At 63.3% G+C, this 53,472-nt stretch carries 45 protein-coding genes, 3 tRNA genes and 1 pseudogene; 28 read left to right on the plus strand and 21 right to left on the minus strand.

Translation table 11 applies throughout. The features are described from left to right. Nucleotides 1-329, plus strand: a 329-nt coding sequence (locus BM031_RS21860; protein WP_143084674.1) for an integrase core domain-containing protein, incomplete at its 5' end; no start/stop codon positions are given. A gap of 396 nt (nt 330-725) precedes the next feature. Here the strand turns inward: BM031_RS21860 and BM031_RS26140 are convergent. Further along, nucleotides 726-959 carry a transposase gene (locus BM031_RS26140; protein ID WP_441293479.1) on the minus strand — a complete coding sequence of 78 codons (234 nt, stop codon included), beginning with the start codon at nt 957-959 and terminating at the stop codon, nt 726-728. 20 nt (nt 960-979) lie between these two features. Further along, nucleotides 980-1,660, minus strand: coding sequence for an IS5 family transposase (locus tag BM031_RS26145; protein WP_307187482.1), 681 nt, complete (start codon nt 1,658-1,660; stop codon nt 980-982). An 821-nt stretch (nt 1,661-2,481) separates the two neighbouring features. Here BM031_RS26145 and BM031_RS25690 point away from each other — a divergent pair. Next, nucleotides 2,482-2,766: a hypothetical protein gene (locus BM031_RS25690; protein ID WP_177207861.1), complete on the plus strand. Its 285-nt coding sequence runs from the start codon at nt 2,482-2,484 to the stop codon at nt 2,764-2,766. A 23-nt stretch (nt 2,767-2,789) separates the two neighbouring features. Here the strand turns inward: BM031_RS25690 and BM031_RS25810 are convergent, their stop codons facing one another. The 7 genes from BM031_RS25810 to BM031_RS21905 all read right to left on the minus strand — a co-directional run bounded on the left by BM031_RS25810 (nt 2,790) and on the right by BM031_RS21905 (nt 8,350). Beyond that, nucleotides 2,790-2,987 (minus strand): hypothetical protein, encoded by a 198-nt coding sequence (locus BM031_RS25810; protein WP_091876669.1) that lies wholly within the window; start codon nt 2,985-2,987, stop codon nt 2,790-2,792. Between the two features lie 399 nt (nt 2,988-3,386). Further along, nucleotides 3,387-4,025: an IS66 family transposase gene (locus BM031_RS21880; protein WP_229409143.1), complete on the minus strand. Its 639-nt coding sequence runs from the start codon at nt 4,023-4,025 to the stop codon at nt 3,387-3,389. Between the two features lie 181 nt (nt 4,026-4,206). Beyond that, a tRNA-Met gene (locus BM031_RS21885) sits at nt 4,207-4,283 on the minus strand. 60 nt (nt 4,284-4,343) lie between these two features. Then, nucleotides 4,344-4,420, minus strand: a tRNA-Met gene (locus BM031_RS21890). A gap of 81 nt (nt 4,421-4,501) precedes the next feature. Continuing rightward, nucleotides 4,502-5,458: a tRNA (adenosine(37)-N6)-dimethylallyltransferase MiaA gene (gene miaA, locus BM031_RS21895; protein WP_091876670.1), complete on the minus strand. Its 957-nt coding sequence runs from the start codon at nt 5,456-5,458 to the stop codon at nt 4,502-4,504. After that, entirely contained in the window at nt 5,458-7,374 is a 1,917-nt protein-coding gene (mutL, locus tag BM031_RS21900) for a DNA mismatch repair endonuclease MutL (protein ID WP_091876671.1), read from the minus strand. Before mutL ends, miaA begins: the two co-directional genes overlap by 1 nt. Nucleotides 7,375-7,402: 28 nt before the next feature. Further along, on the minus strand, nt 7,403-8,350 hold the full coding sequence (locus BM031_RS21905) for a peptidylprolyl isomerase (RefSeq protein WP_091876672.1): 948 nt from the start codon (nt 8,348-8,350) through the stop codon (nt 7,403-7,405). 103 nt (nt 8,351-8,453) lie between these two features. On the opposite strand from BM031_RS21905, the gene BM031_RS21910 reads away from it, so the two are divergent. Both BM031_RS21910 and BM031_RS21915 read left to right on the plus strand, forming a co-directional pair. Next, nucleotides 8,454-9,098, plus strand: a complete 645-nt coding sequence (locus BM031_RS21910) for a VTT domain-containing protein (protein WP_091876673.1) — start codon at nt 8,454-8,456, stop codon at nt 9,096-9,098. 121 nt (nt 9,099-9,219) lie between these two features. Continuing rightward, entirely contained in the window at nt 9,220-10,308 is a 1,089-nt protein-coding gene (locus tag BM031_RS21915; protein WP_091876674.1) for a carbonic anhydrase, read from the plus strand. Between the two features lie 87 nt (nt 10,309-10,395). Here BM031_RS21915 and BM031_RS21920 read toward each other — a convergent pair whose 3' ends face one another. The 4 genes from BM031_RS21920 to tsaE all read right to left on the minus strand — a co-directional run bounded on the left by BM031_RS21920 (nt 10,396) and on the right by tsaE (nt 14,856). Continuing rightward, nucleotides 10,396-12,096, minus strand: coding sequence for a M1 family metallopeptidase (locus BM031_RS21920; protein ID WP_091876675.1), 1,701 nt, complete (start codon nt 12,094-12,096; stop codon nt 10,396-10,398). 71 nt (nt 12,097-12,167) lie between these two features. Beyond that, the gene (locus BM031_RS21925; protein ID WP_091876676.1) at nt 12,168-12,962 is read right to left on the minus strand and encodes a D-hexose-6-phosphate mutarotase; all 795 of its coding nucleotides are present in this window, start codon (nt 12,960-12,962) and stop codon (nt 12,168-12,170) included. Between the two features lie 23 nt (nt 12,963-12,985). Beyond that, nucleotides 12,986-14,407 (minus strand): N-acetylmuramoyl-L-alanine amidase, encoded by a 1,422-nt coding sequence (locus tag BM031_RS21930; RefSeq protein WP_091876677.1) that lies wholly within the window; start codon nt 14,405-14,407, stop codon nt 12,986-12,988. Continuing rightward, nucleotides 14,374-14,856, minus strand: coding sequence for a tRNA (adenosine(37)-N6)-threonylcarbamoyltransferase complex ATPase subunit type 1 TsaE (gene tsaE, locus BM031_RS21935; protein ID WP_091876678.1), 483 nt, complete (start codon nt 14,854-14,856; stop codon nt 14,374-14,376). The genes BM031_RS21930 and tsaE overlap by 34 nt, the downstream gene beginning before the upstream one ends. 52 nt (nt 14,857-14,908) lie before the next feature. Here tsaE and queG point away from each other — a divergent pair, with 52 nt between their 5' ends. Then, nucleotides 14,909-16,027: a tRNA epoxyqueuosine(34) reductase QueG gene (queG, locus tag BM031_RS21940; RefSeq protein ID WP_091876679.1), complete on the plus strand. Its 1,119-nt coding sequence runs from the start codon at nt 14,909-14,911 to the stop codon at nt 16,025-16,027. Here queG and BM031_RS21945 read toward each other — a convergent pair. The 3 genes from BM031_RS21945 to BM031_RS21955 form a co-directional block, all read right to left on the minus strand. Beyond that, nucleotides 15,998-16,375 (minus strand): DUF3052 family protein, encoded by a 378-nt coding sequence (locus tag BM031_RS21945; protein ID WP_177207862.1) that lies wholly within the window; start codon nt 16,373-16,375, stop codon nt 15,998-16,000. The two genes, queG and BM031_RS21945, sit on opposite strands and share 30 nt — an antisense overlap. A 162-nt stretch (nt 16,376-16,537) precedes the next feature. Beyond that, nucleotides 16,538-17,128 carry a response regulator transcription factor gene (locus BM031_RS21950; RefSeq protein WP_091876680.1) on the minus strand — a complete coding sequence of 197 codons (591 nt, stop codon included), beginning with the start codon at nt 17,126-17,128 and terminating at the stop codon, nt 16,538-16,540. Between the two features lie 70 nt (nt 17,129-17,198). Continuing rightward, nucleotides 17,199-19,190, minus strand: coding sequence for a sensor histidine kinase (locus BM031_RS21955; protein WP_091876681.1), 1,992 nt, complete (start codon nt 19,188-19,190; stop codon nt 17,199-17,201). Nucleotides 19,191-19,320: 130 nt separating this feature from the next. Between BM031_RS21955 and BM031_RS21960 the strand changes: the two genes are divergently transcribed. The 5 genes from BM031_RS21960 to BM031_RS21980 all read left to right on the plus strand — a co-directional run bounded on the left by BM031_RS21960 (nt 19,321) and on the right by BM031_RS21980 (nt 24,801). Then, entirely contained in the window at nt 19,321-20,340 is a 1,020-nt protein-coding gene (locus tag BM031_RS21960) for a TRAP transporter substrate-binding protein (protein WP_091876682.1), read from the plus strand. A 338-nt stretch (nt 20,341-20,678) separates the two neighbouring features. Next, complete coding sequence (locus BM031_RS21965) at nt 20,679-21,203, plus strand: methylated-DNA--[protein]-cysteine S-methyltransferase (protein WP_091876683.1); 525 nt, start codon at nt 20,679-20,681, stop codon at nt 21,201-21,203. Continuing rightward, nucleotides 21,176-22,081, plus strand: a complete 906-nt coding sequence (gene xerD, locus BM031_RS21970) for a site-specific tyrosine recombinase XerD (protein ID WP_091876684.1) — start codon at nt 21,176-21,178, stop codon at nt 22,079-22,081. Before BM031_RS21965 ends, xerD begins: the two co-directional genes overlap by 28 nt. 77 nt (nt 22,082-22,158) lie before the next feature. After that, the gene (locus BM031_RS21975; RefSeq protein ID WP_091876707.1) at nt 22,159-22,362 is read left to right on the plus strand and encodes a hypothetical protein; all 204 of its coding nucleotides are present in this window, start codon (nt 22,159-22,161) and stop codon (nt 22,360-22,362) included. A 285-nt stretch (nt 22,363-22,647) separates the two neighbouring features. Then, the gene (locus BM031_RS21980) at nt 22,648-24,801 is read left to right on the plus strand and encodes a putative bifunctional diguanylate cyclase/phosphodiesterase (protein ID WP_229409145.1); all 2,154 of its coding nucleotides are present in this window, start codon (nt 22,648-22,650) and stop codon (nt 24,799-24,801) included. A 32-nt stretch (nt 24,802-24,833) separates the two neighbouring features. On the opposite strand, the gene BM031_RS21985 is transcribed toward BM031_RS21980, so the two are convergent. Then, a complete protein-coding gene (locus BM031_RS21985; protein ID WP_091876685.1) occupies nt 24,834-25,808 on the minus strand; it encodes an endonuclease/exonuclease/phosphatase family protein in 975 nt (324 codons plus the stop codon). Nucleotides 25,809-25,846: 38 nt separating this feature from the next. Here BM031_RS21985 and BM031_RS21990 point away from each other — a divergent pair, with 38 nt between their 5' ends. The 3 genes from BM031_RS21990 (at nt 25,847) to BM031_RS22000 (ending at nt 27,850) form a co-directional block, all read left to right on the plus strand. After that, complete coding sequence (locus BM031_RS21990) at nt 25,847-26,338, plus strand: aminoacyl-tRNA deacylase (RefSeq protein ID WP_091876686.1); 492 nt, start codon at nt 25,847-25,849, stop codon at nt 26,336-26,338. Nucleotides 26,339-26,420: 82 nt separating this feature from the next. After that, complete coding sequence (plsY, locus tag BM031_RS21995; RefSeq protein ID WP_091876687.1) at nt 26,421-27,044, plus strand: glycerol-3-phosphate 1-O-acyltransferase PlsY; 624 nt, start codon at nt 26,421-26,423, stop codon at nt 27,042-27,044. Nucleotides 27,045-27,184: 140 nt separating this feature from the next. Then, a complete protein-coding gene (locus tag BM031_RS22000; RefSeq protein ID WP_091876688.1) occupies nt 27,185-27,850 on the plus strand; it encodes a DsbA family oxidoreductase in 666 nt (221 codons plus the stop codon). Between the two features lie 10 nt (nt 27,851-27,860). Here BM031_RS22000 and BM031_RS22005 read toward each other — a convergent pair whose 3' ends face one another. From BM031_RS22005 to BM031_RS22015, 3 genes are all read right to left on the minus strand, one after another. Next, entirely contained in the window at nt 27,861-28,703 is an 843-nt protein-coding gene (locus BM031_RS22005) for an endonuclease/exonuclease/phosphatase family protein (RefSeq protein WP_091876689.1), read from the minus strand. Between the two features lie 122 nt (nt 28,704-28,825). Further along, nucleotides 28,826-29,866, minus strand: a complete 1,041-nt coding sequence (gene tsaD / locus BM031_RS22010; RefSeq protein WP_091876690.1) for a tRNA (adenosine(37)-N6)-threonylcarbamoyltransferase complex transferase subunit TsaD — start codon at nt 29,864-29,866, stop codon at nt 28,826-28,828. Nucleotides 29,867-29,978: 112 nt separating this feature from the next. Next, nucleotides 29,979-31,040, minus strand: a complete 1,062-nt coding sequence (locus BM031_RS22015; RefSeq protein ID WP_091876691.1) for a 3-deoxy-7-phosphoheptulonate synthase — start codon at nt 31,038-31,040, stop codon at nt 29,979-29,981. Between the two features lie 121 nt (nt 31,041-31,161). On the opposite strand from BM031_RS22015, the gene ybiB reads away from it, so the two are divergent. The 14 genes from ybiB (at nt 31,162) to BM031_RS22085 (ending at nt 50,292) form a co-directional block, all read left to right on the plus strand. Next, on the plus strand, nt 31,162-32,121 hold the full coding sequence (ybiB, locus tag BM031_RS22020; protein ID WP_091876692.1) for a DNA-binding protein YbiB: 960 nt from the start codon (nt 31,162-31,164) through the stop codon (nt 32,119-32,121). Nucleotides 32,122-32,589: 468 nt separating this feature from the next. Continuing rightward, the gene (locus tag BM031_RS22025) at nt 32,590-33,120 is read left to right on the plus strand and encodes a DUF4402 domain-containing protein (protein ID WP_091876693.1); all 531 of its coding nucleotides are present in this window, start codon (nt 32,590-32,592) and stop codon (nt 33,118-33,120) included. 34 nt (nt 33,121-33,154) lie between these two features. Beyond that, complete coding sequence (locus BM031_RS22030) at nt 33,155-33,643, plus strand: DUF4402 domain-containing protein (protein ID WP_091876694.1); 489 nt, start codon at nt 33,155-33,157, stop codon at nt 33,641-33,643. Nucleotides 33,644-33,653: 10 nt separating this feature from the next. Continuing rightward, nucleotides 33,654-34,517, plus strand: a complete 864-nt coding sequence (locus tag BM031_RS22035; RefSeq protein ID WP_091876695.1) for a fimbrial biogenesis chaperone — start codon at nt 33,654-33,656, stop codon at nt 34,515-34,517. Nucleotides 34,518-34,584: 67 nt separating this feature from the next. Beyond that, nucleotides 34,585-37,161 carry a carboxypeptidase-like regulatory domain-containing protein gene (locus tag BM031_RS22040; RefSeq protein WP_091876696.1) on the plus strand — a complete coding sequence of 859 codons (2,577 nt, stop codon included), beginning with the start codon at nt 34,585-34,587 and terminating at the stop codon, nt 37,159-37,161. A gap of 271 nt (nt 37,162-37,432) precedes the next feature. After that, nucleotides 37,433-38,650 (plus strand): BaiN/RdsA family NAD(P)/FAD-dependent oxidoreductase, encoded by a 1,218-nt coding sequence (locus tag BM031_RS22045; protein WP_091876697.1) that lies wholly within the window; start codon nt 37,433-37,435, stop codon nt 38,648-38,650. 109 nt (nt 38,651-38,759) lie between these two features. Then, a complete protein-coding gene (rpsU, locus tag BM031_RS22050; protein WP_005665410.1) occupies nt 38,760-38,972 on the plus strand; it encodes a 30S ribosomal protein S21 in 213 nt (70 codons plus the stop codon). Nucleotides 38,973-39,097: 125 nt separating this feature from the next. Continuing rightward, nucleotides 39,098-39,547: a GatB/YqeY domain-containing protein gene (locus tag BM031_RS22055; protein WP_091876698.1), complete on the plus strand. Its 450-nt coding sequence runs from the start codon at nt 39,098-39,100 to the stop codon at nt 39,545-39,547. Nucleotides 39,548-39,772: 225 nt separating this feature from the next. Beyond that, nucleotides 39,773-41,569, plus strand: a complete 1,797-nt coding sequence (dnaG, locus tag BM031_RS22060; protein ID WP_091876699.1) for a DNA primase — start codon at nt 39,773-39,775, stop codon at nt 41,567-41,569. 256 nt (nt 41,570-41,825) lie between these two features. Then, the gene (gene rpoD / locus BM031_RS22065; protein WP_229409146.1) at nt 41,826-44,051 is read left to right on the plus strand and encodes an RNA polymerase sigma factor RpoD; all 2,226 of its coding nucleotides are present in this window, start codon (nt 41,826-41,828) and stop codon (nt 44,049-44,051) included. A gap of 121 nt (nt 44,052-44,172) precedes the next feature. Then, nucleotides 44,173-44,251: transfer RNA gene (locus tag BM031_RS22070), tRNA-Ile, on the plus strand. Nucleotides 44,252-44,459: 208 nt separating this feature from the next. Continuing rightward, nucleotides 44,460-47,240, plus strand: a complete 2,781-nt coding sequence (locus tag BM031_RS22075; RefSeq protein WP_091876701.1) for a type I restriction endonuclease subunit R — start codon at nt 44,460-44,462, stop codon at nt 47,238-47,240. After that, entirely contained in the window at nt 47,240-48,814 is a 1,575-nt protein-coding gene (locus tag BM031_RS22080; protein WP_091876702.1) for a restriction endonuclease subunit S, read from the plus strand. Before BM031_RS22075 ends, BM031_RS22080 begins: the two co-directional genes overlap by 1 nt. Then, the gene (locus BM031_RS22085) at nt 48,811-50,292 is read left to right on the plus strand and encodes a type I restriction-modification system subunit M (RefSeq protein WP_091876703.1); all 1,482 of its coding nucleotides are present in this window, start codon (nt 48,811-48,813) and stop codon (nt 50,290-50,292) included. Before BM031_RS22080 ends, BM031_RS22085 begins: the two co-directional genes overlap by 4 nt. Before the next feature lie 1,247 nt (nt 50,293-51,539). Here BM031_RS22085 and BM031_RS22090 read toward each other — a convergent pair. Further along, the gene (locus BM031_RS22090; protein ID WP_091876704.1) at nt 51,540-52,625 is read right to left on the minus strand and encodes a DUF8606 domain-containing protein; all 1,086 of its coding nucleotides are present in this window, start codon (nt 52,623-52,625) and stop codon (nt 51,540-51,542) included. A 139-nt stretch (nt 52,626-52,764) separates the two neighbouring features. Here BM031_RS22090 and BM031_RS26150 point away from each other — a divergent pair. Beyond that, nucleotides 52,765-53,472 (plus strand): annotated as a pseudogene (locus tag BM031_RS26150) (IS3 family transposase); the annotation flags it as partial.

The following is a 53,472-nucleotide window of genomic DNA, read 5'->3' on the forward strand; positions in this document are numbered from 1 at the left end:
GTCCGGCGCCAGGGCTGATTCACCACTCTGACCGTGGCAGCCAGTATTGCGCGCATGATTACCAAGGACTGGTTAAACAATTCGGCATGCAGGCATCCATGTCACGCAGGGGGAACTGCTACGACAACGCTCCGATGGAAAGCTTCTGGGGAAGCCTTAAAAACGAGCTGGTACACCACCAGCGTTACGCCACGCGGGCCGATGCTCAGAGGGCTATCCAGGAATACATTGAAAGCTTCTACAACCGCCAGCGGCGTCACTCACGCCTCGGCTATATTCCGCCGGCTTTATTTGCTGAACAATTCAGCAGGCAACAGCAGGCAGCTTGAAACAAGAGTGTCCGCTATTGACAGTACACCTCAGCCCGCTCCTCGCGCGCGTGCGCGAAATGGTCTCGCTTGTCGCTAGGGCCGCTCTCGCTTGAGGCGCGCTTGATGGGCCTCGACCGAGGTGCTGATTATTCAGAACGAGATCAACGCCGCAGCGCAGGCCCTGTGCCGGCCAGAAATGAACTGAGCAACGACGAAGAGGAAGCGCGCACCCGCGAGTTGATCGCGCTGAATACGTGGCCAGACCGCTAAGGAAGCGCTGATCAATTGAGGATTTTTTCAGCGCGATCCGAGTTTTGACAGCAATGCCGCTCGAGCACTTTGCGATTCGTTTTTTTGTCGCCGGGACAGCCGGTTTTTCAGAAAATCGACCGTGTTTTATGTGCATTTGGGAACTCAGGACGCACGTCGGGATTCAGTGATCGTAAATCGCCGGCCGGCCGGCACCAGATTCGCGAAGCCGAACAGCGTGAACAGCTGAGCAGTGTTCTCGGCCAGGCCGCGATAGCGCGTCTTCCGATGACGAAACAGGTTCTTGATGACGTGGAACGGATGCTCGACTTTCGCCCGCACACTAGCCTTGAGATGCTCCAGTTTTTCGAGCAGGCGCCCCAGTTTGTTCTTTGGCAGCGCCTTGCGCTTGGAGCGCTTCATCGCGACATGCCACGTGACCGATTTGCCTTGATTCTCCGAGCCTGGTAGCCCGCATCGCCCAGCGCAGCAGACTCGTCGCCGTGCAACAGCGCGCCAGCTTGCGTGACGTCCGAGACGTTGCCGGCGGTGCCGATGACGGTGTGCACGAGGCCCGACGCAGCGTCCACGCCCACGTGCGCTTTCATCCCGAAGTGCCAATCGTTGCCCTTCTTCGACTGGTGCATTTCCGGATCGCGCTCTCCATCCTTGTTCTTCGTCGAAGGCGGCGCCGCGATCAGCGTGGCGTCGACAATCGTCCCCTCGCGCATCATCGCATCATCAAACCCTTCTCGGCGAGATGGACGTTGATAGTGTCGAAGATCTTCTTGGTCAGCCCATTCGCTTCCAGCAGATGGCGAAACTTCAGCAATGTCGTCGCGTCGGGGTGCGGACTCCCGGTTCAGGTCGATGCCGACGAAGCCACGAATTGCCTGGCTGTCGTAGATCGCGTCCTCAATGCCTTCGTCCGACAGACCAAAGCATTGTTGGGCCACGTACATGCGCAGCATGCGCGCCAGTCCAATCGGCGGACTGCCAGCGCCCTTGACCTTCGGGTAGAACAGTTCGATCGCTTGATGCAGCTTGCCCCACGGGGTGGCCTTGTCGATTTCCGCAAGAAAGCGGTCGCGCCGCGTCAGCTTCTTTACTCGAGGTCGGAGAAGCTCTTCTGCATGATCGACAGGACGGGATGAGGTGAAACGAAATTATCTCAGACGAGCGGCGCCGGTGGAGCGGCTGGCGCCGAATGAATCAGTGCTTCCTGAGTATTTAGCTCCCCCCAGTCAAGCGACGACTATCGACATGTTGTGTTGCCCAAAGAGTCCTTGCTACATCTCGTCGTATTGCCATTGCTGTCACGCCAGGTTGTGTTGCCCAACGAATCAGTACTCCCTCTGATCGTATTTCCGTTGTTGTCACGCAAAGTTGTGTTGCCCAAGGAGTCGGTGCTGCCGCGAGTTGTGTTGCCATTGCTGTCACGCCAAGTTGTGTTGCCTAAGGAGTCGGTACTACCGCGAGTTGTGTTGCCATTGTTGTCACGCCAAGTTGTGTTGCCCAAGGAGTCGGTACTGCTGCGAGTTGTGTTGCCATTGTTGTCGCGACACGTCGAATTGCCTAACGAATCCGTTGAACATCGCGTCTGTGCCGCCGCGTCCAAACAGAAAATAAATATCGCTACGGCAAATACATGGCCAAGTGTCGAATTCAGTTTCATTCAAATCCCCTTTCAGTAAAATCGTCGTTTTTAGTTAGTTGCAAATAATATTTTTTACTCTTTGAATTTAGAATTATGGATGTGCCGGTTTTTTCTTCGCAGGCCCCTATTGGGATTAGCTGCGAAAGCGACATCGAAAGCAATTTATCTTGATCGCGGCATTCTTTCACTGTTCGATAGTACAGGTCGTAAGTGAGGGTAAATATAGTAAATTGTCACAGTCGGGTTGGTTGGCGGGCACTCTGCATGAATATCCAATCCCTCAGACTGGCGATGGTCGCACTTTCGCGCTACCTGAACAAGCTTCCGATTTCCTTCGCCTGCAACACCAGCGCCGCGACCTCTTTTTTCATCGCCAGCATTCGCCTGTTGAACGACTCCGGCTTATCGGCATTCCTACTGCTTCGCGCCTTGCCTGCTGCCGCCCTAGCGCCCGTGGAGCACTCCCACGGCCTCCAGGTGCGGATTAGCGCCGCGTGCCTTGCGGGTCGCTCTGGTGTCCATCCGTTCGCCATGCTGCGCCTCCAATAGTTCGTTTCGATTAATTCACGATTTCACCTACACAGGTGCGCCTGCCGTGTACGGATCGCGTTATCGCCGTGATTGTTCACCTGCTGCTGATACGCGACGTTTTGCTGGCGAACGACGGTTGCCGCTTGGGGATACTTCACTTCGGCCAGCGTGTCCAGCGTCGACCGGCATTGCGCATGCGTCTTGATGGCCAGCCTCAAGTATGTTTCGGTAGCGGTCATGTGCGCGCCAAAGTTCGCCGCCGTGCCGTGCCAGTTCGTTTAACACGGTGTCGAGCGTGACCGCCTGCGCTATCAGGGGCGCTTCCACATCGGACATGTCGCGAGCCTTCATCTTGGCGATTTTCTCGTTCATCACGCTGATTGATTCGGAGATGTCGAGTGCACCGAATGAATCCTTGGCTAAATGTGATGCCGTGACCGTGTCGTCACGACTGCCGACAAGCCGAGTTCAGCGATTCTGCGATGCCGATTCTTGCCGCTGCCATCGTCGGTCACGGTCAGCGTGGTACTTGCCGCGTCTGCAGTCGGTGCGGCGGTCTTGCTCTTTACCTTGCTTGCCATATTCTGCCCCCTGCTCTTGTGCGGTAAGCGTCCAGCCGCCCCACCTTCACGGCAACGTCAAGCCAGCGTAGAGTCCGCAAATGGCAGCAGCGAATCGATCTTGCATGGCAGCAGCGAATCGATCTTGCTGTTCGGGCAGGTCGGGAGTCCGTCGTGGGTGTCGGCAAGCCACCGGGCTGAATCCAGCCCGTTGAGTTTGGCGGTGGCAAACAGGCTCTGAATGGCCGCGGAGCGGCGGCCAGCCTGCTCCGAGCCGGCGAACAACCAGTTTTTCTTTCCGATGGCGATCGGGCGGATCGCATTCTCGACCGAGTTATTGTCGATCGGCAGGATGCCGGAGCTGGCGTAGCGCACCAGGGCCGGCCAGCGCTTGAGGGCGTGCTCGATGGCCTTGCCCGTGCCGCTGCCGATGGCCACGGTGCGCTGCGTAGCCAAGAGCCACGCGTGCAGTTCGTCCAACGCCGGCACAGCGCGCGCCGCGCGCAGGGCCAGGCGCCGGTCAGGGCTCAAGCTGGCGGCGTCATGTTCGATGGCGTACAACTGCGCGATACGGCGCAGCGCTTCCTCAGCTACAGGGCAGCCGCTGGCGGCGTGCAGGTCGAAGAACTTGCGCCGGATGTGGGCCAGGCAAGCGAGCGACCGACTGCGGACAATGGCGACCCGGCGGTCGCTTGTCTCTAGAGACTGTACTAGCACTCGCCGACCAACGGCGTTTTGCGTCGCAGCGGACCGCGTTGGCGAAAATAATAGATGGTCCCGTGCCTTGATCTAGTGAGAAATTTTGCTGCCATGTGTAGCACCTTTGTGCGACACCATCGACTAGAGTCGGTAACGAAAAAGCCGCTGATCCTTTCGAATCAACGGCTTATTCAATTCCTGGTGGTGATAGGTGGACTTGAACCACCGACCCCAGCATTATGAGTGCTGTGCTCTAACCAACTGAGCTATATCACCGAAAGCGGCAAAAGCAAAATGGCTTGACCCTTGAGAGCCAAGCCATCTGTGCGGAATTCTTGGTGGTGATAGGTGGACTTGAACCACCGACCCCAGCATTATGAGTGCTGTGCTCTAACCAACTGAGCTATATCACCGCAACGGCAGGCATTATCCAAGCTGGGGCGCGGCCTGTCAAGGCTGGACGCCGCATCGCAACAAAAATACCCGAAGCGATGTCATTTTTCCAAGCTGTGCAAATGGTCGAGCAAGGCCTGCGTTGGATCACTGCCTAGGCAGTCTATCACGATCCGGTCCGGCATCGCGCGCAGCCAGGTGAGCTGGCGCTTGGCCAGCTGGCGCGTGGCGATGATGCCCAGCTCGCGCAGCTCGGTGCGGGTGATGCTGCCGTCCAGGTAATCCCAGGCCTGGCGGTAGCCGACGCAGCGCATCGAGGGCAGGTTGGGCGACAGGTCGCCGCGTGCGCGCAGGCGCGCTACTTCCGCCACCAGTCCTTCGTCGTCGCGCGTGCCCAGCATCTGGTCGAAGCGCAGCGCGATCCGCCGGTGCAGCACCGCGCGGTCGGACGGCTCCAGCGCGTACGACACCAGCTCAAAAGGCAGCTCGGGTTTTTCGCGCTTGCCCAGCAGCGCCGACATCGGCTGGCCGGTCAATTCGATGATCTCCAGCGCGCGGTTGATGCGCTGAGCGTCGTTGGGCTTGAGGCGCTCGGCCGTGGTCGGGTCGCGCTCGCGCAGCCTGGCGTGCATGGCGGGCCAGCCGACCTGCGCGGCGTCTTCTTCGATGGCGGCGCGCACGGCGGCGTCGGCGGTCGGCAGGTCGTCCAGGCTGTCGGTGAGCCCCTTGAAATACATCATCGTGCCGCCCACCAGCAGCGGCAGCGCGCCGCGCGCGGTAATTTCCGCCACCAGGCGCAGGGTATCGTCGCGGAACTGCATGACGGAGTAGCTGTCCAGCGGGTCGAGGATGTCGATCAGGTGGTGCGGCGCGCTCGCCAGTTCTTCCGGGGTCGGCTTGGCGGTGCCGATGTCCATGCCGCGGTAGATCAGGGCCGAATCGACCGAGATGATCTCCACCGGCCGGGTGTGCGCGATCGCCAGCGCCGCTGCCGTCTTGCCGGACGCGGTCGGGCCCATGATGGCCACCGCCATCGGCTTGTTGCTGTTCGGCGCCATCACTGGCCGCGCAGGAAGAGTTTGTCGAGCGCGGAGATCTCGAGCTGCACCCAGGTCGGGCGGCCGTGGTTGCACTGGTCGGAGCGCTCGGTGATTTCCATCTGGCGCAGCAGCGCATTCATCTCCTGCACCGCCAGCACCCGGTTGGCGCGCACCGCCGTGTGGCAGGCGAGGGTGCCGAGCAGCTCGTTGCGGCGCTCGATCAACACGCGCGAGCCGCCGTATTCGCGCACGTCGCGCAGCACGTCGCGCGCCAGCGTTTGCGCATCGGCGTTCTTCAGCAGCGTCGGCACGGTGCGCACCGCCAGCGTGGTGGGCGACAGGGCGGCGATGTCGAAGCCGAGGGTCTTGAGCGTGTCGGCGTGGTCCTGGGCGGTCGCCACTTCGACCGCGTCGGCGTAGAAGGTCACCGGGATCAGCATCTGCTGCACCTGCAGCTCTTCGCCCTCGAGGCGCGCGTCCAGCGCATTCTTGATCTGCTCGTAGAGGATGCGCTCGTGCGCGGCGTGCATGTCGACCAGCACCAGGCCTTTGGTGTTCTGGGCCAGGATGTAGATGCCGTGCAGCTGGGCCAGCGCGAAGCCGAGCGGGAAGTCGTCGCTCGACAGCGGCCGCTCGCCGCTGGCAAACGGCACGCCCACCGGCGCCGCGGCCCGGGAGGCCTCGCCCGCTGCGAATAGCGCGCCATAGGATTCGAGGCGCTGGGCCACGCCGCCCGTCTCTGGCTGCGGCCGCGCATCGTCCCAGCGGCTGCCCGGTGCGAAGGGCGACGGCGAATAGCTCGGCGCCAGCTGGGCGCCAAAACTGGTCTGCTCGTGCGGGCGCGGCGCCGGGCGGGCATCCCACTGCGGCGTGCCGGACGGCCGCACTTCGGCCGCCGAGATCGGCGCCGGCGCGCTGCCATGCGCGGTGGCCGAGGTCTGCGCCAGTGCGCGCTGCACCGCATGGAACACGAACTGGTGCACCGCGCGGCTGTCGCGGAAGCGCACTTCGATCTTCGACGGGTGCACGTTGACGTCGACCAGGGCCGGGTCGAGGTCGAGCGAGAGCACATAGGACGGGAAGCGGTCGCCGTGCAGCACGTCCTGGTAGGCCGCGCGCACCGCGTGCACCAAGAGCTTGTCGCGCACGAAACGCCCGTTCACGTAGAAGAACTGGCCATCGGCGCGCGCCTTGGAGGCAGTCGGCAGGCCGGCGTAGCCGTGCAGGCGCAGCGGGCCGGCCGATTCGTCGAGCTGCAGGCGGGCGTCGGCGAAGTCGCTGCCGAGGATCTGGGCGCTGCGCTTGGCCGCTTCGCCCACGTTCCAGTGGTCGATGGTGCGGCCGTTGTGGGTGAGGCTGAAGGCCACGTCCGGGCGCGACAGCGCGATGCGGCGCACGACTTCGGCGCAGTGGCCGTATTCGGTCTGTTCGGATTTCAGGAATTTGCGGCGCGCCGGGGTATTGAAGTACAGGTCCTGGACGTCGATCGTGGTGCCGAAGGCGCCGGACGATGGCGCCACGGTGCCTTCGTGCGAGCCGACGATTTCATATGCGTGCGCAGCGCCAGGCGTGCGCGAGGTGATGCGCACCGCCGCCACCGAGGCGATCGAGGCCAGCGCCTCGCCGCGAAAGCCCAGCGTGCCGACGTGCTCGAGGTCGTGCAGGGAGGCGATCTTGGAGGTGGCGTGGCGCGCCATGGCCAGCGGCAGCTGCTCGGGCTCGATGCCGCGGCCGTTGTCGGTGATGGCGATGCGCTTGACGCCGCCTTCTTCGAGGCGCACGGTGATCTGGGTGGCGCCGGCGTCGAGCGCGTTCTCGAGCAGCTCCTTGACCACCGCGGAGGGCCGTTCGACGACCTCGCCGGCGGCAATCTGGGAAATCAGCTGGTCATTGAGCTGCTGGATGGGACGGTGGGCTGGGACGGGCGCGTTCATCGCCAAATTATATCCCGGCCACCTGCTGTCAGCGTGGGTCTGTTTTCTGCTCGCGCACCGGGATCGGGGCGCTGCACAGGTCGATTTTGCCGGCCGCGACCTTGGTCCACGGTCCGCCGCGGTTGCGCTGGGCCTCGACCACGGCCTGGTAGATGGCGCTCTCGGTGCGCAGCACTTCGAACCGGCTGCGCTCGGCTTCCGGCAGGTCGGCGGCGATGCGCACCGACTTGATCGGCATGCGCTGTTCGGGCTTTTCATAAAAGCCGGCGGCGGCGGCGCCGCGCGGCTGCACCGACAGCAGCGGCATGCCCTGCACCACCCGGCCCACCACCGTGATGTTGCGGTCGAGCTGGCGCGGCGCGTGGCCGGTGACCACGTAGAGCTGCGAGCCGTTGCCGGTGTCGGCGTCGGTGTCGCGCGCCACGCCGACCATGGCCGGGCAGTGGGTCAGCCAGGTCGTGCCCCTGGCTGGGTCGCGCGCGGCCGGAAAGCCATTCACGTGGCCGACCTGCGGCGCGTAGACGTCGCCATCCTTCAGGCGGGTAAAGCTGCCGCTGCCCTTGATTGGCGCCGTGAACTCGGCCTTGACCGTCTTGGGGGCCTTGTGCGGCTTCGGATTGACGTCGTCCGGGTCGCCCCACTGCACCACGAAGCCATCCTGCGAGCGGATGATGGCCAAGCCATCGAAGTAATTCTCGCGCACCAGGGCGCGGATGTTGGCGGCGGTCAGCGGCGCGAAGTTCGGCGCCAGCTCGATGATCACGCGGCCGGTCGGCAAGTCCATGTACAGCGTGTTTTCCGGGTCGAGCGGGCGCCAGTCGGCCGGCTTGGAGGTCTTGAGCACGTCGGCCATCGACGGCTTGGGCGGCAGTTCGCCGGCCGCCTTTGGCGCCGCGGCCGGGGCGGCCTGGGCGGCGGCGGCCGCCAGGGCCAGGGCGGCGAGGATGGTACGCGTTGGGGTGATCGAGCCGGTCATGCAGTCTCCAGAATGGTTGTTATCCTGGGGATTGTAAGCGGGATCCTGGCCAGGATGGCAAGGTGACTGGTGGTATGATGCCGGGCTACCATTTAGGAAAATTATGGATCTGATGCAATTGTTCGACATGATCCTCCATGTCGATAAGACGCTGGGCACCCTGCTGGCCCAGTACGGGACGTATGTCTACATCGTGCTGTTCCTGATCGTGTTTTGCGAGACCGGCCTGGTCCTCCTGTTTTTCTTCCCCGGCGACACCCTGCTGTTCATTGCCGGCGCCTTCTGCGCCACCGGCCAGATGAGCTATCCGCTGCTGATGGCCCTGCTCATCCTCGCCGCAGTCACGGGCAACACCCTGAATTACTATATCGGGCAGGCCATCGGCCACCGGGTATTCACGCACAATTACCGCTGGATCAACAAGGAGGCGCTGCAGCGCACCCACGACTTCTTCGAAAAACATGGCGGCAAGACCATCATCCTGGCGCGCTTCGTGCCGGTGGTGCGCACCTTCGCCCCGTTCGTGGCGGGCGTGTCGGAGATGACCCATGCGCGCTTCCAGGTCTATAACGTGACCGGCGCGGTGCTGTGGGTGGCCAGCCTGGTTACGGCCGGCTTCTTCTTCGGGAATATCCCGATCGTGCGCGACCACCTGACCGAGATCGTGCTGGTCGGCGTGTCGGCAGCGATCGTGCCGCTGGCCCTTGGCGGACTGTACAAGTTCGGCCGGCGCATGATGAGCCGATAACAAACACCTCTTGTCATTCGTGCAGCGCTCCGATATTTTCGGGGCGTTGTTGCTTTAGCGCACTCAAGTTCAGGGTACTTTTTGCCGATAAGCATGAGGACAGACCACTTTCTGGAATCCCATGCGCCACCTCATCGCCCTGTTTGCCTGCAGCCTTGCCATGGCTGGCGCAAGCGCAAGCGACCCCGCTCCCAAGCCCGCCGCCGCCGCTGACGGCAGGTCGGCCAACGTCAAGGCCATCCTTGAAGGCAAGGCCACGGCCTCGGCCAAGCCGGTGGTCACGCCCGACCTGAAGGCGATCGCCGCCGCCGCCGATGCCGCCACCAAGGCCGCCAAGCCTGCCGTGCCGGCCGCCGCCGCCGCCGAAGACCAGTCCGAAGTCGACCTGTCGGTGCGCATCGCCGAGCGCCTGGCCGAATTGCGCGCCCAGCAGCAGGTGCGCGCGGCCAACGCCGCCAAGGCCAAGAGGGCGGCCGACGCCAAGCGCCGCAAGGAAGCCGAAGCCGCGATTGCCGTGGCCAGCAAGCCGAAGAACGGCACCCACTGGTCCTACGAGGGCGAGTACGGCCCGGCCAACTGGTCGAACATCAATGCGGCCTGGGCCAAGTGCGGCACCGGCAACCGCCAGTCGCCGATCGACCTGCGCGACGGCATGAAGGTCGACCTCGAGCAAATCACGTTCGACTATCATCCGACCTCGTTCAGCGAAGTCGACAACGGCCACACGATCCAGGTGACGGTCGGCGGCGGCAACTTCCTCACGGTGGGTAACCAGGCCTACGAACTCCAGCAATTCCACTTCCACCGCCCGTCGGAAGAGCGCATCAACGGCAAGGGCACGGAAATGGTGATCCACTTCGTGCACCGCAGCTTCGAAGGCAAGCTGCTGGTGCTGGCCGTGCTGCTCGAACGCGGCCGCGCCAACAGCCTGATCCAGACGGTGTGGAACAACCTGCCGCTGGAAAAGAAGCAGGCAGTGTCGCCCTCGATCCTGATCGACCCGAACGAAGCGCTGCCGGAAAAGCGTGAATACTTTACCTACATGGGTTCGCTGACCGAGCCGCCCTGCACGGAGGATGTGCTGTGGATCGTCATGAAGCAGACCATGCAGGCGTCGCCGGCGCAGATGGCGCTGTTCTCGCGCCTGTATCCGCTCAATGCAAGGCCGGTGCAGCAGAGTAATGGGCGGATGATCAAGGAATCGAATTGATTTCACTAAGAGCAAGCCACTCTCAGCACGTCGTTCCGGCGCAGGCCGGAACGACGGTCTTGGGGTTAACAAAAGAAGGATTTTGCCTTAGGTCTTGCGCTTTTTCTTCTGCTCTTCCTTGTACTTCTGGAAGCGCTCGATATGCTCTTCCCGCTTCAAAATCCGTGAGTTCGGGTCCAGCGTCACACTCTCCCTGTCCTTCACCTCCACACTACCGCGCCCGTCTGCCATCGGCAGCGTCACCACACGCTCGCCCACGCGCACCTCGAGCGGCATCGGGAAAGGCGTGCCCTTCTCGGTCTTCCACGCCAGCTGCAAGCTGGAACCGTTGCGGCTTGCCACCAACTCCGGCAGCCCCTTCTGGTACAGGTAAGCCTGGAAGAACCAGTCCAGCTTGCGCCCGCTCACGCGCTCGGCAATCGCAATGAATTCCACCGTGGTCCCGTAGCGCGGCGCGATCTGGCCCGGCTTCGGGTCGGCGCTGCCGTACACCACTTCGCGCACGGTGCGGAAAAACGCCTCGTCGCCGAGCAGGCCGCGCAGCGTGTGCATCACCAGCGAGCCCTTGGTGTAGATGTCCTGGCCCGGCCCACCGCGCTCGGTGCTGTAGACGTCTTCCTCGCGCTTCGGCTTGCCCGACACGATCGGCGCCTTGTTCTCGATGCCGGCGCGCTGCTGCATCAGCGAGGCGAAATATTCCTGGTTGCCGCGCAGGTGCTGCATGTAGAGCGGCTGCATGTAGCTGCCCAGGCCTTCGTGCAGCCACATGTCGTCCCAGTCGGCATTGGTCAGCTGGTTGCCGAACCATTCGTGGGCGAATTCGTGCTGCAGCAGTTCGTCGTAGCCGTAGGCGGTCTTGGCGTACTTGTTGCCGTAGGCGTTGATGGTCTGGTGCTCCATGCCCTTGTGCGGGGTCTCGACCACGCCCATCTTTTCATCGCCGAAGGGGTAGGGGCCGATGGTGCCCTCGAAGAAGTCGAGCATCTGCGGGAATTCGGTGAACAGCTCGGCCGCCCCTTTTTCGCTCTGCGGCAGGTACCACATGCGCAGCGGGATGCTATTGCCATAGCGGCTGGCGTAGCTGCCCTCCAATACCTTGTAGGGCCCGACGTTGATCGCGATGCCGTAGGTGCTGGGGTGTTTGGTGCGCCAGTGCCAGGTGCGCCAGCCGTCGGCTTCGTCCATGCCCATGGCGACGCCGTTGCCGGCCGCGACCAGGGGTGCGGGCACGGCGATGTGCTGGTCGAGCAGTTTCGGCTTGCCGGTCGGGTGGTCGATGCAGGGCCAGAACAGGTCGCAGCCTTCGCCCTGCACGGCGCTGGCCACCCAGGGCTGGCCGTCCGGAGTCTGCGACCAGACGAAGCCGCCGTCCCACGGGGCATTCTTGGCCACATGCGGCTTGCCCTGGTAGCGCACCCGGATCGTCGCCTGGCGGCCCGGTTCCAGGCGCTGGGGCAGGCGCACGGTGAGGCGGCCCTCCGGGTTGCTCCAGCCAGTCGCCGGTAGAAGCTGGCCATCCACTTCGATCGCCTCGATCGGCAGGTTGCGGTCGAGGTCGAGCTCGATGCGGTCGGTGGGCGCGCGGGTACCGAAGGTGAGCAGGGCGTCGCCGCGGATGCTGCGGCTGGCGGGATCGATGCGCAGGCTCAGGTCGGCCTTGTCGAATTCCAGCGCCAGCTGGTCGGGGCTGCGCGGCGCGCCGGAATTGACGGTGTGCTCGGTGAGCGGGGCCTGGGTGGCGCAGGCGGCGAGCAGCGAACAGGTCGCGGCGATCAGGGTCTTTTTCATCGGGACTGGCGGCGTGGAGAAGCTTGCCAATCTAGCACAGCAAAAAACGGGTGGATATATTGACAGCCCCGTTAGCTGAGCCGGTAGGTCCCGCGCCAGACCTTGCCCGGTTCCAGCATGTGCGGATCGAGCAGCGCCGGCTCGATGCACACGAAGCGCTTGTACTCGTCCTTCTCCATGTCGGCCAGCGCCGCCGCATCGACCGCGCCCGGGTTCCACACCACGGCGTCGAGGAAGCCGCCTTGTTCCATCACGCGCGTGCCGGCGCTGGTGGACAGCAGCGCGCGTCCCGCCACGTGCGGGTACACGGCGTCGAGCTTGTCGATGATCGAGATCTCGTCCGACGAGATGCCCTCGATGCGCGCTTCGCACACGTCCGGCACCAGCAAGTAGGTATGCAGGGCCGCGCAGAAGGGGAAGGGCGCCGCGCCCAGGTTGCGCACCGTGAGCGCCATCGCCAGTTCGTTGGCGCGCACCGTCACGCGCAGGGCCAGCATGAACTGGTGCGGCCAGGCGTCGGCCATGCTGGGCGGCAGGTCGCCCAGCGCCAGGCCGAATTCGGCCCAGGCCGCGTCGCCTTCCAGGCCGCTGTCTTCCAGGCGCCAGGTGGACACGCGCGCAAAGCCGTGGCGCATGCCGGCGCCGCGTTCGGCGAACTGGGGAAAGATCACCGGCACGCCGCCGCGGATGGCCTTGCGGCCGTCCAGCGCCGACTTCGCGCTCAGGAACAGGCGCTCCTGGCCGTCTGCGCCCTTCATCGAGACCACATGGGCGCCGTACAGCGTGACGGTGGCCTCGGCGCCATCCGGGGCCTGGATGCGGATCGCCGGCAGCTGCCCGACGTTGGTATGGGTGGCGATGGTCATGGTGGCGGCTCCGGCGGGTGGAATCAGGTCTGGCGGCTCTTGGCCATGGGCGGATTGTCGGCGAAGTAGCGCTTGATGCCCTTGGTGATGGCTTCGGCCAGCTGGTTCTGGTAGCCCTCGTCGCGCAGCTTCGCTTCTTCCTCGCGGTTCGAAATAAAGGCAGTTTCCACCAGAATCGACGGAATGTCAGGTGCTTTCAGCACCGCGAAACCGGCCTGCTCGACCGCGTTCTTGTGCAGGCGGTTGATGCCGCCGATCTCGGTCAGCACGGCCTTGCCGAGCTTCAGGCTGTCGTTGATCTGGGCCGTGGTCGACAGGTCGAACAGCACGCTGGCGATCTGCTTGTCCTGGGTCGCGAAGTTGGCGCCGCCGATCAGGTCGGCCTTGTTCTGGTCGTTCGCGAGCCAGCGCGCGGCGCTCGAGCTGGCGCCTTTTTCCGACAGCACGAATACCGACGAGCCGCGCGCGGTGGGCGACACGAATGCGTCGGCGTGGATCGACACGAACAGGTCGGCCTGCACCTTGCGCGCCTTCTGCACGCGCTGGCCGAGCGGCACGAAGTAGTCGCCGTCGCGGGTCAGCATCACGCGGGTATTGGGCAGCGCTTCCAGCTTGGCCTTCAGGCGCTTGGCCACCGCCAGCACGATGTCCTTTTCATAGGCCCCGGTGGCGCCGACCGCGCCCGGGTCTTCGCCGCCATGGCCGGGGTCGAGCGCGATGGTCACCATCCGCACCACCTTCTGGGAAGGCGGTTTGGCTGTCTTCGATGGCGTCGGCTGCACCGCCTGCGGCGGCGGGGTGCCGTCCAGCGCCGACATCTCGGATTCGAGCTTGGCGATGGCGTCAAGCCCCACTTCGGTCTGGGCCGGCGGCGTGGCCGGCAGCGGCGAGGCCGGGTTGGCGCTGGTGGCGGCGGTGGCCGCGGCTGGCGCGCGCTCGGTGTGCCACTCGCCTTTTTCGATCATCGCGGCGATCGGGTCCACCGGGCGGGTCGGGTACAGGTCGAAGATCAGGCGGTGCTGGTAGCCGGCCACCGGGGCCAGCGTGAACACCTGCGGCTTGACTTCTTCCTTGAGGTCGAACACCAGGCGCACCACGTTCGGCCGGTTCTGGCCCACGCGCACCTGCTTGATGTACGGGTCATTCGCTTCGACCTTGGCGACCAGGCTCCTCAATGTGCCGTTCAGGCCCAGGCCCTCGATGTCCACCACCAGCCGCGGCGGGTCGGCCACGAGGAAGTGCTGGGTCTTGAGGTCGCTGTCGTTTTCCAGCGTCACGCGGGTGTAGTCGGGCGCGGGCCAGACCCGCACGGCCAGGATCTGGGCGGCACTGGCCGGCAGCGGGTTCACCACCGACAGCAGCAGCGTGCCCCCGGCCTTGAGCAGGGTGCGGCGGCGCGGCGAAGCGGGAATCAGGAGGGCGGGTAGGCGAGATGGTCGAGGCATAGCAGGCCTGATTGAGACAACGCCTGCAATTCTACATCACGGCCGAGGCCGCTGACGCTAAGCAACACACGTAAATCGGGTGGGGGCAACACCGGCTCGCCTTTTTCCGGCCATTCGACGATGCAGATGTTCTTGCCGTCGAAATCCTCGCGGAAGCCCGCGTCCAGGAATTCTTCCGGGCTGGCCATGCGGTACAGGTCGTAATGGATGATGTTCACCGGCGCGCCGGCCACTTCCACTCGGTAGGGCTCGGACAGCGTGTAGGTGGGGCTCTTGACCGTGCCCCGGTGCCCGGCGGCCTGGATCAGGGCGCGGGTGAGGGCGGTCTTGCCCGCGCCGAGGTCGCCGTGCAGGTAGATCACCAGGCCGGGATGGAGCGCGCGTGCGAGCGCGGCGCCCAGGGCGGCAGTGGCGGATTCGTCGGGTAGGTGCGCTGTGAAGGGCTGCATCGAATAAAATAGCGGGTTGAAAGGCGCAGTGCGCCGCGTTGTTCCATCTGCCATGACCACTTCCCCCGATTTGCCTGAACTAGCCCGCGCCATCAAGGCCTGGGGCCGCGAGCTCGGTTTCGCCGACGTGCGCATTGCCGACGTCGACCTGGCGCATGCGGAAGCGGGATTGCAGGCCTGGCTGGATGCGGGCTTCCACGGCGAGATGGATTATATGGCAAGCCACGGCATGAAGCGTGCGCGTCCGAACGAACTGGTGCCCGGCACGGTGCGCGCGATCGTGGCGCGCATGGATTACCTGCCCGCCACCCGCGGCGACGGCTGGCGTGCGGAAGAAGCTGCGCGCCAGCTGGAGCCCGGCGCGGCCGTGGTGTCGGTGTATGCACGCGGACGCGACTACCACAAGGTGCTGCGCAACCGCCTGCAGGCCCTGGCCGAACGGGTGAAGCTGGCCGTGGGCGAACTCGGCTACCGCGTGTTTACCGATTCGGCGCCGGTGATGGAATTGCCGCTGGCGGAAAAATCCGGCCTGGGCTGGCGCGGCAAGCACACCCTGCTGCTGTCGCGCGCCGCCGGTTCCACCTTCTTCATCGGCGAAATCCTGGTCGACCTGCCGCTGCCGGTGGATCCGCCCACCGGCGCGCACTGCGGCCAGTGCCAGGCCTGCATCGATGTCTGCCCAACCCAGGCCATCCTCGGCCCCGGCCGGCTGGACGCGCGGCGCTGCATTTCCTACCTCACGATCGAACTCAAGGGCAGTATTCCCGAAGAACTGCGGCCGCTGATCGGCAACCGCATCTATGGCTGCGACGATTGCCAGCTGGCCTGCCCGTGGAACAAGTTCGCGCAGCGCGCTGCCTTGCCGGATTTCGACGAGCGCAACGGACTTGGCGCTGCGGGCATGGTGGACCTGTTCGCGTGGGACGAGGACGAATTCAACCGCCGCATGGAAGGCAGCCCGATCCGGCGAATTGGCCACGAGCGCTGGCTGCGCAACCTGGCGGTGGGGCTGGGCAATGCCGCGGCGAGCGCGGCGGGCAGGGGAGATGCGGCGATCGTCGCGGCCCTGCGCGCACGCGCCGCGCACCCTTCAAGCCTGGTGCGCGAACACGTGGCCTGGGCGCTGGCCCGGCATGGCGTGCTACTCGATGCGCTTGAGGCGCAGGCCTGACCAGTCGCCGTCGATCGAGATCATCGCCACCGCCGTGATGCCGTTTTCCTTGGCATAGGCGTTGATGGAATCGCGGTTGATGTCGGTGGCCTTGGAGGCGGTCTGCTTGAGGTAGGCGATCCACAGCGAACCCTTGTCGCCCAGGCGCTCCTTGGCGGTCGGCATGTATTGCTCGAGTTCCTTGCGGTTGAGCGCGAACATCAGGATCACATCGACCGGGCCATCGCCTTCCTTGACGAGCTCGGCCGGCATCTGGGCGGCCACGGCGGGGTTGGCCTGGCTGTTCAGGACCAGCATCGATTTCGCCGTCCGTAGAAACATCTTGTCTGCAACAGATTTTTCGCTCATGGGAGTTCCTAAATGCAAGTGCTGCGCAGCCGAGGGTGTTCACGGCGGCTACGACGCGTTCAGGTACATTTTACAAGGCTTCGTTCAAAGGGCTGTGACGCTTGCGGTGCGGAATTGGTAGGGTGGCCGGCGTAGCCGGCCACCCTACGTGAAGGGCAACCGTTATTTCAGAAGCCCGGCCAGTTCGACCGCCGTCTTGACATGCATCTTGTCGAAGATATGCGCGCGGTGCACTTCCACCGTGCGCATGCTGATTCCCAGCTTGTCCGCCACCACCTTGTTCATCATGCCGGCCAGGATCAGGTCGAGCACTTCGCGCTCGCGCGCCGATAGCGTGGCCAGGCGCGCCTGCACCACGGCCCCGTCGGCCGCCTTGCGCGAGGCCGCCAGCGCCTCGTCGACCCGGTCCATCAGCACATTGTCGTTGAACGGCTTTTCGAAAAAATCGAAGGCGCCGCGCTTGAGCGAGTCGACCGCCATTGGCACATCGCCGTGGCCAGTGAGGAAGATCACGGGCAGGCGCGCGATGAGGCCAAGTTTTACCAACTGGTCAAAAACCGCGACGCCATTCATGTCGGGCATGCGCACGTCCAGCAGCACGCAGTCGCCGCCCGCGCTGGCGGGGCTGGAGGTGGCGACGGCGTCGAGGAAGGCTTGCCCGCCCGCATAGCCGCGCGCCTCCAGGCCGCGCGACTGCGCCAGCCAGGCCAGCGCGTCGCGGATGACGTCTTCATCGTCGACAATGTGCAGCATTCGGTGGTCTTTCGTGCCGGGCGGGATGCGCCCGTGTTCATGTTGTCGCAGCACATGCCGCAGGGGGATTTTAGCCCAGCGCCCGGTCCGCCGCTTGCGCGGGCAGGGCGAAGCTGAAGATGGTGCCGCCGCCCGGGTTCGGCGCATGGGTCAATGTGCCGCCGTGGAACTCGATCGCGGTGCGGCAGATCGACAGCCCCATGCCCATGCCCTCGGCCTTGGTCGAGTAGAAGGGCGAGAACAGGCCGGCCGCCACTTCCGGTGCGATGCCGTGGCCGCGGTCGATCACCGAGACCGTCACCGAGCCGGCCTCGTGCGCGGCCGCGATGCGCAGCACGCGCTGGTCGGGGCGTGTGTCCTGCATCGCTTCGATGGCGTTGCGCGTCAGGTTGAGCAGCACCTGTTCCAGCAGCACGCGGTCGGCCAGTACCGGCGGCAGCTGCGGCGCGATATCGATGCGCAGCACCACGCCGGCCTGGCGCGCCTGCAGCTCGACCAGCGCGCGCACGCCGTCCAGCACGCTGCGGATGCCCACGGTCTCGCGGCGCGGCTCGCGCTTTTTCACGAACTGGTGCACGCTGCGGATGATCTGGCCGGCGCGCTGGGCCTGCTGGCGCGCCTGCTCCAGCGCGTGGCGCAGCATGCCGGCGTTGACCGGTTCGCCCGACTTGCCGCTGTTCTCCAGCACATTGATGGCGCCGGCCGTGTAGCTGGAAATGGCCGCCAGCGGCTGGTTCAGCTCGTGCGCCAGCATCGACGAGATCTCGCCCATCGTCGCCAGGCGCGCACTGGCTTCCAGCTTTTCCTGCTGCTGGCGGTTGAGTTCCTCGGCGCGCTTGCGGTCGGTGATGTCGAGCACCGAGCTCATGTAGCCCGTATGCTTGCCGTCCATGTCCACCAGCGGCGCCTCGAACACCAGCACGGGAACGCGGCGGCCGTCGGCGCGCAGGAACATGGTCTCGAACTGGGGGATGACATTGCCCGACAGCACGCCGCGGAAGCGCTCTTCGGATTCGCCCACCACTTCCGGGGCCCAGTAGGCCATCGGCGGCTTCTTGCCGACGATCTCTTCGGCCGGCAAGCCGACGATCTCGCAAAACGCCCGGTTCACGTACGTGACGCGCCCTTCCAGGTCGCGCGCGCGCAGGCCGGTGATGAGCGAATTCTCCATCGCGGTGCGGAAGGCCATCTGCTGGCGCAGCGCGGCCTCGGCCGCCAAAGTGCGCGAGATGTGGCGCCACAGCGCACCCAGGCTCAGCACCAGGCCCAGGGCCAGCACGATCACCGAGCCCACCAGCAGGTTGGGCAGCAGCTGGGGCGCGCGCTTGACGCTGTCGGTGGACAGCACCACCAGTGCGCCCGGCAGGTCGAGCTCGCGCCGGTGGGTGTAGACGCCGCGTCCCGGGCCGCCGGCCACGCGCCGCGCCACCGGGCGGTCGTCGCGGTCGAGCAGGGTCAGGGCATTGTCCTGGGCGAACCACCACGGCACCGTCTCGTCGAGCAGCACCTGCAGGCTGTAGGTGGCGATCAGGCTGCCCGCCGGTTTCCCGCCCGAGAACAGCGGCAGGTAGTAGTCGAGCGTGCCCGGCGAGGCGGTGGTGGCGCCGTAGGGCTCGCTGTAGCGGCCGCGCCGCGTGGCGCTGGCCACTTCGAGCGCGAGCCGGGTCGGCGCGGGCAGGGCGGCGGGCGGCTCCAGGCCGTGGCTGGCCAGGGGCTGGCCGTCGGCGCCGTACCACACGATGCGCACCAGTTCGTGGCCGTTATTGAACATCTGCTTGAAGCGTGCCTGCAGCGCCGCCGGCGCGGGCGGGCGCGCCACCAGGTCGGCGCCGAGCCCGGCCAACGCCTCTTCGCTGCGCGCCAGTTCGAAGCGCAGCGTCTGCTCGACCCACAGCGTATCGGCGATCAGTTGTTCCTGGCGTTCGGTCGCTTCCATCTGGCGCGCCTGCCATGGCAGCCAGACCAGCACGGCCAGGAACAGCAGCACCAGCAGCACCGGCACCAGCCAGCGCCAGGAGCGGGCGCGCTGGGCCGAGCGGGACTGGCGGAACGGAAATTTCATGGATGACTCCGTACTTCGTTACACTGTCGGGCTATATTGTGGAAGTCCACGATGGCGCGCGATGGCGCTGCGCCGCACACTCGCCCCAACCCAGCTTATTGTTTTCGCCACCAGGATGAACCGAACCGCCATGCACCTCAAGGCCCTGGCCGCCGTGCTGCTCGCCTGCGCAAGCGCCGGTGTGGCGGCGCAGGCGCCGATCGTCATCAAGTTCAGCCACGTGGTCGCGCCGGACACGCCGAAAGGGCGCGCCGCCGAGCGTTTCAAGGCGCTGGCCGAGCAGATGACGCGCGGCCGGGTGAAGGTGGAAGTCTACCCGAACAGCCAGCTCTACAGGGACCGCGAGGAGCTCGAGGCCTTGCAGCTGGGCGCGGTGCAGATGCTGGCGCCTTCGCTGGCCAAGTTCTCGCCGCTGGGGGTGAAGGAATTCGAAGCTTTCGACCTGCCCTACATCTTCCCGTCCAAGGCGGCGCTGTACGCGGTGACGGAAGGGCGCATCGGACGCGGCCTGCTGCGTAAACTCGAGCCCAAGGGCATCACCGGCCTGGCTTACTGGGACAATGGCTTCAAGATCATGTCGGCCAACAAGCCGCTGCTGAAACCCGTCGACTTCCGCGGCCTGCGCATGCGCATCCAGGCCTCCAAGGTGCTGGACGCGCAGATGCGCGTGCTCGGCGCCCAGCCGCTGGCGCTGGCCTTCTCGGAAACCGCCCCGGCGCTGCGCGACGGCGTGGTCGAAGGCACCGAGAACACGCCCTCGAACATGTTCACCCAGCGCATGCACGAGACGCAAAAGCACCTGACCGTGTCGAACCATGGCTACCTGGGCTACGCCGTCATCGTCAACAAGAAGTTCTGGGACGGCTTGCCGGGCGAACTGCGCAGCACGCTCGAGAAAGCCATGGCCCAGGCCACCGCCTACGAGAAAACCATCGCCCAGCATACCAACGATGCGGCGCTGGAATCGATCCGGCGCGCCGGCACCACCACCATCCATACGCTCAGCCCGCAGCAGCAGGCGGAGTGGCGCCGCGCCATGCAGCCGGTGCATGCGCAGATGGAAGAGCGGATCGGCAAGGACGTGGTGCAGGCGATCCGGCGCGAGGTCGCGAAGCAGGGCGCGGCAGGCCCCTCCATGACACGCAAATGACAGGTCTTTACGAACGCTTATGCTATTTCTTCATAACTAAAATAAATGAAGTAATGTGGCCAAAAAGATACGCTTGAGCAGAAAGCTTGCGATATGATGGGGCCTCTTTGCACTCACATGGTGCGAACGCGAACAGAACATACACGGTTTTGGGGAGCATAGAAAAAATCACGGTAATTCATACCGGAGACAAATCGAGGAGACACACGTTTTACAGAAGCCGTTAGCACAGCTAAACGGCCGGGAACGTGACCCGAATTGGAGCGCACCTCAGGGTGCGCTTTTTTTTCGCCTGCGGGGGCTGGCCGGGGTGGCTGCCCAAGGGGTAAGATGCTTTGATGAAGACAGACCAGGCCAGTACCTTGTTCAACGCCATCGTGCCGGCGCAATTCGGCGCGATCGGCATCCGCACCCAAGACGCGCGCGTGCGCGAGCTGGTCTACCTCCAGCCCTCGTTCGACGAGAAAGCGGCCGACAACGCGGTGGCCGAACTGGCCGCCATGCAGGTTGCCCACTACCTGCAAGATCCCGATTTCCGTTTCGACCTGCCCCTGTTCGAGGCCGGCACCGAGTTCCAGCGCCGCGTCTGGAGCGAGATCGCATCGATCCCGCGCGGCAACGTCAAGACCTACGGCCAGGTGGCCAAGCTGATTGGCTCGGCCCCGCGCGCGGTGGGCCAGGCCTGCGGCGCCAACTGGTTCCCCCTCATCATTCCCTGCCACCGCGTGACGGCCTCCGGCGGCCTGGGCGGCTTCTCGAACCAGGACGACGAGAACGGCTTCCACCTGTCGGTCAAGCGCTGGCTGCTGCGCCACGAAGGCGCCACCGCATCCCCATGGCAGCAGCAATCGATCTGGGACTGATCGACGAGTTCTGCGACGCCCTCTGGCTGGAACAGGGGCTGGCCAAGAATTCGCTCGACGCCTACCGCCGCGACCTGAAGCTGTTCGCCAGCTGGCTGGAAATGAAGCGGCCGGCGCGCACCAGCCTGCTCGCGGTGCAGCCCGAGGACATTGCCGCCTACTTCGCCGAACGCCATGCCGACACCCGGCCCAGTTCGGCCAACCGGCGCCTGTCGGTGCTCAAGCGTTTCTATGGGCTGGCGCTGCGCCGCAACCAGGTGGCCAGCGACCCCTGCCTGCAGATGGCCTCGGCCAAGCAGCCGCTGCGCTTCGTCCATACGCTGACCGAAGGCCAGGTGGAAGCGCTGCTGGGCGCGCCGGACGTGTCGACCCCGCTCGGCCTGCGCGAGCGCACCATGCTGGAGCTGATGTATGCGAGCGGACTGCGGGTGTCGGAACTGGTGGCCCTGAAACTGGTCGAAATGAGCCTGAACGACGGCGTGCTGCGCATCACGGGCAAGGGCAGCAAGACGCGCCTGGTGCCGTTCGGGGGCGAGGCGCGCGCCTGGCTGGAGCGCTACCTGAAAGATGCGCGCGGCATCATCCTGAATGGCCAGGTCGACGACGCCTTGTTCGTGACTGGCCGCGGCGGGGCCATGACGCGCCAGATGTTCTGGATCCTGATCAAGAAGCATGCGCAGAAGGCGGGCATCCAGGGGCCGCTGTCGCCCCACACGCTGCGCCACGCGTTCGCCACCCACCTGCTGAACCACGGCGCCGACCTGCGCGTGGTGCAGCTCCTGCTGGGGCACGCCGATATTTCGACCACACAGATTTATACGCATGTTGCGCGCGAGCGCCTCAAGCATCTGCATGCGCAGCACCATCCGCGGGGTTAATTCAAGCCGCAATGCCCGCAGTCGGCCATAATGGCCCCTGCACGACCGCAATCCCCACTCTTCCATACGAGGTGAACATGGCACGGACGAACTTCCAGTACGAAAAACGGCAGCGTGAACTCGAGAAGAAGCGCAAGGCGGAAGAAAAAGCCCGGCGCAAGGCGGAGGGCAAGCACGAAGGAGGCGAGGGCGCCGAAGGCGAAGGCGGCGAAGGCGGCGAGGCCGCGGTCCAGGATCCCGGCACCGGCCAGCCTGGAGAGCCGGCGCCGCAAAACGCCTGAGGGTGATGGCGTTGCGGCGCCGGGACAGGAAACTTTCGCGCTCGGGCTCCGTCCTGAAGCCAGGGTGGAGCTCCTTGCGCACGGTGTCAATATAACGAGGCGCCGCGCGCGCTTCCAGCCGGATGCGACAGGCGGTCGGCCGGCGGGTGTGGACGGCGGAAATGCGCGACGAAATGCAGGCGGTCGCCTGCTTTGCGTGTCCGCAAACGACAGGCGAAAAAAAGGGGAAGACTAAGGGATTGTCATGGGGTTCATGACTCTTTCTGCCTGAAAAGGATTTTTCCCGTGAGCGATTCTCCCCAGGACACGACGGGCTCGCCAGACAGGCAGCGCCTGTCGGCCGAGGCCGATTCCCCAGCCGCGCCGGGCGACGACGCCCTGGCCGTCGACGGGCCCGGTGGCGAAGCACTTGACTGGCTGTACCGCTTCGTGGCGGCCATCGAACTGGCGCCGGCGGTGGCGGTGCATTCCATGGATGAGTCCGGCGTCATCCATTACTGGAACCAGGCCTGCGCCCACCTGTTCGGCATACCGGCGCGCGATGCGCTGGGCCGGCCCTTCCGTGAGCTCGTGTCCCACATCGGCCACCAGACCGAGTTCGACGCCATCATTGCCGATATCTGGCAGGGAGGCGCCGCGCCGCCTCCCCGCGACTGGTATGTCGAGACCGCCTCCGGCCGCTGCCTGTGGGTGCATTCGAACCATTTTGCCGTCAGGCGCGGCGGCGTGACCCGGCAGGTATTCTGCATGGAGATCGACATCACCGCGCGCAAGCAGCTCGAAACCGACCTGGCCCAGGCCGCGCGCGTGTTCGAAAACGCCCATGAAGCCATCATCATGATGGATGCCGAGTACCGGGTGCAGGCGGTCAACCGCGCCTTCACCACCATTACCGGCTTCGAGCCCGGTGACATCGTCGGCTCGACCCTGGCCAGCCTGCCCTGGGGCGACGGCGACGCCGGCTTCTATCAAAGCATCTGGTCGCAGGTGGACGGCCAGGACCACTGGGAAGGCGAGCTGCCCGCACGGCGCAAGGACGGCGCCTCCTACACGGCCTGGGTGGCGCTCACCACCATCCGCGACACCTACGGCGAGCCCGCCAACCATATGGTCATGCTGTCCGATATCAGCGAGCGCAAGCGGGTGGAAGAGCAGGTGCGCCACCAGGCCGAACACGACGCGCTCACCGGCCTGCCCAACCGCACCCTGTTCCTCGACCGCATGCACCACGCGCTGGCCACCTGGCGCCGCCAGCACGACAGCTTCGCCGTCCTGTTCCTCGACCTCGACCGCTTCAAGGAAGTCAACGACAACAACGGCCACCAGGCCGGCGACGCGGTCTTGCGTGAGGTCGCTACCCGCCTGCGCGGCTGCGTGCGCCGGGTCGACACGATCAGCCGCCTCGGCGGCGACGAGTTCGTGATGCTGCTGGCCGATATCGGCGGGGTCGACCAGGCCGCCCACGTGGCGGCGGCCGTCATGGCGGCGGTCTCGCGTCCCATCGAGGTGGCGCGGCAGCAGCTCACGCTGTCGGCCTCCATCGGGGTGGCGATCTGCCCTACCGACGGCGGCGACGTCGACACGCTGATGCACCATGCCGACGTCGCCATGTACCACGCCAAGGCGCAGGGCCGCAGCAGCTTCCGCTTCTTCAGCCCCGAAATGAATGCCCGCGTGGTCGAGCGCGGCGAACTGGATAAGCGGCTGCGCCAGGCGCTCGAACGCCAGGAATTCGTGCTCGAATACCAGCCCGAGCTCGACGTCGGTTCCGGCCGCGTCATCGGCATGGAAGCCCTGATCCGCTGGCGCCACCCGGACCGCGGCCTGCTGCTGCCGCACGACTTCCTGCAGGTGGCCGAGGAATGCGGCCTAATCGTCCCGATCGGCGAATGGGTGCTGCGCGAAGCCTGCACCCAGGCCAGGGCCTGGCGCGACGCCGGCCACGAAGCCACGGTGGCGGTCAACCTGTCCGACGTCCAGTTCCTGCACGGCCGCCTGCTCGACACCGTCGACGACGCGCTGGCCCAGTCGGGCCTGGCGCCACACTGCCTCGACCTCGAAATCACCGAAGGCGCACTGATGCAGGGCGATGCCGGCCTGGATGGCACCGTGGCGGCGCTGCGCGGGCGCGGCGTGCAGCTCACCGTCGACCGCTTCGGCACCGGGGTGGCCAGCCTGTCCTCGCTGCGCCGTTTCCCGCTGTCCAAGCTCAAGATCGACCGCAGCTTCGTGAGCGACATCGAGCACGACCCCGACGACGCGGCCCTGATCCCGGCCATCATCGCGGTGGCGCGCAGCCTGCGCCTGCGCGTGGTGGCCGAGGGCGTGGAGACGGCCGAGCAGCTGCGCTTCCTGCGCCAGCACGGCTGCGACGAATACCAGGGGTTTTATGGGGGCGGTGCCAGCAGCCGGCCCGATTTCAAGCCGGCGGCGCGCTGAAACGCAATGGGTCTAGCGGGCGCGTCGCACTCTCAGTCGAGCCTGCCGCTGAAGGGCCCATCCTGCGGATACAGCCGGATGCGCGCCAGCACCTGCCCATGGTCGGAGGCTTGCGGCAAGCCCAGGTTGAGGTGGTCGTTGAGGTAGACCACGTCCATCACTTCCCCGATCGCATTGGGCAGCACCGGATTGAACTCCTGCGACACCAATATGTGGTCGATGGTCGAGTGGCGGCTGCCGTGCACGATGGAAAAGCCGACGTTGCGCTGGCTGTCCTGGTGGCGGTGCAGGCGGGCGGCGTCGAACATGCGCTCGCCCAGCGGCGCGCCTTCGCCAAGCACGATCTCGGTGGTGACGGAATCGGCGACGTCGTTGAAGTCGCCCAGCACGATGCGCGGGCGCTGCTGCTCGCGCGCCATGTCGGTGAGCAGCACGCGCAGCGCCGTGGCCTCGGTGCCGCGCCGCACCAGCGAGCGCAGGCAGGCCAGCGCATACAGGTTGGGGTCTTCGCCGGTGTCGCTGTTGCGGTAGTCGGGCCGGCGCGATTTGAGGTGCACTACCACGACATCGACCACCAGGCCGGGCGCCAGTTCGACCTCGGCATGCAGCGGCGCGCGCGTGAAGCGGTCGGGGTCGCGGCTGCCCGCGGGCATCGACACGCTTTCGGGAAACAGCGCCAGCGCGCGGGCGCTGCCCCGCACCGGCAGGCGCGAGACCAGCGCCACGCTGGGGGTGAGGCGCGGGGCTTCAGGGTCCGGGTCGAAGCCCAGGTGGGCCGCCTCGCGGTAGTGGCGGGTGCGCGCCAGCACGTCGCGCAGGATGGCCTGCGAAAAAATTTCCTGGAAGCCGATCACGTCCGCATTGAGCAGGTCGACCTGATGGGCAGTCCAGTCCAGTTTAGCTTCGTATTCTTCCTGCGTGCATGGTTCCAGATTCTCATACACGCGCACCCCTGGCGGCGCCAGGTTAAAGGTGTTGAAGGTGGCAAAGCGAATTTCTTGCTGCATAATAGAAACCCCTTATGTTCGTCTTTAGCGTACCACGCATGGCCAAGAAAGAGCACGTCTCTGAGACACCCGCGACGCAGTTCCTGCGCAAGCATGGCGTCGTTTTTACCGAACATCCCTACCCCTATGAAGAACATGGCGGCACAGCCACTTCCTCACGCGAACTTGGGGTTCCCGAGCACAATGTCGTCAAGACCCTGGTGATGCAGGACGAAGCGGCCCGCCCGCTCATCGTCCTGATGCATGGCGACTGCAAGGTCTCGACCAAGAACCTGGCGCGCGCCATCCCCTGCAAGTCGGTCGAGCCCTGCAAGCCGGAAGTGGCGCAGCGCCATTCCGGCTACCTGGTGGGCGGCACCTCTCCCTTCGGGATCCGCAAGGCAATGCCGGTGTATGTCGAGGAATCGATCCTGGCCCTGGACACGATCTATATCAATGGTGGCCGCCGCGGCTACCTGGTCGGCCTGGCGCCCGGTGTGCTGACCGGAGTGCTGGGCGCCCGGGCCGTGCAGTGCGCCCTGGCCGAGTGATTGCCAAAGGGCAGGGCCGATGGTGTATATTCCCTGCGCCTGACGGGACCCGGTGGTCCCAAACGATAACAAGAGAGACCAGATGAACACCCTGATTGCCACCATTGCCGCCTACCTGATCGGCTCGATTTCCTTCGCAGTCGTGATGAGCCGCGCCTTCGGCCTGTCCGACCCGCGCACCTACGGTTCCAAGAACCCGGGCGCCACCAACGTCCTGCGCAGCGGCAGCAAGAAAGCCGCCATCGCCACCCTGCTCGGCGACGGCGCCAAGGGCTGGCTGGCGGTATGGCTGGCGGTGAAGTTCGGTCCGCAATACGGGATCGAAGAAGGCGGCATCGCGCTGGTCGCGATCGCGGTCTTCCTGGGCCACCTGTGGCCGGTGTTCTTCCGCTTCGTGGGCGGCAAGGGCGTGGCGACGGCGCTGGGCGTGCTGCTTGGGATTAACGTCTGGCTGGGGCTGGCGACGCTGGCGACCTGGCTGATCATCGCCTACGCCTTCCGCTACTCGTCGCTGGCCGCACTGGTCGCAGCGGTGTTCGCACCGTTTTACTACGGGCTGCTGTTCGGGGCGGATGAGGTGTTGTTCGCGGTGGTGGTGATGAGCGGGCTGCTGCTGTTCAGGCACAGCGGGAATATCGCCAATTTGATTGCGGGGAAAGAGTCGAGGATTGGGAGTAAGGCGGGGGCTGCGGGGAAGAAGAAATAAGGTTTGTGGATTGCGTGCAAGATTGGGTTCCGGCGAAGGCCGGAACCCAAGTCATGTACCGCTCCGCCACGGCCCCCGTGCACCACGCACAAGCCCACATCGCGTTACCATAGCCCCCATTAAACATTGAGGGCCGCCCCATGACCAAGCAACTCCGCATCGATTTCGTTTCCGACATCTCCTGCCCGTGGTGTGCGATCGGGCTTAACTCGCTGGAGCTGGCCCTGGCGCGGGTCAAGAGCGAGGTCAGTGCCGACCTGCATTTCCAGCCCTTCGAGCTCAATCCCAACATGGGTCCCGAGGGCCAGGATATCGGCGAGCACATCACCGAGAAATACGGCGCCACCGCCGAGCAGCAGGCGCATAGCCGCGAGATGATCCGCGAGCGCGGCCTGGACGTCGGCTTTACTTTCGACATGGAGCGGCGCGGGCGCATCTATAACACTTTCGACGCCCACCGCCTGCTGTCCTGGGCCGAGGAGCAGGGCCGCCAGCGCGAGCTCAAGGTGGCGCTGTTCGAAGCTTACTTCACCCATTGCGAAGACCCGAGCAACCACGACGTGCTGCTGCATACCGTCGAGCGTGCCGGGCTGGACCGCGAGACGGCGGCCGGCATCCTTGCCTCCGACGCCTACGCCGACGAGGTGCGCGAGCGCGAGCAGTTCTTCCAGCGCGCCGGCATCCATTCGGTGCCGGCCGTGATCATCAACCAGCGCCACCTGATTTCCGGCGGCCAGCCACCGGAAGTGTTCGAGCAGGCGCTGCGCGACATCGCCGCGCAGGCCGAACAGCCGGCGCAGCAATAAGCAGGCCGGCCTAGTCGAGGTCCAGGACCACCGGCTGGTGGTCCGAGGCCGCCGTTTCGGACTGCACGTCCACCGTCGTCACGCGCGAAGCCAGGTCGTCGGTCACGAAGAAATGGTCGTAGCACTCGGGCCGTTCCGGCCACGGGTAGCCATGCAGGCCCGTGGTCGGCGCGCGCGCGACCTTGCCGTGCACGGCGCGCCAGGCGTCGATGAAGGCCGGGGCGCCGTCGATCGGCGCCAGCAGGGCCTGGTAGTCCTCGGCATCGGGCGCAAAATTGAAATCGCCGCACAGGATCGCCGACGCCGGCCTGAAGCCCAGCTGGTAGGGCGCGTCCAGGTCCGGATCGGGCTGGAACACGCGCGAACGCGCGCAGGCCTCCGCATGCAGCTCGCGGATGCGCTGCACCTGCGCCATGCGCTGCAGCGCCGACCAGTATTCGAGGTGAGTGGTCATCAGGCGCAGCTTGCCGGAGGGCGTGTCGAGCACGGTTTCCATCAGGCCGCGCGGCATGCCGGCCGGACGGCCCGCTTCGACCGGCCACGGCAGCAGGTGGCGGTGCACCTGCGTGATGCGGTATTTCGAGAGGATCAGGTTGCCGAACAGGCGCGGGGAATTGTTCTTGTAGAGTTCACTCGGGGCATGTTCCATCATGTGGTAGCCGCCGAAGGCCCCGCCGAGCTGCTTGAACTGGTTCGCGGTCGCGCCGCCATCGAGTTCCGGATGGTTGGCCGCCACTTCCTGAAGGCACACCACATCCGGATTGAGCCGCCGCAGGACGTCGATGATCGCATGGATGCGGATCCGTCCGTCCTTGCCACAACCCCAATGAATGTTCCAGCTTACAACGCGCATCGCATAACCTCCGTAAAACTTAACCGTCGGATATTGCCACCGTTTGGCGCCGGGCGGTCACACGGTAGGATCGATGTCAGCCTTGCAAGTTCCATGGGGCGGGGCCCCAAACTGCTGCAGTTTTATGCCGCTACCAGCTCATCGAGCGGCCAGCGCGGACGCACATTGAACGCGTAGTCGCGCTGCGCCAGCGCCGGGTTGCGCTCGAGGCGCATGGCCCCGGCAAACGCGATCATGGCGCCGTTGTCGGTGCAGAATTCCAGCTCCGGGTAATAGACCTTGAAGCGGCGCCGGGCCGCGGCGTCATCGAGCGCGGCGCGCAGCTGCTTGTTGGCGCCGACGCCGCCGGCGATCACCAGGCGCGTGAGCCCCGTGTGGCGCATCGCGTTCACGCACTTGGCGGTCAGCACGTCGACGATGGCGTCGACGAAGCCGCGGGCGATGTTGGCCTTGTCCTGCTCGCAGATATTCGCCACCACTTTTTGCTCGTGGTTCTTGACCACCGTGAGCACGGCGGTTTTCAGGCCCGAGAAGCTGAAATTGAAGTCCTTCGAGTGCAGCATCGGGCGCGGCAGCGTATACGCCGCCGGGTCGCCGAATTCGGCCAGGCGCGAAATCGCCGGCCCGCCCGGATAACCCAGGCCCAGCAGCTTGGCCGACTTGTCGAAGGCTTCGCCGGCCGCGTCGTCCAGCGTCTCGCCCAGCATCGTGTAGCGGCCCACGCCGTCCACCCGCATCAGCTGGGTGTGGCCACCCGAGACCAGCAGGGCGATGAAGGGGAAGTCCGGGCGCTCGCTGGCCAGCAGCGGCGAAAGCAGGTGGCCTTCCAGGTGGTGCACGCCCAGCACCGGTTTGTCCAGCGCCAGCGCCAGCGAGCACGCCACCGACGAGCCCACCAGCAGCGCGCCGGCCAGGCCCGGGCCCTGGGTATAGGCGACGGCGTCGATGTCGGACATCGGGACGGCGGCGCGGTCCAGCACTTCCTGCAGCAGCGGCAGGGCGCGGCGGATGTGGTCGCGCGAGGCCAGTTCCGGCACCACGCCGCCGTATTCCTCGTGCATGGCGACCTGAGAGTGCAGGGCGTGGGACAGCAGGCCGCGCTCGGTGTCATACAGAGCAAAGCCGGTTTCATCGCAGGAGGATTCGACGCCGAGAACGATCATGGGGAAACTGCAGGAGGGAAAAGCCAGATTTTACCGTAGGGTGGGCGGCTATGCCGCCCGCGCGTCCAATTCACCGATGAATAGACGCGCCGGTTTGCACATACGGGTTGAATTACGGACGCTGCAACAATTCCTGGTGCGCGCCGCGCAGCATCGCTTCCGTCTCTTCCCAGCCGATGCAGCCATCGGTCACCGAGCAGCCATATTTCAGCTGCGACAGGTCTTCCGGAATCGCCTGCGCCCCGCTGACGATGTTCGATTCGATCATCACGCCCACCAGCGAGCGGTTGCCGTGCTTGATCTGCTGGATCACGTCCGACATCACCAGCGGCTGCAGTTCCGGCTTCTTGTAGCTGTTGGCATGCGAGCAATCCACCACCAGGTTGGTTGGCAGCTTGGCCTTGGCCAGCGCCTGCTCGGCAATCGCCACCGACACCGAATCGTAGTTCGGGCGCCCGCCGCCGCCGCGCAGGACCACGTGGCCGTAGGCGTTGCCGCTGGTGCGTACGATCGACACGGTGCCCTGGCCATTGATGCCCAGGAAAGCGTGCGGGCTGGCCGAGGACTGCACGGCGTTGACCGCGATGCTCACATCGCCGTCGGTGCCGTTCTTGAAGCCCACCGGGGTCGACAGGCCGGACGACATTTCGCGGTGGGTCTGCGATTCGGTGGTACGTGCGCCGATGGCGGTCCAGGCGATCAGGTCGCCCAGGTACTGGGGCGAGATCGGGTCGAGCGCCTCGGTGGCGGTAGGCAGGCCCATTTCGCACACGTCGAGCAGGAAGCGGCGCGCGCGTTCCATGCCGACATCGACGCGGAACGAGTCGTCCATGAAGGGGTCGTTGATATAGCCCTTCCAGCCGGTGGTCGTGCGCGGCTTTTCGAAATACACGCGCATCACCAGCACCATGGTGTCCGCCACCTCGGCCTGCAGCGCCTTGAGGCGGCGCGCATAGTCCAGCCCGGCTTCCGGGTCATGGATCGAGCAGGGGCCGACCACCACGAACAGGCGCTTGTCCTTGCGATCGAGGATATTGCGGAGCGTTTCGCGGCCCCCCATCACGGTGGCGAAGGCGCGGTCGGACAGGGGCATGGTGGCGTGCAGTTCGGTCGGCGTCGGCATCTGGCCGAACGAACTGACGTTGGTATTTTCAATGGCAGGCGTATTGATCATGGCGCTGTAATGTCTGGAGGGAATAACCAGTGTAGACCGAAAATGCTGCAGTCGCACAGCCTCGGCCAATTTCTCATTGGGCTGGCGCACAAGCTGCGCAGCGACGCGGTATGCTTGTGGTATGAACAAGACGACTGAAAAATTTGCTGCCGCTCCCTTTATTAAAGAGATAGGCCGCGGCGTGAAGGGCGCGCGCAGCATGTCGCGCGAAGATGCCTGCGCGCTCTACGCCGCCATGCTCGAGGGCAGGGTGTCCGACCTCGAACTGGGCGCCATCCTGCTGGCGATGCGCATCAAGGGCGAATCGGTCGAGGAGCTGGCCGGCTTCATGGATGCGGCCGAGACCTCGTTCGCCTTGCTGCCCAGCCCGCCGGGCGAGTTCGCCCCGGTACTCATCCCGAGCTACAACGGCGCGCGCAAGCTGGCCAACCTGACCCCGCTGCTGGCGCTGCTGCTGGCGCGCGAGGGTGTGCCGACCCTGGTGCATGGCGTGCGTAGCGACCCCGGCCGTGTGACGACCGCGGAAATCATGGCCGAACTGGGCCTGGCCGAAGCCGGCTCGAGCGCGGACATCCTGGATGCGGCGGCCAGCCTGCGCCCGGCCTTCATCCCGATCGAACGGCTGGCGCCCGAACTGGCCCACCTGCTGTCGCTGCGCCGCATCCTGGGCGTGCGCAATTCCACCCACACCCTGGTCAAGATCCTGCAACCCTACGATTGCCCGGCGCTGCGGCTGGTGTCCTACACCCATCCGGAGTACCTAGAGACGCTCGGCGCGTATTTCACCAGCGCGGCGCCAAGCCAGCGCGGCGACGCCTTCCTGATGCGCGGCACCGAGGGCGAGACCGTCGCCAACCCCCACCGCGCCCAGCAGATCGACTGGTTCCACGGCGGCCAACGCACCCTGCTGGTCGAGCGCGACGCGCCGGCAGACGTGCTGGCCGAGGTGCCGGAAGCGCGCGACGCGGCCACCACCGCGGCCTGGATCGCCGCCGCCCTGCGTGGCGACGTGCCGATTCCCCCCTCCATCGCGGCCCAGGCGGCGCAATGCCTGCGGGTCGCTCGGGCACTCCGGTCCTGATCGACGCCTGTCATCGCACACAGAAGCCACCTTCACAGGTGGCTTTTGTGCTTTCAGCGGGCCGTTTTCGCGCTACCCGTTGGATAAGAACAACATATGTACCAAGCAAACAAAAAAAATTATCGATGCCGCATACCAATATTGTTTGAAACATATTTTTGCCGTATTGACGCAATGTCCTCATGAATTTACGTTATGTGCGGCAAAAGTTTAGTGTTCCCGTTGCCGCCGCTCGGCTAAATGCATATACAAGTAACAATTATTGATGAATCTGACAATACGAAGCTTACAGTTGACTTACAGAAACAGTGATTTTGGACAAAATGCCGGTATTATTTTCGAGCAACATAGCAAAACGATACCGAACAGCAACATTGCGTGTTTCTCTGGTGGTAACGCGGTTCGGATGTCGTGATAACAGTCCGGCTCGAAGGATGCCGCTCCGTCACATACTGAAGGAAGACCAGAATGACCAAGCACGCTCGTTTCACCTCCCACCTGCCGCTGGCGGCACTCGCACTGGCATTGGCCGCCGCGACCGGCAGCGCGGCCGCCGCAGTCGCCACCGCCAGCTCGTCCAGCACCGTCGTCACGCCGATCGCCATCACCAAGGCAACCGACCTGTCCTTCGGCAGCTTCGCAGCCGGCGCCGGCGCCGGCTCCGTCACCGTGAGCACCAGCTCCGCCCGCACCCAGGTCGGCGTGGTCCTGATGGGCGGCACCATCACGGCCGCCAAGTTCGACGTGACCGGCCAGTCGGGCCTGAACTATTCGATCGTCCTGGGCGGCAGCACCGAACTGACTTCGGGCACCGACACCATGGCCTTCGCCACCGTCAGCGACCTGACCGGCGCCGGCGCCGTGACCGGCAACGTCAGCAGCGGCACCCTGGGCGCGGGCGGCCAGTCGATCTACGTCGGCGGCATCCTGACCGTGGGCGCCAACCAGGCCGCCGGCAGCTACACCGGCAACGTCAGCGCCACCGTGGTGTACGAGTAAGACCGTCCGGGTAGCGGCGTCGCCGGCCTGAACGATGTTGCCGCGCCCTTGCCCGGCCTTCCTGCCCGCCAGCGCGCTGACGCTGGCGGCGCTGTTGCCGCTCGCTGCGGCGCATGCCCAGCAGATCGTGCTCAACAACACACGCAGCCTCGATTTCGGCAGCTTCGTCGCCGCCAGCGGCGGCAGCATCACCATCAGCCCGACCGGCATGCGCACGCGCACCGGCGGCGTGGTGCTGCTCAATTCCCAGATGGCCGGCCAGGCCGGCTTCCTGGTGGCCAGGAGCGGCAGCGAGGGCGGCGACATGGCCGTCATCATCTCGCTGCCCGCCAATGGCAGCACGCGCCTGAGCAGCGGCGCCAACAGCATGGCGGTCGACAATTTCGTCCACACCCCATCCACGCTGGCCTCGGTGCCCGCCGGCGGCGTCGCGCTGTCGGTGGGCGCCACCCTGAGCGTGGCGCCGAACCAGCCGGCCGGGAACTACACCGGCACGTTTCCCTTGATCGTCAATTTTCAGTAGGCTAGAACCCATGTTTTTCCAGCTGTCCGCACCTGTCTTGCCGCGCCACCTGCGCCTTGCGTCCTTCTTCCTCCTGGCCGGCCTGCTGCTGGCCCTGTCCCGCCCCGCGCACGCGGACCTGATGCTGCACCCGACCCGGATCGTGTTCGACAAGAACCAGCGCGCCGCCCAGGTCGAACTGATCAACAACGGCAGCAAGCCGGCCAGCTACCGGATCACCCTGGTCAACCGCCGCATGACCGAAGCCGGCCAGTTCGAGCCGGCCGACAGCGCGCAGGACGGCGAGCGCTTCGCCGACAGCATGCTGCGCTATTCGCCGCGCCAGGTCACGCTGCAGCCGGGCACCGCGCAGACCGTGCGCCTGATGCTGCGCAAGCCCGCCGACCTGCAGGAAGGCGAATACCGCTCGCACCTGCTGTTCGACAAGCTGCCGGACGTCGAAGGCAGCGCCAGCATCGAAAGCCGCAGCGACAGCAAGCAGATCGGCGTCGTGATGAACGCCCTGGTCGGCGCCTCGATGCCGGTGATCGTGCGCCACGGGAACGTGGCCGCGACCGTCAAGCTCGACGGGCTGGCGCTGCAGAAGGACGCGGCGCGCCGCCCACTGCTGGCCCTGCGCTTCGAGCGCGAAGGCGCCAGCTCGGTGTACGGCGACGTCAGCGTCAGCTTCACCCCGCGCGGCGGCAAGACGGTCAGCCTGGGGCAGGTCGCCGGGATTGCCGTCTACACCCCGAACCGCCTGCGCCATGCCACGCTGCCGCTGCAGGTGCCGCCCGGCGTGACCCTGGCCGGCGGCGTGCTCGAGGCCAGCTTCCGCGACCGCCCCGAAGCGGGCGGCAAGCTGCTGGCCCAGGCCAGCCTGGCGCTGCCCTGAGCCGCGGGAGACTTCGCTGGCGACGATGCGGGTATCCAGAACAGGCGTCCTTGTCGCGGGACTGCTGTTGCTGCCGGTGTTGCCGCCTGGCGCGGCCGCGGCCCCGTCGCCGGCTTCCGAGACCAACCTCGTCCTGCTGGAAGTCCGGCTCGGCAACCAGGTCCTGTCCGACGCCGTCAACGGCTACGAGATCGGGCGCGACGTCTTCCTGCCGCTGGGAGAAATGGCGCGCCTGCTGACCCTGGCCATCCGCGTGTCGCCGGGGGAAGGGCGGGCCAGCGGCTACATCCTGCAGGAAAAGCGCGGCTTCAGCCTCGACGTGCCGGGCCGCGTGCTGGAGGTGGCCGGCAAGCGCGAAGACATCGACCGCGCGCAGTTCAAGCTGTACCCCGACGAAATCTATGTGGCCAGCAAGCTGCTGGCGCGCCTGTTGCCGGTGGACCTGGAGCTCGACATGTCGAACCTGGTCCTCAAGGTCCGGCCGCGCGAGCAATTGCCGCTGCAGGCGCGCCTCGGCCGGCGCGAGCGCGGCAGCCTGCCCGGCGCCCCGGGCGGCTACACCGACCCGGGCTATCCGCGTCTGGCCACGCCCTACCGGCTGGCCGCCATGCCCTTCATCGACCAGACGGTCGGGGTATCGGCGACCAGGAACGACGGCCGCCGCCAGCTTGACACGGCCTACACCGGCTACCTGACCACCGACCTGCTCGGCATGGAAGCCAGCCTGTACGCGAGCCGCAAGCGCAACGATCCCGCGAGCGGCCTGCGCCTGACGCTGGGGCGCCACGATCCCGACGCCGGCCTGCTCGGCCCGCTGCACGCGCGCACCGCCCTGTTCGGCAGCGTGCCGCTGCCGGGCGTGCCGAATATTTCCTTCAGCAGCCCGACCGGCAACGGCGTGGTGGTGAGCAACCGCCCGCTCAACCAGCCGACCAGCTTCGACCGCCACACGCTGCAGGGCGCGCTGGCGCCGGGCTGGGACGTCGAGCTCTACTACAACGAGGCGCTGGTCGGCTTCCAGCAATCGCGCCCCGACGGCAAGTACAGCTTCGAAGACATGCCGCTGGCCTATGGCCCCAATGAATTCCGGCTGGTCTTCCACGGCCCGCTGGGCCAGTTGCGGGTGGAGCGTCAGAGCTTCCTGCTGGAACAGTCCGCCGTGCCGCGCGGCGCCCTGTACTACGACGCCGGCGCCCACCGCGACCTGCGCGGACGCGAGCGCGCATTGGCGCAGTTCGAGTGGGGCGTGGGCGAGGGCATCAACGCCATCGGCGGCTGGCAGCGCGTGCCGCGCTTCGACGGCAGCGCGCGCAGCTACGCCAACCTGGGCCTGCGCGGCTACTGGAACAGCGTCATCGGCACGCTGGACGCCATCCGGGCGCAGGATGGCGGTACGCTGGCGCAAGTGGGCATCAAGACGCGCGTCGGCCTCGTGGCCCTGTCGGCCAGCCATGCGCAGCTGAACAAATTCCAGAGCGAATTCTTTACCCAGACGATGAATCCGGTGCGCCTGCGCGACGAGCTGCGCGCCGAAGGCGTGGTGGCGCCCGGCGGCGGCCAGTTCTTCCCGGTGGCGCTGCAGCTGCGGCGCGACCGGCTCGCTTCGGGTACGCGCAACATGGAAGTGCTGGGGCGGGTGTCGGCCTACCGCGACGGCACCGCGCTGACCAACGGGCTGCGCTGGCAATCGCTCGGCGGCAGCGAGCTGGCCGACGGCGCCTTCCAGGTGAGCCGGCGGGTGGCGGGCATCGGCCTGACCGGCCAGCTGCACTACACCATCGCCCCCGACACCGCGCTGGGCAGCGCCGCCGTCGCGGGCGACTACTACCTGAACGACGGCTACCTGCTGAACCTGGGCTTGACCCGCCTGTTCCAGCAGCGCGAGCTGCGCGTCACCGGCGGGCTCAACAAGAGCCTGGGCAGCTACGGGCTCGGCATCAACGGCTACTATTCCAACCGCCACGACTACGGCCTCGGCCTGCAGTTCTTCATGGCCATGGGACTGGAGCCGCGCAGCAGCCGCCTGCTGACGGACGCCCAGCCCATGGCCAGCCTGGGCGCGGCCTCGATCCGCGTGTTCCTCGACAAGGACCTGAACGGCATCATGGATGGCGCCGACGAAGCGATTGGCGGCGCCGGCTTCATCGTCAACGGCGCCAACTACGCGGCCCGCACCGACGCCGCCGGCATCGCCTACCTGCCGCGCCTGCCGCCGCACCTGAACACCGACATCGGCCTGGACCCGAACACCCTCGACGACCCGCAATGGCAGCCGCGCCTTTCCGGCGTGCGCATCGTGCCGCGGCCGGGCAAGGTCAGCCAGCTCGAGTTCGCCGTCAACCTGACGGGGGAGGTGGATGGCAGCACCTATTTATATGCCAACGGGACGCGGCGGGCGATCGGGGACTTGAAGCTGGAACTGGTGGATGCGTCGGGCAAGGTCGCGGCCACCATCAGCAGCGCGGCGGACGGGTATTTTGTGATGACCGGGATCTTTCCGGGAGAGTATTTATTGCGAGTGTCGCGCGAGCAGCTCAAGCGGTTGGGGCTGACGGATACGGGGATGCATGTCATCACGATCGGGCGGGATGGGACGGTGCTCAATGGAAGGGATGTGGATGTGCGGGCGGAGGATGAAACCTAGCGTCGTCACGCCACGCTATCGGGACGCGACGAACTTGGGTTCCGGCCTGCGCCGGAACGACGTGCTTATGTACGTAGTAGAGGTCAGAGATATCGATAGCCGAAAGACCGTCGTACGCGCCACTGGCGCCTACGACTTCCGGCGCAGGCGGGAACAATGCCGCCGGCATTGTTCCCCCCAATCTTGCCTGTACACCACCCCCCTCCGCTTCCACCCACCCAGGTGAACCGTATACAATGCCCGGTTTGGCTTCTCGCAGGACACCCACGCAATGGCAAAACAATACGATGTCGTAGTAATCGGCGCGGGCGCGGCCGGCATGATGTGTGCGGCGGTTGCTGCGCAGCGCGGCAAGAGCGTGGTGCTGATCGACCATGCCGAGCGCCTGGCCGAAAAGATCCGCATTTCCGGCGGCGGCCGCTGCAATTTCACCAACGTGAACGCCGCGCCGGCCAACTTCCTGTCCCAGAATCCGAACTTCTGCCGCAGCGCGCTGTCACGCTACACGCCGCAGGACTTCCTCGCCCTCGTCAAGAAATACCGCATCGCCCACCACGAGAAGCACAAGGGCCAGCTGTTCTGCGACGATTCGTCCGAACAGATCATCCAGATGCTGCGCGCCGAATGCGCCGCGGGCGAGGTCAGCTGGCGCACGCCGTGCAAGGTCGCCGGCATCGAGAAGCTCGAAACGGGCTTCCTGGTCACGGCGGAAGGCGGCGACATCGCATGCGAGAGCGTGGTGATTGCCACCGGCGGCCTGTCGATCCCGAAGATCGGCGCCACCGACTTCGGCTACCGCATCGCGACCCAGTTCGGGCTCGGGATCGTCGAGCCGCGCCCGGGCCTGGTGCCACTGACCTTCGACGGCCCGAGCTGGGAAGCCTTCGTGCCGCTGGCCGGCATCGCGCTGGAAGTGGAAGTGAGCACCGGCAGCGCCAAGGCCAAGGGGAAGGGGGCCGCCCAGCGTGGGCATTTCCGCGAAGACCTGCTGTTCACCCACCGCGGCCTGTCGGGCCCGGCGATCCTGCAGATCTCCAGCTACTGGCAGCCCGGCACCCCGATCGTGATCGACCTGCTGCCCGAGATGGACGTGGCCGAGGAACTCATCGGCATGAAGTCGACCGTGAAAAAGCAGATGGGCAATGTGCTGGCGCAGTGGTTGCCCACCCGCCTGGCCGAAGGCCTGCTGCTGGCCAATGGTTTCGCCCTGGATGCGCGCCTGGCCGACATGCCCGATGCCAAGCTGCGCAAGCTGGGCGATGCCATCAACCGCTGGGCCATCGTCCCGACGGGCTCGGAAGGCTACAGGAAGGCCGAGGTGACCCTGGGTGGCGTCGATACGCGTGAACTGTCCCAGCAGACCATGATGGCCAACAAGGTCCAGGGGCTGTATTTCATTGGCGAGACGGTCGACGTGACCGGCTGGCTAGGGGGCTACAACTTCCAGTGGGCATGGGCCTCCGGCTACGTTGCCGGCAGCAGCGTTTGACGCGTAAATGGCACTGTAGCAATTCAGGGACAGCTTCATAAAACCTTCCACTGAACGGCAATTGATGCTAGAATTTCGTTCTTCCCAAATCCAACGGTTTCATTTTTACATGACCACTATCCGCCTTAAAGAAAACGAGCCGTTCGAAGTCGCAATGCGTCGCTTCAAGCGCACTATCGAAAAAACTGGTCTGCTGACCGAACTGCGCGCACGCGAGTTCTACGAAAAGCCAACTGCAGAACGCAAGCGCAAGCTCGCCGCTGCCGTGAAGCGCCACTACAAGCGCATCCGCAGCCAGCAACTGCCTAAGAAACTGTACTAAGACGGCACTGCCGGCTTGACCCGGTGACAGATGCTGTCCCGGCGAGTCGCTGAGCGTCAGCAAGCCCGCTCCGGTTGTTACCGCGGCGGGTTTTGTCGTTTAAATCAATCGAACACGGAGAATCCATGAGCCTGAAAGCACAAATCACCGAGGACATGAAAAACGCGATGCGCGCCAAGGACAGCGGCCGCCTGGCCGCCATCCGCCTGATCCTGGCCGACATCAAGCGCAAGGAAGTCGACGAGCAGATCGAGCTCGACGATACCCAGGTCCTGGCGATCGTCGAGAAGATGATCAAGCAGCGCAAGGATTCGATCACCCAGTTCGAAGCCGGCGGCCGTGCCGACCTGGCGGACATCGAGAAGGCCGAGCTGGTGATCCTGGCCGAGTACATGCCGGCCGGCCTGTCGGACGAGGAAATCGCGGCGGAAGTCGCCGCCGCCGTGGCCTCGACCGGCGCGTCCGGTCCGCAGGACATGGGCAAGCTGATGGGCGTGCTCAAGCCGAAGCTGGCGGGCCGTGCCGACATGACCGTGGTGTCGGGATTGGTGAAGAAGGCGCTGTCCGGCGGCTGACCATACGTTCGTTGAACGCGCGTGCGGCAAAGCCGCACACCCTACGTAGGGTGGTCCGGGCCACGAAAGGCGGCTATGCCGACCGCGCGTCCAGGCGGCCCATGCGCTGCCTTAATGCACGCGTACCACAAGCCAGACCCGTCTTGGCCATGGCCTTGTCCAAAATCAACTTGCAGTCAGCGCTGCGGTATAGTCTGAGATTAGACAAACACTGAGTACCTCCTAGTGATTCCGCAATCCTTCATTACCGATTTGCTCAACCGTGTCGACATCGTCGACATCGTCGGCCGTTACGTCCAGCTGAAAAAGGGCGGGGCCAACTACATGGGCCTGTGCCCATTCCATAACGAAAAGTCCCCCAGCTTCACCGTCAGCCCGACCAAGCAGTTCTACCATTGCTTCGGCTGCGGCGCCCACGGCACCTCGATCGGCTTCCTGATCGAATACTCGGGCATGGGCTTCATCGACGCCGTCAAGGACCTGGCCCAGGGCGTGGGCATGGTGGTGCCGGACAACGACGACAAGATCCCGCCACAGCAGCGCGCCGCCCAGCAAGCCCAGTCGCTCGCCATGACCGACGCGCTCAACCAGGCCTGCACCTTCTACCGCGCCCAGCTGCGCGAAGCCCCCAACGCCATCGCCTACCTCAAGAACCGCGGCCTCACCGGCGAGGTGGCGGCGCGCTTTGGCATGGGCTACGCGCCTTCCGGCTGGGACAACCTGCGCTCGGTCTTCCCGGACTACGACGCGCTGGCGCTGGTCGAATCCGGCCTGGTGATCGACAAGGTCGACGAAGACGGCGGCAACAAGAAACGCTACGACCGCTTCCGCGAGCGCGTGATGTTCCCGATCCGCAATACCAAAGGCCAGGTGATCGGCTTCGGCGGCCGCGTGCTCGACAGTGGCGAACCGAAATACCTGAACTCGCCGGAAACCCCGCTGTTCCAGAAAGGCCTGGAACTGTACGGACTGTTCGAGGCCCGCCAGGCGATCCGCGACGCCGGCTACGTGCTGGTAACCGAAGGCTATATGGACGTCGTCGCGCTGGCCCAGCTTGGCTTCCCGCAGGCCGTGGCCACCCTTGGCACCGCCTGCACCAGCACCCACGTGCAAAAGCTGCTGCGCCAGACCGACAACGTGATCTTCAGCTTCGACGGCGACAAGGCCGGCCGCCGCGCCGCCCGCCGCGCGCTGGAAGCCTGCCTGCCGCAGGTGTCGGACAACAAGACCATCAAGTTCCTGTTCCTGCCGCAGGAACACGACCCGGACAGTTTCGTGCGCGAGCGCGGCGCCGATGCCTTCGAGCAGGAAATCCACGAGGCGATGCCGCTGTCGCAGTTCCTGCTGCGCGAAGTCAGTACCGAGCACGACCTGTCCACGCCGGAGGGCCGGGCCCACGTCCAGTTCGAGGCCAAGCCGCTGCTGCAGGCCATGGCGCCGACCTCGCTGCGCCTGCAGATCGTGCGCGGCCTGGCCAGCCTGACCGAATCCACGCCGGCCGAGCTCGAATCGCTGTTCGAGCTGTCCAAGCCGGTATCGGTGGTGCGCCGCGCGCCGCCGCGCCAGGGCCGGCCCAAGCCGATCGGGCTGGAGCTGCAGATGCTGCGCATCTTCGTGTCGCATCCGCAACTGGCGCTGCAGATCGACGAGGCCGCCCAGCAGTCGCTGGACTACTTCGGCCAGGAATCCGCCGACAGCCTGCGCCACCTGCTGCAGATGGCGCAAGACCTGGGCGAGCACGGCACCTTCGCCGCGCTGTCCCAGCAACTGAAGGAAGTGACGGCAGAATACGACAGCCTGATCGCGGAAATCGCTGCAGAACCGGAAAGCGACATTGAGGCAGATCGCGTGTGGCTATCCAGTGCGCTGCGCCAGATCAAGATGGACACATTGAAGCAGGAGTTGAACCAGTTGTTTTCTTCGGGCCTGACCCCAGATCAGGTGAGTGCTCGCTATCGCGAGATTACCGCTCAGCAGGACCTCCTGGCCCGTGAAGCAGCTGCGGAAATGACGCCTCGTTAACCCCCGTGCATACCGCCCCGGCGGCAGGTGTTCACGACTGGAAAAAGTAGGGGTGCGTGCTATAATAAAACGCTAACTATTGCAAGCTTCGAAACCATTTTCCGTTTCAATGGGGGCATGCAGTTTGGGTTAGCGAGGCAACAGATGTTGCTTGCAGGGTGATGTAAGGTAACAAGACAGTTTATCTTTAACCATCGTAAGGTTAGTCGTCGTGACTTCGAAAGCGCCTGTGCCAACCAAGAAACCCGAAACCCAAGTGGCTGCAAAAACCACGAAAGCGTCCGCCGCCACGGTGGACAAAGGTCAAGACCAGGCCGAGGTTCGTACGGCGAGCCCGGCACCGGTCAACGCGACGACCGATGCGGCCGCACTGGCCGCCATCGACACGTCCGGCTATGTCCTGCCATCCGTCAAGGTTCCGGGGCGTCGTGGTCGTAAGCCAAAAGAATTCACCCCCGAGAATGATGAGATCGCCGCCCTCAACGCGGTCGAGCGCGCCGAACTGAAAGCCGCGGACAAGGCCAAGGCCAAGGACCGCAAGGCGAAGGAAAAGGCGCTGCTGAAAGACGCGTTCTCGTCGGATACCGAGGCCAGCGAAGAAGAGCTGGAAATCCGCCGCAACAAGCTCAAGGCCCTGATCAAGTCGGGCAAGGAGCGCGGCTTCCTCACGTACTCCGAGATCAACGACCACCTGCCGGAAAACATCGTCGATCCGGAAGCGATCGAAGGCATCATCGGCACCTTCAACGACATGGGCATCGCCGTCTACGAGCATGCCCCTGACGCGGAAACCCTGCTGCTGTCCGACAATGTTGCCACTGTCACCAGCGACGACGAAGCCGAAGCGGCCGCCGAAGCGGCCCTATCCACTGTCGACTCCGATTTCGGCCGCACCACCGACCCGGTCCGCATGTACATGCGCGAAATGGGCTCGGTCGAGCTGCTCACCCGTGAAGGCGAGATCGAAATCGCCAAGCGCATCGAAGACGGCTTGAAGGACATGATCCAGGCCATCTCGGCCTGCCCGGTGACCATCGCCGAGATCATCGACGCCGCCAGCAAGATCGAGAAGGACGAGATCAAGATCGACGAAATCGTCGACGGCATGGTCGACCAGGAAGACGACGGCAGCGCGCCGGCTCCGGCCGCCCCGACCGCCAGCGATGACGACGACGAGGACGAGGAAGAAGAGGAAGAAGCCGAGGAAGAGGAAGAAGACGGCGCCGCGGCAGGCGGCGCGGCCGGCTACTCGGCCGAGCAGCTCGAAGCCCTGAAGCAGCAAGCCCTCGGCAAGTTCGACCAGATCGCCCAGCAATTCGACAAGATGCGCAAGGCCTTCGAAAAAGACGGCTACAACAGCAAGGCCTATGTCAAGGCGCAGGAAGCGATCTCCAACGAGCTGCTGGGCATCCGCTTTACGGCCAAGGTGGTCGAGAAGCTGTGCGACACCCTGCGCGGCCAGGTCGACGAAGTGCGCCACATCGAGAAACAGATCCTCGACGTGGCCGTGAACCGCTGCGGCATGCCGCGCGCTCACTTCATCAAGGTCTTCCCGGGCAACGAAACCAACCTGGAATGGGTGGACGGCGAAGTTAACGCCGGCCACGCCTACAGCGCCATCCTGGGCCGCAACATCCCGACCGTCAAGGAACTGCAGCAGCGCCTGATCGACCTGCAGGCCCGGGTCGTGCTGCCGCTGCCGGACCTGCGCAACATCAACCGCCAGATGGCGGCCGGCGAGATGAAGGCCCGCAAGGCCAAGCGCGAGATGACCGAGGCCAACCTGCGCCTGGTGATTTCCATCGCCAAGAAGTACACCAACCGCGGCCTGCAATTCCTCGACCTGATCCAGGAAGGCAATATCGGCCTGATGAAGGCGGTGGACAAGTTCGAATACCGCCGCGGTTATAAATTCTCGACCTACGCGACGTGGTGGATCCGCCAGGCCATCACCCGCTCGATCGCCGACCAGGCGCGCACCATCCGTATCCCGGTGCACATGATCGAGACGATCAACAAGATGAACCGGATCTCGCGCCAGATCCTGCAGGAGACCGGTGCGGAGCCGGATCCGGCCACCCTCGCGATCAAGATGGAAATGCCGGAAGACAAAATCCGGAAGATCATGAAGATCGCCAAGGAACCGATTTCGATGGAGACGCCGATCGGCGACGACGACGATTCGCACCTGGGCGATTTTATCGAGGACAACAACACGCTGGCGCCGTCGGATGCGGCCTTGCACGCCTCGATGCGTGGCGTGGTGAAGGATGTGCTCGATTCGCTGACCCCGCGCGAAGCCAAGGTGCTGCGCATGCGCTTCGGCATCGAGATGTCGACCGACCACACGCTGGAAGAGGTCGGTAAACAGTTCGACGTGACGCGCGAGCGGATTCGCCAGATCGAAGCGAAGGCGCTGCGCAAGCTGCGCCATCCGTCGCGCTCGGACAAGCTGAAGAGCTTCCTCGAGGGTAGCAGCTGATCGTTGTAGTCTGGGCTTGACGTACCTGTAGTAAAGGCAATATCCTCTCGCCACTCTGCTCTACGGTACCGCACCGTGGGAGCGGGTGGCGAAAGTACTTTCTGCCACTGTCCCGATTTCTGGGCCTCTAGCTCATGCTTGGTTAGAGCAGCGGACTCATAATCCGTTGGTGCCGTGTTCGACTCACGGGAGGCCCACCATTAAAATCAATAACTTACGTCGAATAGGTTCTTGATTCTCACAATGTCGAAAAGCCGTGTAGGCGCCATGTAGGCATTCCCCCATATCTTTGAAGCTAGTTTTTGCCCTACGCAGGCACACGAAGCGTAGGTTGTGCATTTCGCATTCGCTTACCCAGGTGACTTCATATATTATTTGCTTATCGTCAACTAGGTACGAGAGCATCGTATGACCGAGAACCAAAATCCAGAACAAAAAGCTCGAGACAATATCGACGCACTACTTAAGCAAGCAGGATGGGTCGTTCAATCAGCCAAGAAAATTAATTTCGGGGCGGGTCTCGGCGTCGCAGTCAGGGAATATCAAACCGATGTCGGTCCGGCGGATTATGTATTATTTGTTGATAAAAAAGCGGTGGGAGTCATCGAGGCAAAGAAGGAAGATCTTGGCCATAAAATCACCGAAGTCGAAGAGCAGACCGAAGGTTACGCTGCTGCCAAGTTAAAGTGGGTGAACAACAAGGAGCCCTTGCCCTTCCTCTACGAGAGTACCGGCATTATCACCCGCTTCACCGATGGCCGTGACCCCAAGCCCCGCTCCCGCGAGGTCTTCAACTTTCACCGGCCGGAGACTATCAAGGAATGGTTATCTCAAGGGGGCAGCCTACGCCAGCGCTTGCAAACAATCCCAGATTTGAACCCGACCCATCTGCCCGCACGGGAACTGCACCTGCGCGATTGCCAAGAAATTGCCATCTACAATTTAGAGGTGTCATTCAAAGCTGATCGCCCCCGCGCCCTGATCCAGATGGCCACTGGTGCCGGCAAGACCTACACCGCAATTACCTCAATCTATCGGCTGCTCAAATACGCCGGGGCCAAACGCGTTCTCTTCCTTGTCGATACCAGGAACCTGGGCGAGCAGGCCGAGCAGGAAATGATGTCCTACGTTCCGCTTGACGATAACCGTAAGTTCACCGAGCTCTACAACGTCCAGCGGCTCAAATCTTCATACATCGCCAAGGATAGCCAGGTCTGCATTAGTACCATCCAGCGCCTCTACTCCATTCTCAAGGGCGCCGAGCTTGACGACGCTGTCGAAGAAATCAACCCTGCCGAGCTCGCCCAACCTAAGGCCCCCATGCCAGTGGTATATAACTGCCAGATTTCGCCGGAGTTCTTCGACTTCATCTATATCGATGAATGCCACCGCTCGATATACAATCTCTGGCGACAAGTCATCGACTACTTCGACGCCAGTCTGATCGGGCTCACCGCCACGCCGGATAACCGCACCTACGGCTTCTTCAAGAAGAATGTGGTCAGCGATTACAGCCACGAAAAAGCCGTGGCCGATGGCGTCAACGTCGGCAACGAAATATATGTCATCGAAACTCAGGTCACCAAAGCCGGCGGCGAAATCAAGGCGCAGCAGCAGGTCGAGCGCCGCGAAAAGCTCACCCGCAAGAAGCGATGGGAGCAGCAGGACGAAGACGAGGCTTACTCTGCAACCCAGCTCGATCGAAATATTGTCAACCCGGACCAGATACGCACCGTTATCCGCACTTTCCGCGATAAGTTGCCCGAGATATTCCCAGACCGCACAGAAGTTCCGAAGACCCTGATTTTCGCCAAGACCGACAGCCACGCCGACGACATCATCCAAACCGTGCGCGAAGAGTTCGGCGAGGGGAATGCTTTCTGCAAGAAACTCACCTACAAGATCGAAGAAGACCCGAAGTCTGTCCTCGCCCAGTTCCGCAACGATTACTATCCGCGCATCGCCGTCACTGTAGACATGATCGCCACTGGCACCGACGTCAAACCGCTCGAATGCCTGCTCTTCATGCGCGACGTCAAAAGCCGCAACTACTTCGAGCAAATGAAGGGCCGCGGCACCCGCACGCTGGACATGGACGATCTGAGAAAGGTCACGCCATCTGCCAAGAGTGCCAAGACCCACTACGTCATCGTCGACGCCATCGGCGTCACCAAGTCGCTCAAGACAGCTAGCCAGCCCCTCATCACCAAGCCCACAGTACCATTGAAGGATTTGGCCATGGCAGTCATGATGGGCGCCACCGACGAAGACACGGTTTCATCCCTCGCCGGCCGCCTGGCTCGCCTCAACAAGCAACTCGATACCGACGAGCAGAGGCAAATTCGCGAAGCCGCCGGCGTTGAGCTCAGCCAGATCGTTGGCAGGCTGTTCGGCGCCATCGACGCCGACAACATTGAAGCCAAAGCCCTAGCGCTCGCCGGCCAGCCAATAGGCAGCGACCCCGGCGACACCAAGCGCCAGCAGGCCCAAGAACTATTGGTCAATGCCGTCTCCAGCGTCCTTAACGGCGAGCTGATCGAACTTATCGACACGATCCGTCGCGACAGAGAGCAAACCATCGACCACGACAACATCGACACCGTGCTGCGTGCTGAGTGGGACAAGGACGCTGCGAATAACGCTCAGTTCCTCACCGACGAGTTTGGCGAATACCTGAAGGCCAACCAAGACAGCATTACTGCCCTCACCATCTTCTTCAGCCAGCCCTACAGAAGGCGCGAACTTAACTTCGACCTAATTAGGCAGGTTCTCGACAAGCTCAAGGCCGACAAACCCAAGCTTGCGCCGCTGCGAGTATGGCAGGCCTATAGCCAACTGGACAACTACAATGGCGAGCAGCCGATCAGCGAACTCACGGCCCTCGTCTCCCTTATCCGCCGTGTCTGCGGCATGGATGGTAAGATCTCGGCCTTTGACGAAACCGTCCGCCGCAATTTTCAGGACTGGGTGATGAAACATCACTCCGGTGGCAGCGAAAAATTTAACGAGGAACAAATGATCTGGCTGCGTATGATTCGCGACCACGTTGTCAACTCTTTTCACATTGAGCGCGACGATTTGGAAATGTCGCCCTTCGATGGGCAAGGCGGGCTGGGGAAAATGTATCAACTGTTTGGGACGAAGATGGATATGCTGTTGGATGAGTTAAATGAAGTATTGGTTGCGTGATGAATTTGTCTAAGCCTGAAAGCTGGGAAACGGCACCGCTAGAAGCACTGTCCATTCTGACTCTCGGAGGAGATTGGGGGCAAGCCCCCGAATTTGAGGCAGCGGAATACTCATTAGCCCTTTGTATAAGGGGGGCGGAGTTTCGCAACTGGGATAACGAAAAGGGCGGCACGGCGTCGCTACGCAAGATCAAGAATTCAAGCTTGGCGTCAAGAGCACTGCAAATAGGCGATATTCTTGTCGAAATTTCTGGTGGGGGACCAGACCAGCCAGTCGGGCGAACAGTGCTAATCGATCGAAGCGCGCTAATGCACTCACCCGCCTTGCCAAAAATTTGTACTAATTTCTTACGGATACTCCGTTCCTGCAATGGAATCGACTCGCGCTTCCTTAACCTGTACCTGAGCTATTTCTACAAAAGTGGCGAGATTCGGAACTATCAAGCAGGTAGTAATAATCTTAGAAATCTAAAATTCAAAGACTACCTTGGACTAGACATCCCCCTGCCGCCTCTTGCGGAACAAAGCCGCATCGTAGCCAAAATCGAGGAGCTATTCTCCGAGCTGGATAAGGGCCTTGAAAACCTCAAGACCGCCAAGGCCCAGCTCGATGCCTATCGCCGGGCCCTTTTAAAGCACGCCTTCGAGGGCAGGCTTACTGCCCAATGGCGCATCGACAACCCGGACAAACTTGAAACCGCCGACGTCTTGCTAAAGCGCATTCAACAATCACGCGCGCAACGCTACCAGGAACAACTGGCCGAGTGGGAAAGAGAGGGCAATCAAGGCAGAAAACCCAAAGGACCAGCACCTCTGCGACAGATTCCCACCGAACAAATAGAATTATTGCCACAACTACCTGAAGGTTGGACATGGGTGCAACTTGAATTCCTCATCACGGGCATCGATCAAGGGTGGAGTCCAAAGTGTAGTGGCACGCCAGCAGCAGACGACGCGTGGGGCGTTATTAAGACAACAGCCGTTCAGCACGGAAGATTTTTTGACGCAGAAAATAAAGCACTTCCTCTTGGCATGAAGCCAAGGGTGCAGCATGAGCTAAGCGTTAACGACTTACTCATTACGCGAGCTGGCCCTCGCGTACGGGTTGGCGTTTGTTGCTTGGTTAGAAAAGTTAGAAAAAAAATTATGAATTGCGATAAGGTCTATCGCATCCGAAGTGCACCTTCTATTTGCCATCCAGAATACCTAGAAGGAGCACTTAACTCCCCCAGAATTCTCGAAGCAATTGAGCGAATTAAATCGGGAATCAACGATAGTGGAGTGAATTTGACTCAAGGAGCGTTCCTGAACCTTACCATTCCTCACTGCGCATTTTCCGAGCAAGAGGCTGTGGTTATGGAGCTAGACCAGCAGCTATCCGTGATCGCACAACTGGATCAAACCCTTAGCGAATCCTTGCAACAAGCTGAAGCCTTAAGGCAGTCCATCCTAAAGAAGGCTTTCTCCGGCCAATTGATCCCGCAAGACCCAAATGATGAGCCTGCATCGTCCCTGCTAGCGCGCATTAAGGCAGAGAAATCCGCCCAACCACAAGGTAAGAAAGCCCGTAAATGAACGCAACAGCATCTATCGTTTCCAAAGTTTGGAGTTTCTGCACCACCTTGCGCGACGACGGCGTGGGCTATGGCGATTATTTGGAGCAGCTCACCTACCTGATCTTCCTCAAGATGGCGGACGAGTACAGCCAGCCGCCGCATAACCGCAAGGTTGGCATTCCGTCAGAATACAACTGGCAGAGCCTCAGGACCAAGCGCGGCGCGGAGCTGGAAGTGCATTATGTGACGCTTTTACGCGAATTGGGCAACAAATCGGGGATGCTTGGCACGATCTTTACTAAGGCGCAGAACAAGATTCAGGACCCAGCCAAGCTGTATCGCTTGATCGACGTGGTGAATGAAACCCAATGGGTCACCATGGGCGCCGATGTCAAAGGCGATATCTATGAAGGTCTGCTCGAACGTAACGCCGAAGACACCAAGTCCGGCGCAGGCCAATACTTCACACCGCGCGCTCTGATTCGCGCCATGGTCGAATGTGTTCGCCCCGAGCCCAATAAGACTATTGCCGATCCTGCTTGCGGTACCGGGGGGTTCTTCCTCGCCGCTTACGACTTTCTGGTGGGGACGCACCAGATGGATAAGGCGCAGAAGGCCTTCCTCAAGCACGATACCTTTTATGGCAACGAGATCGTCGCCAGCACTCGTCGTCTTGCCTTGATGAACATGTTCCTGCACAACATCGGTGAGATTGATGGCGAAAGCATGATTTCCCCGAACGATGCGTTGGTCGCTAGTTCGCCGAAAACCTATGACTACGTGCTCGCCAATCCGCCTTTCGGCAAGAAGAGTTCGATGAGTTTCACCAATGAAGAAGGCGAACAGGAAAAGGACGACCTTACCTACAACCGCCAAGATTTCTGGGCCACCACGTCAAACAAGCAGCTTAACTTCGTCCAGCACATCCGCACCATGCTTAAAACGAGTGGGCGTGCCGCCGTGGTCGTACCGGACAACGTATTGTTTGAAGGCGGCGCCGGCGAAATCGTGCGCAAAAAGTTGATGGAGAATACCGACCTCCACACCATCCTGCGCCTGCCAACCGGCATTTTTTACGCCAACGGCGTTAAGGCGAACGTGCTGTTTTTCGACAACCACGTCGCCAGCAAAGATCCTTGGACAAAGGAAGTCTGGTTCTACGATTACCGCACCAACATTCACCACACGCTCAAGAAGAAGCCGCTCGGCTTTGAGGACTTGAAGGATTTCATCGTTTGCTACAACCCGGGCAGCCGCTTTGGACGTAAGGAAACGTGGAACGAGCAGACCAACCCCGAGGGCCGTTGGCGCAAATTCACCTATGAGCAGATCATCGCCCGCGACAAAACCAGTCTCGATATTTCCTGGCTCAAGGACAAGAGCCTCGCGGACCTCGATAACCTGCCCGAGCCGGACGACCTGGCCATCGAGATCATCGAGAATCTCGAGGCGGGATTGGACAGTTTTCGCGCGATTGCTGCCGCACTTGCCAAGTAAGTGAATCCGGACATCGCTTCATGGTTACTGGCATCGGTAGGGGCCAGAACAGTCCCACTGGGTGGCGAAGCGTACGGAGCGTCGAGTTTTCCTTAGCTTCGCCCCATATTCGAGGCGTGGTGCGCCTATTCATCGTGGACCGCAACGCGGGCTGCTATTGCCAAAAGCCGTCATTCAAGGAGTCCAAAAGCTGCCGTTGAACGTTCGGTTGCGGCACATTGGGCACTCGGAGTTCAGGTGTACCCAAATTCGTGAATATGCTGTGCGCGATCGGGCTTGAATGTTCCGAGCGGTTGACCTGTCGGCGACAGAAAGCCCCCCCTTCATTTCGAGCAGTATCTCGTTGGCGGGTGTAAGCATTGATCGCTTGGCCCGGGTTCGGTTCGTCTTTACTAGATCATGCTGACGGGCCATCCAACGGGCAACCAAAAGATTTTGGTCCGAGTGGCGCGCTGTAACGGAGCCATGTTCCTTGGCGCAACCAGAGCTTGGCATCTCCGTCGCAAAGAGACTGAGCCACCCACCACCGCAAAGCGTTCCCAGTTCGTCCAGGCTTTGCGGTGACTGAAAGCCTTTTGTGTCCCATTCCAGTGGCAATCCACCGAACCCAACTTACCTCTGCCAGCGGGAGGATGATTTTGCGCATTCCGCATAGCGGGGTCCTTTACGGTGAAGCAGATCGAAGCGACGTTCGGCGTTTCTTTACCCAAGGCTAAGTATCGCACCAAGCAACGACTTTCAGAATCGCTGCCGCTTTGTCACGGTGGCATGGTTGCTGCCGCCCAACCCTGCGATTTCTTTCCATCTGGTTTTTTGGTCTGCCTCCAGGTCGCGAACCACTCGCGCGCAGCGGCCTTCAATCATCGAAGATTGACAAAACCTTGGCGGCTCCAGCCGTGCACGTTTCCCACCAGCGGGAACTCTTCGTGATAAAGCCTATCAATAGCGCAGGGTCAAAGATAGGGGATGTTACCGCTAGAGAGAAGCTTTCAAAAATCTTCTCAAGGCTAGGCCTTAGTGGACAGTATCGTTGACTCTAGAGTCTTGTGGTAGCGGGAGAGATAATGACGACTTACGGATCCGCTATCGGGTAGTTAGCCGGGTTGGCGGGCCACCATAGCTAAATCTGCAGGGTGCATGACGATCTAGCAAGAGCAAACAAATAGCGGAAAAATGGCCGCCTCCCTTCCGGGGAGGGGAAGGGAAACGCAGACTCGGTGTGACAATCAACGAGCCCGGATAACCTGCTAATTATCGAATTGAGGGAAAAATACTTTGAGCCGTTCGACCGTGGTTCGCCATTTAGTGGTCGTGGGGCGGCAGACAGTGTTTTGGTTGCCGAACAGTCCCAGTTCCTGTGCCGCTTTGTCCAACGGGACTGTTTGCAACCACTCAATTGGCACGAAGTACTCACAATGCTCGGGGTCGTCAATGTATTCGGAGTGATAGCTGGCACGGTTGCTGGCATCATAAATACACTTCGGACCTTCCGGCGTGACGACGCGGAAATCAAGCGCTGCTTGTGCCAGGCCGGTTACGCGGCCCACCCCAACATAACCACAGCCGGGGACGTTAACCCAGACCCGATCACCAGGGCTCAACTGTTTGAGCGTGCGACTGTACCAAGCGCCGCCTCCGCCTGAAATAAATCCGTACTGCTGTGCATCTTCCCATGAGCGGCTCTCGCCTGCGCCATAGGAGTGGTAGTACTCATTATTCCAAGACTCGGCCGGACCCGTACGAGCAGATGCTGCTATCGCTTGCGCCTGCAATGGATCCTGTAGCCAACTGCGGCTGATGAGCTGCTCGCCACCAATCGTGAATACCTGAAAGAAGAGCACGTTGATCGCAATTTCACGCTCGCTAAGATAATTGATGATGCGTTCGGTGCTGGGGTCTAGTTCACTCGCAACGATAACGATTTGATGGTTTTCGTTGAGACGGTCCTCGTCGAGGTCGTGGTCGAAACGGGCGCGAAAATCGTGCGCTAGGTCGCGTCCCGTCGCGAATCGGCCATACATGGCTGCGATCTCGGGAGCTTTAAGCGACTGCACCCAACTGGCGTAATCCAATGCCTGGGCGACAACTTCGCGTGACGTACGGTCCCGCTTTATTTCGATCAGGATAAGCGCCCCGTCCGGGGCGATCGCCAGCAGGTCGATACGACCGTTGAAGCCGGTTCCTTCCTGGCGACCAATTAGCATCCATTCATCAGACAGCAAGCCAGGGGCGGCGATGATCATATCTTCGAGTAACCGCTCGCTCGGAAGAACCGATTCACTTAGTTGTTGGGGCTGAACACCAACCTTCCACAATGCACTACGAATACTCATCCAATGCCTTCATGATAGGAACTGGACAATTGTATTTCATTCAATGCAGGAAGTCTCAGAAAGGCTAGCCACCCGCAGAACTGAATCGCCACGACTATCGTAGACACTCCTGAGCCATAATATCGGGCACAAGGAGAATATGAGCGGTAAGCGGTACACAGATGAATTCAAGATTGCAGCGGTCAAGCAGGTGGCGCAGGGCGGTCACCCGGCGAGCGAAGTAGCGGCACGGCTCGGGATAAGCATCCACAGCCTGTACGCCTGGACGAAGCGCTATGGCGTACCCGAGGCAGAGCGCAAGGCGGTCGATGCCCAGTCCGACGAGATGCGGCGCCTGAAGGCCGAGCTCAAGCGCGTCACGGAGGAGCGTGACATATTGAAAAAGGCCGCGGTGTACTTTGCCAAGACGTCCGGGTAAGGTACACCTTAATTGCTCAGTTACAGGAACAAACCCCGGTGCGCCGGCTGTGCAAAGTGCTCGAAGTGCATCCGAGCGGTTTCTATGCCTGGCGCCTGAACCCTGAAAGCAAACGAGCCAAAGAAGACAAGCGCCTACTGGTTCCCATCAAGGAGTCTTGGCTGGAAAGCGGCAGTGTCTACGGTTATCGGAATGTCAGCGACGATCTGCGCGAACTTGGTGAGCAATGTGGCGTCAATCGCGTCCACCGTCTTATGCGGTCGGCTGGGATTCGTTCGCAAACTGGCTACGCCAAGCGGAAATATAAACGCGGCGGTGCCCCTTCGCTGGTGGCGCCTAATCATCTACAGCGCCAGTTCGACGTGCAGGAACCGAATCGGGTTTGGGTGACGGACATCACGTACATCCGCACCTATGAGGGCTGGCTTT

The organism is Massilia yuzhufengensis (genome assembly GCF_900112225.1).
Lineage (GTDB): Bacteria > Pseudomonadota > Gammaproteobacteria > Burkholderiales > Burkholderiaceae_D > Telluria > Telluria yuzhufengensis.

Coding starts and splice junctions, on each gene's coding strand:
- BM031_RS25690 (WP_177207861.1), top strand. CDS start 2,482: ATGAATATCCAATCCCTCAGACTGGCGATGGTCGCACTTTCGCGCTAC.
- BM031_RS25810 (WP_091876669.1), bottom strand. CDS start 2,987: ATGACCGCTACCGAAACATACTTGAGGCTGGCCATCAAGACGCATGCG.
- miaA (WP_091876670.1), bottom strand. CDS start 5,458: ATGGCGCCGAACAGCAACAAGCCGATGGCGGTGGCCATCATGGGCCCG.
- mutL (WP_091876671.1), bottom strand. CDS start 7,374: ATGAACGCGCCCGTCCCAGCCCACCGTCCCATCCAGCAGCTCAATGAC.
- BM031_RS21905 (WP_091876672.1), bottom strand. CDS start 8,350: ATGACCGGCTCGATCACCCCAACGCGTACCATCCTCGCCGCCCTGGCC.
- BM031_RS21910 (WP_091876673.1), top strand. CDS start 8,454: ATGGATCTGATGCAATTGTTCGACATGATCCTCCATGTCGATAAGACG.
- BM031_RS21915 (WP_091876674.1), top strand. CDS start 9,220: ATGCGCCACCTCATCGCCCTGTTTGCCTGCAGCCTTGCCATGGCTGGC.
- BM031_RS21920 (WP_091876675.1), bottom strand. CDS start 12,096: ATGAAAAAGACCCTGATCGCCGCGACCTGTTCGCTGCTCGCCGCCTGC.
- BM031_RS21925 (WP_091876676.1), bottom strand. CDS start 12,962: ATGACCATCGCCACCCATACCAACGTCGGGCAGCTGCCGGCGATCCGC.
- BM031_RS21930 (WP_091876677.1), bottom strand. CDS start 14,407: ATGCCTCGACCATCTCGCCTACCCGCCCTCCTGATTCCCGCTTCGCCG.
- tsaE (WP_091876678.1), bottom strand. CDS start 14,856: ATGCAGCCCTTCACAGCGCACCTACCCGACGAATCCGCCACTGCCGCC.
- queG (WP_091876679.1), top strand. CDS start 14,909: ATGACCACTTCCCCCGATTTGCCTGAACTAGCCCGCGCCATCAAGGCC.
- BM031_RS21945 (WP_177207862.1), bottom strand. CDS start 16,375: ATGAGCGAAAAATCTGTTGCAGACAAGATGTTTCTACGGACGGCGAAA.
- BM031_RS21950 (WP_091876680.1), bottom strand. CDS start 17,128: ATGCTGCACATTGTCGACGATGAAGACGTCATCCGCGACGCGCTGGCC.
- BM031_RS21955 (WP_091876681.1), bottom strand. CDS start 19,190: ATGAAATTTCCGTTCCGCCAGTCCCGCTCGGCCCAGCGCGCCCGCTCC.
- BM031_RS21960 (WP_091876682.1), top strand. CDS start 19,321: ATGCACCTCAAGGCCCTGGCCGCCGTGCTGCTCGCCTGCGCAAGCGCC.
- BM031_RS21965 (WP_091876683.1), top strand. CDS start 20,679: ATGAAGACAGACCAGGCCAGTACCTTGTTCAACGCCATCGTGCCGGCG.
- xerD (WP_091876684.1), top strand. CDS start 21,176: ATGGCAGCAGCAATCGATCTGGGACTGATCGACGAGTTCTGCGACGCC.
- BM031_RS21975 (WP_091876707.1), top strand. CDS start 22,159: ATGGCACGGACGAACTTCCAGTACGAAAAACGGCAGCGTGAACTCGAG.
- BM031_RS21985 (WP_091876685.1), bottom strand. CDS start 25,808: ATGCAGCAAGAAATTCGCTTTGCCACCTTCAACACCTTTAACCTGGCG.
- BM031_RS21990 (WP_091876686.1), top strand. CDS start 25,847: ATGGCCAAGAAAGAGCACGTCTCTGAGACACCCGCGACGCAGTTCCTG.
- plsY (WP_091876687.1), top strand. CDS start 26,421: ATGAACACCCTGATTGCCACCATTGCCGCCTACCTGATCGGCTCGATT.
- BM031_RS22000 (WP_091876688.1), top strand. CDS start 27,185: ATGACCAAGCAACTCCGCATCGATTTCGTTTCCGACATCTCCTGCCCG.
- BM031_RS22005 (WP_091876689.1), bottom strand. CDS start 28,703: ATGCGCGTTGTAAGCTGGAACATTCATTGGGGTTGTGGCAAGGACGGA.
- tsaD (WP_091876690.1), bottom strand. CDS start 29,866: ATGATCGTTCTCGGCGTCGAATCCTCCTGCGATGAAACCGGCTTTGCT.
- BM031_RS22015 (WP_091876691.1), bottom strand. CDS start 31,040: ATGATCAATACGCCTGCCATTGAAAATACCAACGTCAGTTCGTTCGGC.
- ybiB (WP_091876692.1), top strand. CDS start 31,162: ATGAACAAGACGACTGAAAAATTTGCTGCCGCTCCCTTTATTAAAGAG.
- BM031_RS22025 (WP_091876693.1), top strand. CDS start 32,590: ATGACCAAGCACGCTCGTTTCACCTCCCACCTGCCGCTGGCGGCACTC.
- BM031_RS22030 (WP_091876694.1), top strand. CDS start 33,155: ATGTTGCCGCGCCCTTGCCCGGCCTTCCTGCCCGCCAGCGCGCTGACG.
- BM031_RS22035 (WP_091876695.1), top strand. CDS start 33,654: ATGTTTTTCCAGCTGTCCGCACCTGTCTTGCCGCGCCACCTGCGCCTT.
- BM031_RS22045 (WP_091876697.1), top strand. CDS start 37,433: ATGGCAAAACAATACGATGTCGTAGTAATCGGCGCGGGCGCGGCCGGC.
- rpsU (WP_005665410.1), top strand. CDS start 38,760: ATGACCACTATCCGCCTTAAAGAAAACGAGCCGTTCGAAGTCGCAATG.
- BM031_RS22055 (WP_091876698.1), top strand. CDS start 39,098: ATGAGCCTGAAAGCACAAATCACCGAGGACATGAAAAACGCGATGCGC.
- BM031_RS22075 (WP_091876701.1), top strand. CDS start 44,460: ATGACCGAGAACCAAAATCCAGAACAAAAAGCTCGAGACAATATCGAC.
- BM031_RS22080 (WP_091876702.1), top strand. CDS start 47,240: ATGAATTTGTCTAAGCCTGAAAGCTGGGAAACGGCACCGCTAGAAGCA.
- BM031_RS22085 (WP_091876703.1), top strand. CDS start 48,811: ATGAACGCAACAGCATCTATCGTTTCCAAAGTTTGGAGTTTCTGCACC.
- BM031_RS22090 (WP_091876704.1), bottom strand. CDS start 52,625: ATGAGTATTCGTAGTGCATTGTGGAAGGTTGGTGTTCAGCCCCAACAA.